General features: G+C 73.5%; 29 protein-coding genes and 1 pseudogene (1 of these 30 running past the window's edge). 7 read left to right on the top strand and 23 right to left on the bottom strand.

The genetic code is table 11. The annotated features are described in order from the left end of the window. From ACFCY1_RS32645 to ACFCY1_RS32575, 15 genes and pseudogenes are all read right to left on the bottom strand, one after another. On the bottom strand, positions 1 to 347 hold the 5' end (the start) of the coding sequence (locus ACFCY1_RS32645) for an arginase family protein (protein ID WP_074004064.1). It extends 748 nt beyond the left edge of the window; only the first 347 of its 1,095 coding nucleotides appear in the window; it begins with the start codon at positions 345 to 347; its stop codon lies off the left edge, out of view. A 1-nt stretch (position 348) separates the two neighbouring features. Then, the gene (locus tag ACFCY1_RS32640) at positions 349 to 1,719 is read right to left on the bottom strand and encodes a radical SAM protein (protein WP_074004065.1); all 1,371 of its coding nucleotides are present in this window, start codon (positions 1,717 to 1,719) and stop codon (positions 349 to 351) included. Positions 1,720 to 1,767: 48 nt separating this feature from the next. Next, positions 1,768 to 4,365, bottom strand: coding sequence for a lantibiotic dehydratase (locus ACFCY1_RS32635; protein WP_375876917.1), 2,598 nt, complete (start codon positions 4,363 to 4,365; stop codon positions 1,768 to 1,770). Between the two features lie 224 nt (positions 4,366 to 4,589). Next, positions 4,590 to 5,228, bottom strand: a complete 639-nt coding sequence (locus tag ACFCY1_RS32630; protein ID WP_375876916.1) for a class I SAM-dependent methyltransferase — start codon at positions 5,226 to 5,228, stop codon at positions 4,590 to 4,592. Positions 5,229 to 5,305: 77 nt separating this feature from the next. Continuing rightward, positions 5,306 to 6,535 (bottom strand): PLP-dependent aminotransferase family protein, encoded by a 1,230-nt coding sequence (locus tag ACFCY1_RS32625; RefSeq protein ID WP_375876927.1) that lies wholly within the window; start codon positions 6,533 to 6,535, stop codon positions 5,306 to 5,308. A gap of 65 nt (positions 6,536 to 6,600) precedes the next feature. Continuing rightward, entirely contained in the window at positions 6,601 to 7,752 is a 1,152-nt protein-coding gene (locus ACFCY1_RS32620; RefSeq protein WP_375876915.1) for an alpha-hydroxy acid oxidase, read from the bottom strand. Then, positions 7,749 to 8,846, bottom strand: coding sequence for a 4-hydroxyphenylpyruvate dioxygenase (gene hppD / locus ACFCY1_RS32615; protein WP_049649755.1), 1,098 nt, complete (start codon positions 8,844 to 8,846; stop codon positions 7,749 to 7,751). The genes ACFCY1_RS32620 and hppD overlap by 4 nt, the downstream gene beginning before the upstream one ends. Before the next feature lie 100 nt (positions 8,847 to 8,946). Continuing rightward, entirely contained in the window at positions 8,947 to 10,242 is a 1,296-nt protein-coding gene (locus ACFCY1_RS32610; RefSeq protein ID WP_375876914.1) for an MFS transporter, read from the bottom strand. Positions 10,243 to 10,447: 205 nt separating this feature from the next. Continuing rightward, positions 10,448 to 11,479 carry a pyridoxal phosphate-dependent aminotransferase gene (locus ACFCY1_RS32605; RefSeq protein WP_375876913.1) on the bottom strand — a complete coding sequence of 344 codons (1,032 nt, stop codon included), beginning with the start codon at positions 11,477 to 11,479 and terminating at the stop codon, positions 10,448 to 10,450. Continuing rightward, positions 11,479 to 12,525 (bottom strand): class I SAM-dependent methyltransferase, encoded by a 1,047-nt coding sequence (locus ACFCY1_RS32600; RefSeq protein ID WP_049649758.1) that lies wholly within the window; start codon positions 12,523 to 12,525, stop codon positions 11,479 to 11,481. The genes ACFCY1_RS32605 and ACFCY1_RS32600 overlap by 1 nt, the downstream gene beginning before the upstream one ends. A gap of 95 nt (positions 12,526 to 12,620) precedes the next feature. Continuing rightward, positions 12,621 to 19,691: pseudogene (locus ACFCY1_RS32595) on the bottom strand (amino acid adenylation domain-containing protein); the annotation flags it as partial. A gap of 124 nt (positions 19,692 to 19,815) precedes the next feature. Next, positions 19,816 to 29,574, bottom strand: coding sequence for an amino acid adenylation domain-containing protein (locus ACFCY1_RS32590; protein ID WP_375876911.1), 9,759 nt, complete (start codon positions 29,572 to 29,574; stop codon positions 19,816 to 19,818). Between the two features lie 601 nt (positions 29,575 to 30,175). After that, positions 30,176 to 30,388 (bottom strand): MbtH family protein, encoded by a 213-nt coding sequence (locus tag ACFCY1_RS32585; protein WP_049649760.1) that lies wholly within the window; start codon positions 30,386 to 30,388, stop codon positions 30,176 to 30,178. A gap of 119 nt (positions 30,389 to 30,507) precedes the next feature. Continuing rightward, positions 30,508 to 30,666 (bottom strand): hypothetical protein, encoded by a 159-nt coding sequence (locus ACFCY1_RS32580; protein WP_158077742.1) that lies wholly within the window; start codon positions 30,664 to 30,666, stop codon positions 30,508 to 30,510. 185 nt (positions 30,667 to 30,851) lie between these two features. Further along, positions 30,852 to 32,189 carry an IS256 family transposase gene (locus tag ACFCY1_RS32575; protein WP_375876910.1) on the bottom strand — a complete coding sequence of 446 codons (1,338 nt, stop codon included), beginning with the start codon at positions 32,187 to 32,189 and terminating at the stop codon, positions 30,852 to 30,854. Positions 32,190 to 32,518: 329 nt separating this feature from the next. On the opposite strand from ACFCY1_RS32575, the gene ACFCY1_RS32570 reads away from it, so the two are divergent. Then, positions 32,519 to 33,502, top strand: a complete 984-nt coding sequence (locus tag ACFCY1_RS32570) for a LuxR C-terminal-related transcriptional regulator (protein WP_375876908.1) — start codon at positions 32,519 to 32,521, stop codon at positions 33,500 to 33,502. A 149-nt stretch (positions 33,503 to 33,651) separates the two neighbouring features. After that, complete coding sequence (locus ACFCY1_RS32565) at positions 33,652 to 34,674, top strand: DNA cytosine methyltransferase (protein ID WP_199823021.1); 1,023 nt, start codon at positions 33,652 to 33,654, stop codon at positions 34,672 to 34,674. Positions 34,675 to 34,749: 75 nt separating this feature from the next. On the opposite strand, the gene drmB is transcribed toward ACFCY1_RS32565, so the two are convergent. The 5 genes from drmB to ACFCY1_RS32540 are packed head-to-tail and all read right to left on the bottom strand — an operon-like array spanning position 34,750 to position 46,855. Then, positions 34,750 to 36,606, bottom strand: coding sequence for a DrmB family protein (drmB, locus tag ACFCY1_RS32560; RefSeq protein WP_375876907.1), 1,857 nt, complete (start codon positions 36,604 to 36,606; stop codon positions 34,750 to 34,752). Continuing rightward, complete coding sequence (locus ACFCY1_RS32555) at positions 36,603 to 39,860, bottom strand: helicase-related protein (protein ID WP_375876906.1); 3,258 nt, start codon at positions 39,858 to 39,860, stop codon at positions 36,603 to 36,605. Before ACFCY1_RS32555 ends, drmB begins: the two co-directional genes overlap by 4 nt. After that, the gene (locus ACFCY1_RS32550) at positions 39,857 to 41,773 is read right to left on the bottom strand and encodes a UvrD-helicase domain-containing protein (protein ID WP_375876905.1); all 1,917 of its coding nucleotides are present in this window, start codon (positions 41,771 to 41,773) and stop codon (positions 39,857 to 39,859) included. Before ACFCY1_RS32550 ends, ACFCY1_RS32555 begins: the two co-directional genes overlap by 4 nt. Continuing rightward, positions 41,770 to 46,536 carry a DEAD/DEAH box helicase gene (locus tag ACFCY1_RS32545; protein ID WP_375876904.1) on the bottom strand — a complete coding sequence of 1,589 codons (4,767 nt, stop codon included), beginning with the start codon at positions 46,534 to 46,536 and terminating at the stop codon, positions 41,770 to 41,772. The genes ACFCY1_RS32550 and ACFCY1_RS32545 overlap by 4 nt, the downstream gene beginning before the upstream one ends. Before the next feature lie 58 nt (positions 46,537 to 46,594). After that, complete coding sequence (locus tag ACFCY1_RS32540) at positions 46,595 to 46,855, bottom strand: hypothetical protein (protein WP_375876903.1); 261 nt, start codon at positions 46,853 to 46,855, stop codon at positions 46,595 to 46,597. Positions 46,856 to 47,289: 434 nt separating this feature from the next. Here ACFCY1_RS32540 and ACFCY1_RS32535 point away from each other — a divergent pair, with 434 nt between their 5' ends. Genes ACFCY1_RS32535 through ACFCY1_RS32525 form a run of 3 tightly spaced genes read left to right on the top strand, consistent with a single transcriptional unit; the run spans position 47,290 to position 51,346 of the window. Beyond that, on the top strand, positions 47,290 to 49,440 hold the full coding sequence (locus ACFCY1_RS32535) for a helix-turn-helix transcriptional regulator (protein WP_049649225.1): 2,151 nt from the start codon (positions 47,290 to 47,292) through the stop codon (positions 49,438 to 49,440). Continuing rightward, complete coding sequence (locus ACFCY1_RS32530) at positions 49,437 to 50,441, top strand: hypothetical protein (protein WP_049649224.1); 1,005 nt, start codon at positions 49,437 to 49,439, stop codon at positions 50,439 to 50,441. Before ACFCY1_RS32535 ends, ACFCY1_RS32530 begins: the two co-directional genes overlap by 4 nt. Next, positions 50,438 to 51,346 (top strand): DUF6339 family protein, encoded by a 909-nt coding sequence (locus ACFCY1_RS32525; protein ID WP_375876902.1) that lies wholly within the window; start codon positions 50,438 to 50,440, stop codon positions 51,344 to 51,346. The genes ACFCY1_RS32530 and ACFCY1_RS32525 overlap by 4 nt, the downstream gene beginning before the upstream one ends. Here the strand turns inward: ACFCY1_RS32525 and ACFCY1_RS32520 are convergent. Together ACFCY1_RS32520 and ACFCY1_RS32515 are read right to left on the bottom strand one after the other, a co-directional pair. Beyond that, positions 51,268 to 52,662, bottom strand: coding sequence for a DNA cytosine methyltransferase (locus tag ACFCY1_RS32520; protein ID WP_375876901.1), 1,395 nt, complete (start codon positions 52,660 to 52,662; stop codon positions 51,268 to 51,270). The two genes, ACFCY1_RS32525 and ACFCY1_RS32520, sit on opposite strands and share 79 nt — an antisense overlap. Positions 52,663 to 52,673: 11 nt before the next feature. Next, on the bottom strand, positions 52,674 to 53,150 hold the full coding sequence (locus ACFCY1_RS32515; protein ID WP_049649221.1) for a very short patch repair endonuclease: 477 nt from the start codon (positions 53,148 to 53,150) through the stop codon (positions 52,674 to 52,676). Positions 53,151 to 53,440: 290 nt separating this feature from the next. Here ACFCY1_RS32515 and ACFCY1_RS32510 point away from each other — a divergent pair, with 290 nt between their 5' ends. Both ACFCY1_RS32510 and ACFCY1_RS32505 read left to right on the top strand, forming a co-directional pair. Further along, positions 53,441 to 54,868 carry an APC family permease gene (locus ACFCY1_RS32510; protein WP_375876900.1) on the top strand — a complete coding sequence of 476 codons (1,428 nt, stop codon included), beginning with the start codon at positions 53,441 to 53,443 and terminating at the stop codon, positions 54,866 to 54,868. A gap of 53 nt (positions 54,869 to 54,921) precedes the next feature. Then, positions 54,922 to 56,559, top strand: coding sequence for an amidohydrolase (locus ACFCY1_RS32505; protein ID WP_375876899.1), 1,638 nt, complete (start codon positions 54,922 to 54,924; stop codon positions 56,557 to 56,559). Positions 56,560 to 56,643: 84 nt separating this feature from the next. Here ACFCY1_RS32505 and ACFCY1_RS32500 read toward each other — a convergent pair whose 3' ends face one another. After that, positions 56,644 to 57,351: a TetR/AcrR family transcriptional regulator gene (locus ACFCY1_RS32500; RefSeq protein ID WP_117490533.1), complete on the bottom strand. Its 708-nt coding sequence runs from the start codon at positions 57,349 to 57,351 to the stop codon at positions 56,644 to 56,646. Positions 57,352 to 57,671 lie beyond the last annotated feature (320 nt).

The raw sequence follows: 57,671 nt of genomic DNA, 5'->3' as shown, positions 1-57,671 counted from the left end.
AGGTCTCCGGCGTCCGCGACGCGGGGCGCGTGGTAGCGGAAGGTCTGCCCGGTGCGGGTGTCCAGCATCCGCCACTGGCCGAGGCTGGTGAGGTAGCTGGAGAAGACCAGGCTGGCCTGGCGGACCGCCCGCGGCCCCTCGGCGGCGCCGGGCCGGGAGCTGGCGGTGGCGTCGTAGGGCACGCCGGACACCACCCAGCCCGTCTCGCCCACGTCCACCTGGTCGGCGGTGGTGGTGGGGGCGCCGAAGAGGGTGCCGACGCCGGCCCAGCCGGGCAGCGGGTCCTGCTCGAAGTCCTCCGGCTTGACGCTGGTGCGGAGGGCCTCGAAGTCGGGGAGCTCGGTCATGTCAGTTCTCCTGCGCGGCGGGCGTGACGGACAGGCCGGGGACGGCGGAGGCCGGGGCGGCGGGCAGCGGGTCGCGGATGATGGCGTGCGCCGCGGCGATCTTCTCCTGGAACAGGTCCCAGCTGTCCTCGGGGGACAGGTGCCGGGGCCGGTAGACGACCGGGGCGTCCTCCCGCCAGTCCGCGAAGTCCCAGTTGAAGATGCGCTCGCGCAGCCTGGGGAAGTCCGGGGTGAGCGGGTACGGGACGAAGTTGTAGAGGTTGAAGAGCCACAGCGCCGATTCGTTCTCCCGCATCCAGCTGACGGTCTGGCCGTGCGCGGCCTCCGTCTCCTCGTCCAGGCCGCCCATCATGTTGAGGACGATCTTCAGCCCGGCGTCGCTGAGTTGACGGATCTTCGAAGTGTAGTCGTCCAGGCCGCGGGAGAGCTTGTTGAGGCGCTTGAGCATCTGCGAGTCGGCCGACTCGAAGCCGAGCTCCACGGCGACGACGCCGAGTTCGAGCATGGCCTCGACGATCCACTCCTTCACCTGCATCACGTGGGTCTGCACGATGAAGCGGTAGCCGGGGCGGTCGCGGAAGACGTCCAGCAGGTTGCCGACGGCCTCGCGGGACTGGCCGAAGGTCTTGTCGCCGATGTAGAAGAGCCGGGTGTCGGGGAACCGGCTGGTCAGCTCGTCGACCTCCTGGGCGAGCGCGTCCTTGGCGACCAGGGTGAGCTGCTTGCTCCAGGCGTCGCCGCAGAACGAGCACTGGTACAGGCAGCCGTGGCTGGCGTTGAGCCGCAGCAGCGGGACCCGGCCCTGGTAGCCGCCGAGGTGGCGGTAGTCCGGTGCCCAGGTGATCCGGTCGGACACCAGCCCGGGCAGCAGCGGCTTCTCCAGGCTGCCGCCGGACCCGGAGGCGAGTTCGACGAGCCGGCGCACGAAGGTGGCGTCGAGCTGGCCGCGGTGCACGGCGTGCACGGCGCCGTCGGGGGCGAGCGGGGCCATGTTGCCGCCGAGGACGACGCGCCGGCCGGCGTGCTCCAGCCGCTTGGCCACCTCCAGCGCGAGCCGGAGGTTCTGGGCGAGCGGGGACATCAGGACCAGGTCGCCGGGGGCGGTCGCCTCCAGCAGCGGCTCGGCGCAGTGCTCCGGCTCGGCCGGGGTCCTGGACAGGTCGCGGAAGACGGAGTCCAGGCCCGCGGTGTTCAGCAGGGCGGTCAGGTGGGCGACCCAGAGCGGCATCTCCCACAGGCCGTCGGTCGGGATGAAGTACTCGGGCAGCATGGCCCGGAAGCGCCGGTCGTAGTCGTCGTAGTAGCGGGCGAGGTTCGGGTCGGGGTCGTGGCTGGAGGGGAAGGGCAACTGGACGATGCAGCTCTTGGTCATGGCGGTGCCTTCGGTCGGTGAGGGCGTGGGGTCCTCGACGTGGAGCACTCAGTGGGGACGGCGCGAGAAGACCGCACAGCGCAGCTCGCTGGTGTGACGTTCTCCGTCGATGTCGAGCCAGAGGTGCTCCGGGGCGGGGAGCATTTCGCTGAACTCCAGAGCGGCGGCCGTCTTCCGGGCGAGCCGGAAGACCTGCCGGACGATGAGGGGGGATTCCCAGTCGACGTAGACCGGTTTCGGCTCGCCGGGGATCTTCAGGAAGCCGCGGCGCGGCAGGCCGAGTTCGCGGCGCAGCCGGCGGGCGGCGGCGAACTCCGGGGCGTCGCCCTTGGAGCGGTGGACGCCGGGGCTCCAGCCGCGCAGGGCCTCGGCGGGGACGCGCCAGCGCTCCCGGTGCAGCACGATCCGGCCGCAGCGGATGCGGGGCACGTGGTCGCGGTCCCGGTCGCGGACGCCGACGCCGCCGAAGTGGCGGGGGAAGGCGAACGGGGAGAGCGGGTCCTGGCGGATGCTGGGGCCGCCCGCCAGCGGGGCGAGCAGCTTGAGCCGGCCGGCCAGTCCGTGGGCGCGCAGCTCCAGCCGGTCGGCGGTGGCCACCAGGTACAGCGCGCCGGGCTGGAGGACGTCGCCGCGGGCCTTCGGGGAGAGCCCGTACACCTCCAGGTCCGGGCAGGGGTAGGTGAGTTGGGCGCCGGTCTTGTCGGGGTGCGAGCGGGAGAGGTCGACCAGCACCTCGTCCTCGTCGAGCAGCCCCCGGTAGCGGTCGTGGACCGCGTCGAGGAGTTCGGGCGCCTCGGCCTGGAGCATCGAGGCGAAGCTGGAGTGGGTGAGCGCCTCGCGGACGGCGTGGCAGTCCCCGACGACGGCGAGGAAGTCGCCGCGGCCGATCGCGGCGGCGTCCGGCGCGGCGAGCATGACGTCCGGGTTGCACAGCGCGGGCGGGGTGTCGGGGTGGCGGGCGAGCAGCTCCTCCAGCCGGGCCCGGTCGACGACGCTCTCGGAGCGGCCGTCCTCGGCGCCGTCCAGCAGCAGGTCGACGACCTCCCGGTCGAGCGCCGCGATCTCCCGGTCCACCTCCGCGCACTCGGCGGCGAGCAGCGGCTTGTCGGCGAAGAAGGCGGCGTAGAAGTCCGGCAGCGGTACGGGCGTGCCGGTGCCGAAGCGCCGTGCCGTCCAGCGGTGCAGGATGTCGAGCTCGCGTCGGACGCGCAGCCGGGGGACGAGCAGCGTCAGGTCGTAGACCACGGACAGCTCGCGGCCGATCAGGGCGGCGACGTCGGGGCCGAGGACGACGTCCCTGAGCGGGCTGTACGCCTCCTCGTAGAGGATGCTCCGGTCCGCGTAGTGCCGGCCCTCGGAGCGGTTGGCGGCGGAGCCGGTGACCTCCTCGAAGGCCTGCTTGAGTTCGCCGAGCAGGGCCGCGCGCCGCTCCGTCGGGCCCTCCGCGAAGCGGCGCAGACCGTCCTGGAAGCGGCGCACCACGGCGAGGTCGGGGGAGTCGTCGGCGAGCTGTCCGGCGAGTTCGCGCAGCACGTCGGTGGCGCCGATCGGGATCTCCCGGCGGCCGATCAGCCAGTCCTGGTCGACGAGTTCGGCGAGCACCCGGTCGAAGTCGCGGTCGGCCGGGCGGTCCGGGCGGTCGGCCCAGGCGGCGCGCAGCCAGGCGACCGTGCGCTCGCCGTCGCAGTGCTCCCAGAGCCAGGACCGGTCGGCGTCGAAGGTGTCGGCCTTCACCGCGACGAAGCGCCAGCCGTCCGGCATGCCGGTGGTGCTCTCGAACGCGTACAGCCGGACGACGGGGCCCTCGGCGAAGGCGAGGGGCCGCCGGCGGGGGCGCACCGCCTCGAAGGCCTCCGGCCGGGCGCTGAAGACCTCGGCCATCGCCTCGCCCGCCCAGTGGCTGAGCAGGGCGATCCGGCGCAGCGGGCCGGTGGACCAGCCGACGCCGGGGGCGGCGCCCTCCGGTGCGGTCCGGGCGACGGCGAGGGGGCCGAAGTGCGAGTGGGTCTCGTTCTTGGTGGTGACCCGCTGGAGGTACATGGCGAGCAGGTCGGTCATCCGCTTGACGTGGCCGTCCGACCCGGCGCCGCCGGAGGCGAGCCAGGCGGTGAACTCATCGAAGCGGGCGTCGTTGGACAGCAGCAGGACCTGCTGGAGGGAGGGTTCGCGGAACAGGTCCACGACGGTCCGGCGGGCGTCGGCGAGGGCGGCGCCGTGCTCCCGCTCGAAGGCCTCCCAGTGGCCGTCCAGGGCCTGCACCGCGTCCTGGTAGCGCTTGGCCGAGTCCAGGGCGGCCGGGCCGAGTTCGGCTTCGAGCCGGGCGAGGTCGGCGGGCGGGAAGGGGCGGAGCATGCCGACGCCGGAGGCGAGGTCGCCCCGGGTGCCGGCCCGCTCGGCGCGCAGGTCGGCCTTCAACCGCCGCCCCAGCTCTACGGCTTCGTCCCGCAGGTCGAGGACGGCGTCGGCGGCCCGGGCGGTCGAGGGGGCGACGACGCGGTCCAGCAGCGAGAGCGGGTAGCCCGCGTGGCGCAGCATCGCGACCGGGGTGAGGGACCACCCCGGGCCGCCGTCCGCCCCGGTGGTCGGGGTGCGGTCGCCTCCCGTCGGAGGTCGTGCGCCGTCCGGACGCGGCTTCGGCTCGTCCATGATCGCCCCCTTGTGGCTGACTTGATCACGACAGTTCGTGACCATAACAACGTGTCGAGGGGGCGTTCAATAACGATGTGGTCAACGCACGGATTTCCGGCCGAGATTGACCGGTCGTCAGCCGAAATCCGTGGTGGTGCTCCAGGGCCCGACGATTGGGATGGCTGCAAACGGCCTGTTTCGACCCGAACGTGACGCTCGCTCAGGGACTGGGCCCCGCCGGCTCAGGCTGCGGTACGGGCGTACGCGGTCAGCCAGTCGAGGTCGCGGTGCCCGGCGCCGTAGCGCTGCCGCTCGTTGACGACGCGGACGTCGGCGCCGGTGAAGCCGGCCGCCTCCAGCAGGCCGCGGACCCGGTCGGCGGTCTGGTAGCGGAAGAAGCGGGCGGCGTCGGCGCTGAAGGACTCGACGAACTCCTCCTCGCCCTCCCCCTCCTTGAAGCTGACGAACAGCGCCCCGCCGGGCCGCAGCACCCGGTGGAACTCGGCCAGCGCGGCCGCCACGTGCTCGTCCCTGAGGTGCAGCAGCGTCGCCTGGGACCAGACGCCCGCGAAGGAGGCGTCGGGGAGGTCCAGCGCGCACACGTCCATGCGCCGGAAGTCCAGGCCGGGGTGGAGCTCCCGGGCCCGGGCGACGAAGGGCTCGCTCAGGTCGACGCCGGTCACCGCCACGCCCCTGGCCGCCAGCAGGGCCGTGTCGCGGCCGAAGGCGCACCCGGCGTCCAGGACCGGCCCGGCCGGATCGGGGAGCATCCCGGTGAAGAGGTCGAGCTCCTCGTCCGGGACCATGCCCTTGGTGGCGGACTCGTACTTGTCGGCGCTGTGCTCGTAGGCGGCGATGGTGCGTGAGAGGTAGTCAAGCATGCCTGAAACCTACCCTCGTGGGGGTCGGAGCGGGCCGGAAGGTGGCGCCCCGGACGGGACGCCCCCTTCCGGGCCGGTCAGGACCGCGCGGCGAGCAGCGCGGCCAGCCCGTCCAGCCCCCGGTCGACGGTGGCCGGGTCGACCTGGCTGACGGAGAGCCGCAGTTGGTGTTCCCCGCCCGTCCCCGGGTAGAAGTGCGACATCGGCGTCCAGATCACCCCGTACTCCGAGGCGGAGCGCTCCAGCAGCGCGTCGTCCACCACGCACGGCACCGTGAGCACCAGGAAGAAGCCGCCGCGCGGCTCGTTCCAGGTCACCCCGCAGCCGGGCGGGAAGCGCCGGGCCAGGCCCTCCAGCACCAGCGCGAGGTTGCGCCGGTAGAGCGCGGCCACCTCGGTGTTGGCGGCCCGCAGGCTGTGGCCGTGCTCCAGCAGCGCGCCGCCGATCACGGCCTGGGCGATCGGCGAGGTGTTCACCGTGGTCATGCTCTTGATCATGCCGAGCAGGTCGGCGAACAGCCCGGTGCCGCCCTGCCCGTCCGCCACCAGCTGGTCCGCCACCACGTACCCGACCCGGGCGCCCGGCAGGGCCGTCTTGGCGAAGGAGCCGAGGTGGACCACCCGCCGGTCGGTGTCCAGCGCCTTGAGCGAGGGCAGCCGCTCCTCGCCGGCGAACACGCAGTACGGGTTGTCCTCCAGCAGCAGGAAGTCCTCCTCGGAGGCCAGCGCCAGCAGCTCCCGGCGCAGCTCCAGCGGCAGGCTGGCCCCGCTCGGGTTGGCCACGTCCGGCACCAGGTAGAGCGCCCGCGGGCGCAGCCCCTCGGCCCGGGCGGCGGCCAGTTGGCGGCGCAGGTCGGCGAGGTCCACGCCGTCCGGGCCGTCGGCGACCGCCCGCACCGGCAGGTCGGCCAGCAGCGCCGCGCCGGTCAGCCCCACGTAGGTGGGGGAGACGGCCAGCACCAGGTCCTCGGGGCCGCGGCGCAGCGCCCGCAGCACCAGGAACATCGCCTCCTGGCAGCCCACCGTGACCACGATCGACTCGGCGGGCACCTCGATGCCCTCGTCGGTGGCGAGGTGGGTGGCGATCAGCTCGTGGATGATCCCCTTGGTCCGCCCGTACTGGAGCACCTGCCGACGGGCCGCCTCCTCGGTCAGCCCGCGCTCGGTGCGCAGGTGGTCGAGGTAGCGGTCCAGGTGGCGGTGGACGGCGTCCAGCTCGAAGAACTGCTCGGCCGGGCGGCCGGCCGCGAAGGAGACCGCCTCCGGGTAGCGGATGGAGATCTCGTTGAGCAGGTTCATCGAGGTCATCGCCGGGTCGGCGAGGGAGGTGTGCAGGCCCGCGAGCAGCAGGTCGTGCGGTGCGGCGATGGTGGTCACGGGGTGCTCCAGACGGGGCAGGGCAGGGTGGTGGTGCGCAGTTCGGCGGCGGCCCGGGGGTCGGCGCAGCCCGCGAGGCCGAGCGCGTGCCGCAGCTCGGTGGCGAGCAGGTCGAGGACCTCGGTGCAGCCCGCCTCGCCGCCGGCCGCCAGGCCCCAGATCAGCGGGCGCCCGAGCAGGACCCCGGTGGCGCCGAGGGCCAGCGCGGTGAGCACGTCCGAGCCGCCGCGCACCCCGCTGTCCAGCAGCACCTGGCAGTCCTCGCCGGCCAGCGCCTCGGCGACCTCCGGCAGCATCGTCACGGCGGGCACGGCCCGGTCGAGCTGGCGGCCGCCGTGGTTGGAGACCACCACGGCCGCGGCGCCGATCCCGGCGGCCCGCCGGGCGTCGGCCGGGTCGAGCACGCCCTTGACCACCAGCGGCAGGTCGGTCTCGCCGCGCAGCCACTCGAGGTCGGCCCAGGTGACGCCGGGGGAGAGCAGCTCCGCGGTGTGCGCGGCCACCGCCGAGACGGCGGCGGTGGACTCGTGCGCCCGCCCGGCGGCGCCGCCCTCCAGCAGCGCCGCGCGGACGTCCGACGGCAGGGCGAAGGCGTTCCTGGCGTCGCGCAGCCGGCGGCCCATGTACGGCACGTCGGCGGTGACCACCAGGGCCTCGCTGCCGGCCTCCTCGGCCGCCCTGACCAGGTCGAGCAGCCGGCCGCGGTCGCGCAGCCAGTACAGCTGGAACCAGAGCGTGGCGCCGGTCTTCGCGAGCTCCTCGAAGCCGACGCTGCTGAGCGTGCCGACGGTGAACGGCACGCCCGCGGCGGCCGCGGCGCGGGCCGAGGCCAGCTCGCCCTCGGGGTGGAACAGCCGGTGGTAGGCGACGGGTGCCACCGCCACCGGCAGGGCCGCCCGGCTGCGCACCAGGGTGGCGGCGGTGTCCCGGGTGCTGACGTCGGTCAGCACCCGGGGCACCAGGGCCACCCGGTCGAAGGCGGCCCGGTTGGCGGCGAGCGTCAACTCGCGCTCGGCACCGCCCTCCAGCCACTCCCAGACCTCGGGCGCGAGCACGGCCCGGGCCCGGTCGGCGTACTCCGCGACGGACAGCGCCGGGCGCCCGCCGGCCGGGCCGGTCGGTGGTTCGTTGCGGACGGACGCGCTCATCCGGCCACTTCGCTGGCGTTGCGCTGGAGCTCCACGGCCTCGTAGAGGGCGCGGATGTTGTTGCTGCCGAAGTTGCGGGCCCGGATGCGCTCGATCACCTCGAAGAAGAAGGTGTTCCGCGGGTGCTGGGAGCGGGTGAAGATCTGGAACAGCTGGCCGTCGTGGTCCTGGTCGACCAGCAGGTTCAGCTCGCGCAGCTGCTCGAAGGAGTGCCGCAGCGGCGTCAGGCGGCCGGGCAGCGCGTCGTAGTAGGTCTGCGGGGTGCGCAGGAACGGCACGCCGCGCTCGGCCATGGTGGAGACGGAGTGCACCGCGTCCTCGGCGGCGAAGGCGACGTGCTGCACCCCGGCGCCGCCGTGGCCGGCCAGGAAGGAGGCGATCTGGCCGCCCGCGTCCGCGGTGAGCGGCTCGATCAGGGTCAGGGTGACGCTGTGGTCGGCGCTCTGCACGACCGCCGAGTCCATGCCGAGCGCGCCGACCTCGACCCGCTCCTCGAAGATCGTCCGGAAGCCGAAGACCTCGCGGTAGCGGTGCTCGGTCTTGCGCAGCTCGCCGAACGGCACCAGGACGGCGAAGTGGTCGACGGTCCGCAGGCCGACCTGGCCCTCGCCGGTCAGCGGGGCCGGGTCGGGCAGGCCGGGGATGCGCCCGGCCGGGACCTCGGGGCCGCGCTCGATCAGGGTGTGCACCACCTCGCCGAAGGCGTCGACGACCGCGGTGACGCAGCCGTCCGCGGCCTTCGGCTCGCCCAGCGCGGCGGCGCCGCGGGCGGTCAGGGTGCGGTACGCGTCGGTGGCGTCCGGCACCCGCAGGCCGAGGGCGCCGACGCCGTCGCCGTGCCGGGCCAGGTAGCCGGTGGCCGGGTGGCCGGCGGCCAGCGGCTGGGTGAGCAGCAGTCGGATGGAGGCCTGGCCGACCAGCGCGGACAGGCAGCGCTCGGCGGCCTCGCCGCGCTCGGTCGGCGGGACGAGCAGCTCGAAGCCGTACTCCGTGGTCAGCCGGGTGGTCTCGGCGCCCAGGTCGGCCACGTAGAACTCGACGTGGTCCAGCTCGACGGGGATCGGGGTGACGGTGGGAGAGGAACGGTCGGTCATCAGAGGAGCTCTCTCGTGAGGAGGACGGGAGGTGCTGAGGGACGATCGGGTGGAGCGGGCGTACGGGTGCGTGCGCGGGTACGTGTGCGGCGGCGCCGGATCAGGTGGGCTGGAGGTCCTTGGCGTCCTCGGGCTCGGCCGGGCCGTCGCCCTCGCCGTCGCCCTCGCCCTCGTCGGTGTCCGCGTCCGCGTCCGGGCCCTCGGGCTCCGGCGGCTCGGTCGGGGCCTCCGGCTTGCCGATCAGGTGGGCGGACGCGAGCAGCGCGCCGACCACCATCACGCCGAGCACCACCCGGAAGTCCAGGGCGGCCACCAGGCCGGAGCCGACGCCGACGGCCAGCGCCTGCGGCGCGGTGAGCGAGAGGTTGACGGCCGCCTGGGCGCGCCCCATCAGCTGCGGCGGGGTGGAGGCCTGGGCGGCGGTGGCGAGGCCGACCATGGCGGCCGGGATGCCCGCGCCCGCGATCACCAGGCCGGCCGACACCACGTACAGCGACGGGGCGAGCAGCAGGACGGTCCCGAGGCCGAACACCGCCGAGCCCGCCATGACCGTCCGGCGCGGCCCGAGCCTGCCGATCAGCAGGCCGCCGACCACCGAGCCGGCCAGCGCGCCGACGGCCTCGGTGGTCTCCAGCACGCCGAGGAACTGCGGCGAGCGGTGCAGCCCGTGCTGGGTCAGCGCGAACAGCACCGGCTGCAGCAGGCTCAGCACGAAGCCGGAGGCGGCGGTGGCCGCGACCAGCGGCCGCAGCCCGACCGAACCGCGCAGGTGGACGAAGCCGGCCAGCACCTCGGTGCGCCACCGCAGGCCCGAGGGCTCCGGCTTGACCTCCTCCACCCGCAGGGTGAGGAAGCTCAGCGCGGCCAGCAGCAGCACGACGAGGTCGGCCACCGCCACCACGTGCCCGCCGAACCAGCCGTAGAGGCCCGAGCCGAGCAGCGGCGCCACCAGCGTGGTGCCGGCCCGGGCGCTCTGGGTCAACCCGGCCGCCGCGCCGAAGTCCTGACGCTCCGTCAGGATGCTGCGCAGCAGCGCGCTCTGCGCCGGGGCCAGGACGGCCCCGGCCAGACCGCAGACCGTGGCGGTGCAGTAGATGATCCAGACCGTGTCCCGGCCGTCGACCAGCAGCAGCGGCAGCAGCGAGAGGGCCACCGCCAGGTTGACCCCGACCAGCAGCGGCTTGCGCCGGACCCGGTCGGCGAGCAGGCCGCCGAGCGGGAGCAGCAGCAGGGGCGCGGAGAAGCAGAACAGCACCAGGCCGGCGGCGGAGTTGCTGCCGGTCAGCACCTTGGCCCAGATGCCGAGGGCGATGGAGAGGGCGCTGTCACCGAGGACGGACAGGGTCTGCCCGGCCAGGTAGCGCCGGAACTCCGGGCGGACCAACAGCGGGTGCATGGCGGTTCCTTCGCTGCGCCGACGGCGCTTCGGGGTGTGCAGGGGTGTGCGGTGGTGCCGTGGTGCTCGGTGGTGCGGTGGTGCTCGGTGGTGCGGTGCTGCTGTGCGGTGCGGTGGTGCAGGGACGCCCGGGGTGCGCCCTGACGCACGCGGGGTGCTCAGGGCGCCGGGCGGTCGGCGCGTCGGCGGGTCGGGCGCCGGGCGCTCAGGGTGTGGCCGGGTGGGCCGGGGCGAGCGGGGCGACGGCGGCGAAGCCCTCGATCACCGCGTCGTTGGCGTCCTTCTCGCCGATGGCGACCCGGATGCCCTGGCCGGGGTAGTAGCGCACGGCCACGCCCAGGCGCTCCAGCTCCGCGCGCAGCGGGAGCTGGTCGCCGGGGGCGTCGACCCACAGGAAGTTGGTGACGCTGGGCGCCACCGTCCAGCCGAGGCGCAGCAGTTCGGCCTCGGTGCGCTCCCGCTCCGCGGCGATCTCGGCGATCCGGCGCGCCATCTCGTCCTCGGCGCCGACGGCGGCGAGCAGGCCCGCCTCCTGGAGCCGGTTCACCGCGTACGGCACCTGGTGGTCCCGTACCCGCTGGGCCACGGACTCCTCCGCCAGCGCGTAGCCGATCCGCAGCGCGGCGATGCCGTGCGACTTGGACAGGGTGCGCAGCACCACGAGGTTCGGCCACTCGGCGATCCGGGCCGGCACGTCCGGGGCCTGCCAGCCCAGGGCGAAGTCGACGTACGCCTCGTCGAGCAGGATCAGCGCGGTGGCCGGCACCCGGCGGAAGAACTCCGTCAGCTCGGCCCAGGAGTAGACCGTGCCGGTCGGGTTGTGCGGGTTGCACAGCACGACGATCCGGGTGCGCCCGTCCATCCGCTCGGCCATCGCCGCCAGGTCGTGCCGGGCGTCGGGGCCGAGCGGGACCGGCCGGGCCTCGGCCCGGGCGATCTCGCAGAACAGCGGGTACGCGTCGAAGCAGGGCGCCGAGTGGACCACGTTGTCGCCGGGCTCGACCACCGCGTGGAAGAGGTCCAGCGCCACGCCCGCCGAGCCGTGGCCGACCACGACCTGGCCGGCCGGGACGCCCTGCCAGTCGGCGACGATCCCGGCGATCCGCTCCGGACGGAAGTCCGGGTAGCGGTGCAGGTCGGCACTGGCCTCGGCCAGCGCCGCCAGCACCGACGGCAGCGGCGGGTACGGGTGCTCGTTCTGTGCCAGCAGGTACCTGGCGTCCGACGGGCCGGCCATCAGTCGGCCTGGAGGACGTAGAGCCAGGAGTGCGGGGTGGCCAGCGCCTCGACGCGGTCGATCCGCAGGCCGGCCTCGGTGAACAGCTCCTCGTAGGTGGCCTTGGTGTGCAGCGGGACGCCCATCATCGCGTGCGCCAGCTCGAAGCCCACCGAGAAGACCGGCTGGGCGCCGTCGGAGGTGCCCGGGTCGCGCAGCATGGTGTCGCCGAGGACGAAGGTGCGGGCCTTCGGGAAGGACTCCCGCATCCGGGTGAAGATCGAGGAGCGGGTGGCCGGGTCGGCCAGCAGGTCGTGCAGCAGGAAGAAGCTCATCACGGTGTCGACCTCGGCCACCTCGGCGGCCTCGGCGTCGTTGTCGATCTGGGTGCCGAGCAGGCCCAGCACGTCCGCGCGGACGGCGGTGACCCGGTCCTGCATGCCGGCCTCGACGATGTCGCGGCGGGCGATGTCGGTGGCCGGGCGGCTGATGTCGATGCCCAGGCCCCGGGAGCCCTCGCGCTGCGAGACCACCCGGCGTACCCGGGCGGAGGTGCCCGAGCCCAGGTCGGCGATGTGCCGGAAGTCGATGCCGCTCAGCACGTCGGTGAGCTGGGCGGCGAACAGCGACTGGTCGCACTGGGCGGAGCCGAGGGCGACCATCGCCTCGTCGCGGAAGACGTCCGTGTCGTAGCGGTGGGTGCCGGCGCTCAGGTGGCCGGCGCGGCCGAACACGTCGTGGTAGCCGCCGACGGCCCAGGTGAAGTAGCCGCGCGCGGCGGCGATCTCCAGGCCCGCCTCGGTGGGCAGGTAGGCGTCGCCGTCGGCCTTGAGGTAGCCGTAGTCGGCGGCGGCGCGCAGCACGGCCTCGGTCCGGGCGGTGTCGCCGGCCTGGGCGGTGGCCTCGGCGGCCGAGAGCGGCTCGCCGCGCCCGATCGACTCCAGCAGGCCGATCCGGTCCAGCGCGAAGATCACGTTGGCGGCGATGAAGCCGTTGTAGGCGTCGGTCGAGGTGATCGGCGACGGGGTGATGCCACGCCAGGTGTCGGGGATGGCCGCAGTGGTCATGGTGGTGTCCGTTTCTCGGTGGGCGGACCGGGTGCGGTCCGCGTGGTGTGCGCAGGTCGGTCGCCTGCGGTCGGTAGGGGTCTGAAGTCGGTGCGTCAGGAGGTCAGGCGGGCGGCGAGCACCGGGCCGATGACGGCGAGCGCCTCGGTGCCCGTCATCGCGCCGTGGGTGCTCGGCACCTCGTGGACGTCGAGCCGGCCGCCCAGGTGCGGGCGCCAGCTCTCCGGGTCGGGGGCGTCGGCCGGCCGGTCCTTGGCGGCGGTGAAGAACACCGCGTCGCCGTCGTAGCCGGGCAGCGGGAGCGCGTGGGACAGCTCGGCGTTGGCCTGGAAGACCGAGACCACCCGGGCCACCCCGGCGCCGCTGAGGCCGGCCAGCGGGCCCTCGCCGTCGCGGACGAGCGCGGCGTAGCCGTCCTCGTCGGCGGGCCAGGCGGTGACCTCCCCGGCCGGGTGGCCGAGCGAGTCGAGGATCACCGCGAGCTGCGCCGGGTCGTCCCGCCACTGCTCGGGCCCCGGCTCGCCGGTGCCCGGGTAGGCGTCCAGCAGCGCGAGCAGCCGGACCTCCTCGCCCTGGCGGCGCAGCAGCGCGGCGATCGCGTGGGCGACGGCCCCGCCGAACGACCAGCCGAGCAGGGCGTACGGGCCCTCGGGGCGGACGGCGCGGATCTGCGCGAGGTAGGTCCGGGCCAGCTCCTCGACCGAGGCCGGGTGCGCGGCCGGGTCGGCCAGGCCGGGGGCCTGGAGGCCGTAGATCGGCTGCTCGGCGTCGAGGTGGCGCAGCAGGCCGGTGTAGACCCAGCTGATGCCGGCGGCCGGGTGGACGCAGAACAGCGGCGGGCGCGAGCCGCGGGTGCGGATCGGCAGCAGGACGGGGAAGCTCTCGGCGGCCGGGCCCCGGGTGAGCCGCTCGGCCAGCCGGGCCACGGTCGGCGCCTCGAACAGCGTGCGGACGCCGACCCGGTCGCCCTCGCCGACCAGGTCGCGCAGGCCCGCGACCAGCCGGCTGGCCAGCAGCGAGTGCCCGCCGAGCTCGAAGAAGTTGTCGTCCACGCCGACCTTCTCCAGCCCGAGCAGGTCGGCGAACAGGCCGCAGAGCAGCTCCTCCTGGGGCGTCGCGGGCGCCCGCCCGGAGCCGAGCCAGGTGGTGTCGGGGGCCGGCAGGGCCTTGCGGTCGACCTTGCCGTTGGCGGTCAGCGGCAGGGCGTCCAGGGCGACGACCGCCGAGGGCACCATGTAGTCCGGCAGGGACGCGCCGACGTGGGCCCGCAGTTCGGCCTGGTCGACCGTCCGCCCGGGGCGGGCGACGGCGTAGCCGACCAGCCGGCGGTCGCCCGGGCGGTCCTCCCGGACCAGCACGAACGCCTGGGCCAGGGACGGGTGGCGGGCCAGCACGGCCTCGATCTCGCCGGGCTCGATCCGGAAACCGCGGATCTTCACCTGGTGGTCGGTGCGGCCCAGGTACTCCAGGGTGCCGTCGGCCTGGCGGCGGACCAGGTCGCCCGAGCGGTACATCCGGCTGCCGGGGGCGCCGTACGGGTCGGCGACGAAGCGCTCGGCGCTCTGGCCGGGCCGGTTGAGGTAGCCGCGGGCCAGGCCGGCGCCCGCGATGTACAGCTCGCCCTCGACCCCGGCTGGGACGGGCTGGAGCGCGGCGTCCAGGACGTAGAGCCGGGTGTCCAGCACGGGCCGGCCCATCGGCGGGGCGATCCGGCCGGCGAGCGGTTCGCTCATGCTGGCGCAGACGGTGGACTCGGTCGGGCCGTAGGCGTTGACCATCCGCAGCCGGGCCGACCAGTGCTCGACCAGGTCGGGCGGGCAGGCCTCGCCGGCCACCACCAGGGTGCCGCCCTCCGGCAGCGCGTCCGGGGCGAGGACGGCCAGCGCGGTCGGCGGCAGGGTCAGGTGGGTGACGCCCTGCTCGGCGATCAGCTCGGTCAGCGAGGGGCCGGGCAGCAGCTGGTCGGCGTCGCCGAGGACGGCCCGGGCGCCGGTGAGCAGCGCCATGCCCAGCTCCCAGACGGCCGCGTCGAAGGACGGCGAGGCGAACAGCAGCACCCGGCTGTCCGGGGTGACGGCCAGGCCCCGGCGCTGGCTCTCCACCATGGCGGCGAGGCCGGTGTGGGTGACCACCACGCCCTTGGGGCGGCCGGTGGAGCCCGAGGTGTAGATGACGTACGCGGCCGAGTGCGGGGTGATCGCGGTGCCGGTGAGGTCGTGCGCCGGGTGGCCGGAGGCGTCCAGGTCCTCGATCAGCAGCCGCGGGACGGTGCTGTCGGCGAGCAGGCCGTCGGCCAGCGCCCGGCTGGTGAGGACCAGCGCGGGCCGGGCGTCGTCCAGCATGTAGGCGATCCGGTCGGCCGGGTAGCGCGGGTCCAGCGGCTGGAAGACCGCGCCGGCCTTGAGCACGGCGAGCTGGGCGACGATCAGCTCGATCGAGCGCTCCAGGGCGATCGCGACGAACCGCTCGGGGCCCGCGCCGTGCTCGATCAGCAGCCGGGCGAAGCGGTTGGCGCGCTCGTTCAGCTCGCCGTAGGTGACCTGCTCGGCGCCGAAGGAGAGCGCGACGGCCTCCGGGCGGGCGGCGGCCCGGGCCTCGAAGAGCGCCGGGAAGGTGCCGAGCGGGAGGTCCTCCCGGGTGTCGTTCCAGCCGGTGAGCAGCTGCTCGCGCTCCTCGGGCGCCAGCACCTCGACCCGGCCCACCGCGAGGTCCGGGTCGGCCAGCACCGCGCGCAGGGCGCGCTCGAAGCGGGCGGCCGTCGCCTCGGCGGTGGCCCGGTCGAACAGGTCGACGGCGTACTCCACCGTCAGGCCCAGCCCGGCGGGCGCGCCGGCCGCGTCGAAGCTCTCGCTGAAGGCGAAGGTCAGGTCGAACTTGGCGAGGTCGGAGTCCAGTTGCTCGACCCGGCCGGGCAGGCCGTCGAGGCCGATCTCCCCGGCGTCGCCGCCGGAGGTCAGCATCACCTGGCAGAGCGGGTGGCGGGCGGTCGAGCGCACCGGGTTGAGCAGCTCGACCAGCCGCTCGAAGGGCACGTCCTGGTGCTCGAAGGCGTCCAGGGTGGAGACCCGCACGCGCTCCACCAGCTCCCGGAAGCTCGGGTCGCCGGAGAGGTCGGTGCGCAGCACCAGGGTGTTGACGAAGAAGCCGACCAGGTCCTCCAGCGCCTCGTCGGTGCGGCCGGCCACCACGGTGCCGATCGGCAGGTCGGTGCCCGCGCCGATCCGGCCCAGGGTGGTGGCGAGCGCGGCCTGCATCACCATGAAGACGCTGGCCCGGCTCCGCTGCGCCAACTCGACCAGGGAGGCGTGGAGTCCGGCGTCCATCCGCAGCTCGACGGCGGCGCCGAGGCGGCTCGGGGCGGCGGTGCGGTGCCGGTCGAAGGGGAGCGTCAGCTCCTCCGGCAGGTCGGCCAGGGCCTGCTGCCAGTAGGCGAGTTGGTCGGTCAGCAGGGCGCTGGGCCGCTCGTCGGTGCCGAGCAGCTCGTGCTGCCAGAGGGTGTAGTCGGCGTACTGCACCGGCAGCGGCTCCCAGCCGGGGGCGGTGCCGGTGCGGCGGGCCCGGTACGCCTCGGCGAGGTCGCGCACCAGCGGGACCACGGACCAGCCGTCGGTGGCGATGTGGTGCATCAGCACCAGCAGGACGTGCTCCTGGTGCGGCAGCGAGAGCAGGGTGGCGCGGACCGGCAGGTCGCGGGCGAGGTCGAAGACCTGCGACCCGGCCTCGGCGAGGGCCGCCACGAGCTCCTCCTCGGAGGCCACCGAGGCGGTGTGCAGCGGGAGTTCGGGGTTCTCCAGGAGCAGCTGGTGCGGCTGTCCGTCGGTGGTCGGGTAGACGGTGCGGAGCACCTCGTGGCGCTCCAGCACGTCCGCCAGGGCCGCCTGGAGGGCGGCGGCGTCGACCGGGCCGGTCAGCCGGAGGGCGCACGGGGTGTTGTAGAGGGCGCTCGGGCCCTCGAACTGGTCGATGAACCAGAGGCGTTGCTGCGCGGGGGAGAGCGGGACGCGGTCGGGGCGCTCGACCGGCCGCAGGGCCGGACGGGCGGCGCCCGGGGCGGGCAGCGCCTCGGCGAGCGCGGCCACGCTGGGGGCGTCGAACAGCGTGCGGACGGGCAGTTCGGTGCCGAGCGCGGTGCGGATGCGGCCGACCAGCTTGGTGGCGAGCAGCGAGTGGCCGCCCAGGTCGAAGAAGCTGTCGTCGATCCCGATCCGCTCCAACCCGAGGACGTCGGCGAAGAGTTCGCACAGGGCGCGCTCGGTGTCGGTGCGCGGGGCGCGGCCCTCGGCGCCGCCGGTCCAGTCGGGGGCGGGCAGGGCGCGGCGGTCCACCTTGCCGTTGGCCGTCACCGGGAGGGCGTCGAGGACGACCACGGCGGCCGGGAGCATGTAGCCGGGCAGGCTGTCGGCGACGGCTGCGCGCAGCTCGGCGGGAGTGCCGTCGCCGGTGGCGTACACCACCAGGCGCTTGTCGCCGGGCCGGTCCTCGCGGACCACGGCGAAGGCCTGGCCGACGCCCGGGAGCGCGGTGAACGCGCCCTCCACCTCGCCGAGTTCGATCCGGAAGCCGCGGATCTTGACCTGGTCGTCGGCCCGGCCGAGGAACTCCAGCACGCCGTCGGCGGTCCAGCGGACCAGGTCGCCGGTGCGGTACATCCGGGCGCCGGGCTCGCCGAACGGGCAGGCGACGAAGCGCTCGGAGGTCAGGCCGGGGCGGCCGACGTAGCCGCGGGCCAGGCCGGCCCCGGCGATGTACAGCTCGCCGGCCACGCCGGCCGGGACGGGCTGGAGCGCGGTGTCCAGCACGTACAGCCCGGTGTTGTTCAGCGGGCGCCCGATCGGCACCACGGCGGGGACGGGCTCGCCCGGGGCCATGGTGAAGGTGGTCTTGATGGCGGTGGTCTCGGTGGGGGCGTACACCGCGACCACGGAGGTGTCCGGGCAGGCCCGGTGGAGCCGGCGGACGGACTCCGGCGGGACGACGTCGCCGCCGGTCCACACCTGCCGGACGTTGCGGAAGGCGGCCGGGTCCTCGTCGGCCATCAGCCGCAGCAGGCCGGACGGGGCCTGGACCAGGGTCACCTCGTGGGTGGTGATGGTCTCGGCGAGGCGGCGGATGTCCAGCTCGCCGGGCTCGGCGAGCACGATCGCCCCGCCGGTGACCAGCGGCGCCCAGATCTCGGTGGTGGAGGCGTCGAAGGCGGTGGGCGAGTGCAGCAGCACCCGCTCGTGGTGGCCGGCCCGGAAGTGCGGGTTGCCCAGCAGGTCCACCACGTTGCGGTGGGTGACGGCGACGCCCTTGGGCACCCCGGTCGAGCCCGAGGTGTACATCACGTAGACCAGCTGGCCGGGCAGGACGGGCACGGCCGGGTCGCCCGCCGCGGGGGCCCCGGCGAGCAGCGCGTCGGTGACCTCGACGGTGGCGAAGCCCTCGGTGGCGAGCACCGGGTGGCCCTGGTGGGCCGGGTCGATGAGCAGCAGGGCGGTGCGGGTGTCGGCGAGGATGTGCTGGAGCCGGTCCAGCGGGTAGCGGTCGTCCAGCGGGACGTAGGTGCCGCCCGCCTTGGCGATCGCGAGGACGGCGGTGAGCAGCCCGGCGGAGCGCTCCATCAGCACCGCGACCGGCTGCTCGGTGGTCAGGCCGCGCTCCAGCAGCAGGGCGGCGAGCCGGTTGGCGCGGTCGTTCAGCTCCGCGTAGTCGAGCCGCTCGGTGCCGGAGACCAGGGCGAGGGCCCCGGGGGTGGCGGCGGCCTGGGCCTCGAACAGCCGGGGCAGGCTCTGCTCGGCGACCGGCGCGGCCGGCCCGTTCCAGCCGGTGAGCAGCTGCTCGCGCTCGGCCGGGGCGAGGATCTCGATGCCGCCGATCGGGGCGTCCGGGGCGGCCACGGCGGCGCGCAGGACGCGCACCAGCCGCTCGGCGAGGGAGACGGCGGTGGCGTGGTCGAAGAGGTCGGCCGCGTAGTCGACGGCGGCGCGCACGCCCAGGCAGGTGCCGTCGGCCGCGAGCCGCTCGACGAAGTTGAAGTTGAGGTCGAACTGGGCCTGGGCCTCGCCGACCTCGACCGGGGTGCCCGTCGCGGTGCCGAAGGCGAGGTCGCCGGCCTGCTCCGCGTTGAGCGTGACGACGGTCTGGAAGAGCGGGTGGCGGGCGGGGGTGCGGGTGGGGTTGAGGTGCTCGACCAGGCGCTCGAAGGGGATGTCCTGGTGGTCGTAGGCGTCCAGGTTCGCGCGCCGGACGCGGTCGAGCAGCTCGCGGAAGGTCGGGTCGCCGCTGGTGTCGGTGCGCAGCAGCAGGGTGTTGACGAAGAAGCCGACCAGGTCGTCCAGGGCCTCGTCGGTGCGGCCGGCGACGGGGGTGCCGAGCGGCAGGTCGGTGCCGGCGCCGAGGCGGGTGTAGAGGGTGGCGACCGCGGCCTGCAGCGCCATGAACAGGCTGGCGTGCCGGCCGGAGGCCAACTCGGTGAGCGCGGCGTGCAGTTCGGCGTCCAGCTCGAAGTCGGCGGCGCCGCCGCGGCGGCTCGGCCGGGCCGGGCGCGGCCGGTCGTAGGGGAGCGCCAGCTCCTCCGGAAGGTCGGACAACTCCTGCCGCCAGTGGGCGAGTTGCAGGGAGACGACGCTCTCCGGGTCGTCCTCCTCGCCGAGCAGCTCGCGCTGCCAGAGGGTGTAGTCGGCGTACTGCACCGGCAGCGGCTCCCACCGCGGCTCGGTGCCGGTGGTCCGGGCCCGGTACGCCTCGGCGAGGTCGCGGAAGAGCGGGGCGACCGACCAGCCGTCGCTGGCGATGTGGTGGGTGAGCAGCAGCAGGACGTGCTCGTCCGGCGCGGGCAGCGCGTACAGCCAGGCCCGCACGGGCAGGTCGGCGGCGAGGTCGAAGACCTGCCCGGCGGCCTCGTGCAGCAGCCCGGGCAGCTCGGCCTCGTCGGCCACCGGCACCCGGTGCAGCGTCGGGCGCCCCTCGGTGAGGATGTGCTGGTGGGGCTGGCCGTCGGTGGTGGGGAAGACGGTGCGCAGCACCTCGTGCCGGTCCACCACGTCCCCGAGCGCGCCTTCGAGGGCGGCGGCGTCGAGCCGGCCGGTCAGCCGGAGGGCGAACGGAGTGTTGTAGAGGGAGCTCGGTCCCTCGAACTGTTCGATGAACCAGAGCCGCTGCTGGGCGAACGACAACGGGATCAAGGTCTGCCTCCGACTGGCGACGTACGGCTGCTGTGGCTGGTGGGGCTGCGGTGCCCGGTGGTGCGGAGCGGTCGTGCGGCGGGGGCGGGCCGTGCCGGTGGCGCGGCCCGCGTCCTGCCGCGGGTCAGGCCTGGCCGCTCGGGCGGCGCATCGGCCGCAGGGCCGGGCGGGCCTTCTTCGGCGCGGGCGCCGCCTCGCCCCCGGGCAGGACGGCGGCGAGGGCGGCGACCGTTGGCGCGTCGAACAGCGTGCGGATCGGCAGTTCCGCGCCGAGGGTGGCGCGGATCCGGCTGACCAGCCGGGTGGCGAGCAGGGAGTGGCCGCCGAGGTCGAAGAACCGGTCGTCGATGCTGACCGTCTCCACGCCCAGCACCTCGGCGAACAGGGCGCACAGCTCCCGCTCGCGCTCGGTGCGCGGGGCGCGGCCCTCGGCCGCCCCGGCGTACTCGGGCGCGGGCAGGGCCCTGCGGTCGACCTTGCCGTTGGCCGTGACCGGCAGGCTGTCCAGGACGACCACGGCGGCCGGGAGCATGTAGGCGGCGAGGCGGTCCGCGACGAAGGCGCGCAGCTCGCCGTCGGTGGCCTTGCCGGTGGCGTACACCACCAGGCGCTTGTCGCCCGGCTGGTCCTCGCGGACCACCGCGAGCGCCTGGCCGACGCCCTCGTGGGCGGTGAACGCCGCCTCCACCTCGCCGAGTTCGATCCGGAAGCCGCGGATCTTGACCTGGTCGTCGGCCCGGCCGAGGAACTCCAGGACACCGTCCGCCGTCCAGCGGGCGAGGTCCCCGGTGCGGTACATCCGGCCGCCATCCCCGTCGAAGGGACAGGCGACGAAGCGCTCGGCACTGAGCGCCGGGCGGCCGACGTAGCCGCGGGCCAGGCCGGCCCCGGCGATGTACAGCTCGCCCGCCACCCCGGCCGGGACGGGCTGGAGCGCGGCGTCCAGCACGTACAGCCGGGTGTTGGCCAGCGGGCGCCCGATCGGCACCACGTTCGGCACCGCCGCGGCGTCCGGCATCGGGTACTGGGTGGCGCACAGGGTGGTCTCGGTCGGCCCGTACAGGGCCCGCACCGCGATGCCGGGGACGGCCTCCAGCACCCGGCGCACGGCCGGGGCGGAGACCACGTCGCCGCCGGTCAGCACCTCGCGCACACCGGCGAAGATGCCCGGGTCCTCCTCCGCGATGACCCGGAACAGACCGGCGGTGACGTGGACGTGGGTGAGCGCGTGCTCGCGGACCAGCCCGCGGATGGCGGCCGCGTCCAGGTCGCCCTGCGGCGCGACGACCACCTGGCCGCCGGAGAGCAGCGGCACCCAGATCTCGTAGGTCGAGGCGTCGAAGGCGTGCGGCGCGTGGAACAGCACCCGCAGGCCCTCGTCGTGCCGCCAGCACGGGTCGGTGGCGAGCTGCACCACGTCCCGGTGGCTGATCGCGATGCCCTTGGGCTCCCCGGTGGAGCCGGAGGTGAACATCACGTACGCGAGCTGCTCCGGGTGGGGCGCGGCCCGGTGGGCGCGCCGCTCGCGCGGACCGTCGAACCAGCCCTCGGTGAGCGGCAGGACGGGGCAGGGGGCGTCGGCGGCCAGCGGGTGGTCGCGGTGCGCCGGGTCGACCAGGACGAGCGCGGCGGCCGTCTCGGCGGTGATCCGCCGCAGCCGCTCGGCCGGGTGCCGGTCGTCCAGCGGGACGTAGGTGCCGCCCGCCTTGGCCACCGCGAGGATCGCGGTCAGCAGGTCGGCGGAGCGGTCCATCAGCAGGACCACCGGCGTCTCGGCGCCGACCCCGGCACCGGCCAGGTGGGCCGCCAGGTGCTCGGCCCGGGAGTCCAGTTCGGCGTAGCTCAGCCGCTCGGTGCCGAAGACCACGGCCGGCGCGTCGGGGGTGGCGGCGGCCCGCGCCTCGAACAGCTCCGGCAGGGTCGCGTCCGGGACGGGCGCGGCGGTGTCGTTCCAGCCGGTGAGCAGCTGCTCGCGCTCGGCCGGGGCGAGGATCTCGATGCCGCCGATCGGGGCGTCCGGGGCGGCCGCGGCGGCGCGCAGGACGCGCAGCAGCCGCTCGCCGAGGGCGGTGGCGGTGGCGTGGTCGAAGAGGTCGACCGCGTACTCGACCGCCACCGTCAGGCCCGCCTGCGGGCCCTGCTCGGTGAAGCGGAAGGACAGGTCGAACTTGGCGACGTCCAGCTCGAAGGGGTGCTCCGCGCAGCCCAGGCCGCCGAACTCGGCCGGCACCGTGACCCGGCTCTCCAGCGCCACCAGGGTCTGGAAGAGCGGGTGGCGGGCGGGGGTGCGGGTGGGGTTGAGGTGCTCGACCAGGCGCTCGAAGGGGATGTCCTGGTGGTCGTAGGCGTCCAGGTCGGCGCGCCGGACGCGGTCGAGCAGCTCGCGGAAGGTCGGGTCGCCGCTGGTGTCGGTGCGCAGCAGCAGGGTGTTGACGAAGAAGCCGACCAGGTCGTCCAGGGCCTCGTCGGTGCGGCCGGCCACGGGGGTGCCGAGCGGCAGGTCGGTGCCGGCGCCGAGGCGGGTGTAGAGGGTGGCGACCGCGGCCTGCAGCGCCATGAACAGGCTGGCGTTCTGCGCCGCCGCCAACTCGCCGAGAGCGCCGTGCAGTTCGGCGTCGACGGTGACCTCCACCAGGCCGCCCCGGTGCCCCGGCACGGCCGGGCGCGGACGGTCGTAGGGGAGCGCCAGCTCCTCCGGGGCCTCGGCCAGGGCCTGCTGCCAGTAGGCGAGTTGGTCGGTCAGCAGGGCGCTGGGCCGCTCGTCGGTGCCGAGCAGCTCGCGCTGCCAGAGGGTGTAGTCGGCGTACTGCACCGGCAGCGGCGCGCGGGTGGGCGCGGCGCCGGCGGTCCGGGCCTGGTAGGCCTCGGCGAGGTCGCGGAAGAGCGGCCCGACCGACCAGCCGTCGCTGGCGATGTGGTGCATCAGCACCAGCAGGACGTGCTCGTCGTTCGGCAGCGACAGCAGGGTGGCGCGCACCGGCAGGTCGTGGGCGAGGTCGAAGACCTCCTCGCCGGCCGCGACCAGGGCCGCCCGCAGCTGCCCCTCGTCGGCCACCGGCACCTGGCGCAGCGACAACCCGCCCGCCTCGACGACCTGTTGGTGCGGCTGGCCGTCGACGGTCGGGAAGACGGTGCGCAGCACCTCGTGCCGCTCCACCACGTCCCGGACGGCCTGCTCCAGGGCGGGCAGGTCGACGGCGCCGGTGAGTCGGACCGCGACGGGGGTGTTGTAGAGCGCGCTGGGGCCCTCGAACTGCTCGATGAACCACAGGCGTTGCTGGGCGGAGGAGAGCGGCACGCGCTCCGGCCGCTCGGCCGGCCGCAGGGCCGGGCGGGCCGCCGCGGAGTCGGGCAGGGCGGCGGCCAGCAGGGCCACCGTCGGGTTGTCGAAGAGCGTGCGGATCGGCAGCTCGGCGCCGAGGCCGGCGCGGATGCGGCTGACCAGCTTGGTGGCGAGCAGCGAGTGGCCGCCGCGGTCGAAGAAGTTGTCGTCGATGCTGATCCGGGCCAGCCCGAGGACCTCGGCGAACAGCGCGCACAGGGTCTGCTCGGTGGCGTTGCGCGGCTCGCGCCCGCCGTCGGCGCCGTTGTAGTCGGGCGCGGGCAGGGCCTTGCGGTCCACCTTGCCGTTGGGGTTCACCGGCAGTTCGTCGAGGACGACGATCGCGGCGGGCAGCATGTAGCCGGGCAGCCGCTCGGTGACGAAGTCGCGCAGCGCGTCGGCCCGCACCTCGCCGGTGACGTACGCGACCAGGCGCTTGTCGCCCGGCTGGTCCTGGCGGACCGCCACGCAGACCTGGCCGACCGCCGGGTGGGCGGTGAACGCCGCCTCCACCTCGCCGAGTTCGATCCGGAAGCCGCGCAGCTTGACCTGGTCGTCCGCTCGACCGACGAACTCCAGTTCGCCCGTGGGCGTCCAGCGCACCACGTCGCCGGTGCGGTACATCCGGCCGCCGGGCTCGCCGAACGGGCAGGCGACGAAGCGCTCGGAGGTCAGGCCGGGGCGTCGGACGTAGCCGCGGGCCAGGCCGGAGCCGCCGATGTACAGCTCGCCGGGCACGCCGACCGGCACCGGGCGCAGCCCGGCGTCCAGCACGTACAGCCGGTTGTTGGGCAGCGGCCGGCCGATCGGCACCACGGCCGGCACCTCGGCGGCCGAGGTCATCGGGAAGTGCGTGGCGAAGGTGGTCGTCTCGGTCGGCCCGTAGACGTTGATCAGCCGCAGCCCGGGGCAGCTGTCCAGCACCCGCCGCATGGCGACCGGCGAGGCGATGTCGCCGCCCGTCCACACCTCGTGCAGCCCGGTGAAGGTCTCCGGGGCCTCGGCGGCCAGCACGTTGAAGAGGCCGACGCTGATCCAGGCGGAGGTGGTCCGCTCGTGGCCGATCACCGCCGCCAGCTCGGCGATGCCGAGCCGGCCGGCCGGGGCGATCACCAGCTGGCCGCCGGAGAGCAGCGGGGTCCAGATCTCGTAGGTGGAGGCGTCGAAGGCGGAGGGCGCGTGCACCGGCAGCCGCTCGTGGCCGCCGCCGGTGAACTGGCCGCCGAGCGCGAGGTCCACCACACCGCGGTGGGTGATGGCGATGCCCTTGGGCACGCCGGTCGAGCCGGAGGTGTGCATCACGTACACCAACTGGTCGGCGCGCTGCGGCAGTCCGAGGTTCTCGGGGTGCTCCTCGGCGTGCGGGTCGAGCACCGTCAGTCCGGCCAGCGCGGGGTGCTCGCGGTGGGCGGCGTCGGCCAGCACCAGGGCGGCCCCGGCGTCGTCGAGGACGGTCCGCAGCCGGTCGGCGGGCTGGGCGTCGTCCAGCGGGACATACAGGCCGCCGGCCTTGAGCACGGCCAGGATCGCCACCACCTGGGCGGCCGAGCGGTCGATCATCAGCGCGACCGGCGTCTCCCGGACCACCCCGGCCTCGACCAGCCGCAGCGCCAGGCCGTTGGCCCGGGCGTTGAGCTGGGCGTAGGTCAGCTCGGCGTCGTCCGCGGTGAGCGCGAGCGCGTCCGGGGTCGCGGCGGCCCGCGCCTCGAACAGCTCGGGCAGCGAGCCCTCCGGCAGCGGGGTGCTGGTGCCGCTCCACTCGGTGACCAGCTCGGCGCGCTCGGCCGCGGTCAACACCTCGACGGTGCCGACGAGTTCGGCCGGGTCGGCGACGATCCGGTCGAGCAGGGCGAGGAAGCGGTCCAGCAGGGCGCGGGCCTCCCCGGTGGTGAAGGCGTCCGGCTGGTGGTCCAGTCGCAGCTGGAGGCCGTCGCCGGGGGTGAGGGCCAGCACCAGCGGGTAGTGGGCGCTGTCGACGTCCTCGACCAGGGTGACGCGGGTGGCGCCGCTCGGGTCGGCGTCGTCCAGCGCGGACGGGTCCGGGTAGTTGCCGTACACCGTGACGGTGTCGAACAGGCTTCCCATGCCGGCGAGTTGCTGGATCTCGGTGAGGCTGAGGTGCTGGTGGTCCAGCAGCGCGGACTGCTCGTGCTGGAGGCGCAGCAGCAGCTGGCCCCAGCTCTCCGCCTGGTCCAGGCGCACCCGCACCGGCACGGTGTTGATGAGCAGGCCCATCATCCGCTCCACGCCCGGCAGGTCGTGCGGCCGGCCGGAGACGGTGGTGCCGAACAGCACGTCCTCGCGCCCGGTGAGCCGGGCCAGCAGCACGCCCCAGGCCGCCTGGACCAGGGTGTTGAGGGTGACGCCGTAGCGGCGGGCGGTGCGGGCGAGGGCCTCGGTGGCCTCCGGGGAGAGCCCGGTGTGCAGGCGCAGCGGCAGCTGCGGGACGGCCGCCGAGCGGCCGGGGGCGAGCAGGGTGGGCTCGTCGGCGCCGGCCAGGGCGTGGGCCCAGGCGGCGCGGGCGGTGTCGCCGTCGCGCCGGGTGATCCAGCGCAGGTACTCGCGGTACGGGGCGGCCGGGGCCATCGGCTGCTCGAAGTACAGCGCCCACAGCTCCTCGGCGAACAGCGGGGTCGACCAGCCGTCCAGCAGGATGTGGTGCGCGGAGGCGATCAGCTGGTGGCGCCCGGGGGCGAGCCGGAGCAGGGTGTAGCGCAGCAGCGGCGGGCGGTCGAGGTCGAAGCGGCGGCCGTACTCGGCGGCGGCGATCCGCCCGGCCTCCGCCTCCGGTTCGGCGTGGCCGCTCAGGTCCACGACGCTGAAGGGCAGTTCGACGCCGTCCGGGACGACCTGCACCGGCGGGCCGTCGTGCCGCTGGTGGAAGGCGGCCCGGAGGTTGGGCTGGCGCACCAGCAGCGCCTCGGCGGCGGCGCGCAGCCGGTCGGCGTCCACCGGGCCGTCGAGGTCGAAGGTGACGACCGAGGTGTAGACGTCCGCGCCGTCGGCGTCGTACGCCGAGTGGAAGGCCATGCCCTGCTGGAGCGGCGAGGTCGGCCAGACGTCGACCAGGCGGGCGGGGGCGTGGTGGGCGGCGAGCCCGTCCAGCTCGTCCTGGGTGACGGCGACCAGCGGGAAGTCGGAGGGGGTGTGCCCGCCCGCGTCCGGCCGCTCGGCGTGCTCGGAGAGCGCGCCCAGCGCGGCGAACCAGGCCTCGGCGAAGGCCTGCACCCGCTCCTCGGAGAGCAGCCCGGTGGCGTAGGACCACTGGGCGACCAGCAGCGGGCCCTGCGGGGTGTCCACGGTGGTGGCGTCCAGGCCGAGTACCCGGCCGAGGGCGAGGCCGGTCGCGGCGCCCTCGGACATCGCCTCGGTGCCGGCGAGCACGTCCTCGGCGGTGACGCCCTCGGGTGCGAAGCGGCCCAGGTAGTTGAACTCGATCTGCGGGTCGGCGTGCCCGGCCAGCGCGGCGGCGGTGTCCGGGTTGAGGTGGCGCAGCAGGCCGAAGCCGATGCCGTTGTCGGGGACGGCGCGCAGCTGCTCCTTCACCCGGCCGAGGGCCCGGCCGAGTGCGGGGCCGGCCGCGGTGACCTCGGACCAGGGCAGCGCCCCGGGGGCGAGCCGGACGGGGTAGACGGAGGTGAACCAGCCGGCGGTGCGGTGCAGGTCGACGCCGTCGACGACCTCCTCGCGGCCGTGGCCCTCCACGGTGACCAGCACGGCGCCGTCGGGCCCGGTGGTCTCCTGGCCGCGCCAGTGGCCGAGGGCCAGGGCCAGCCCGGTCAGCAGCACGTCGTTGACCTGGGCGTGGTAGGCGGCGGTGACCTTGGTGAGCAGCGCCCGGGTGGTCGCGGCGGGCAGCACGAGCCGCAGCAGGCCCTCGGTGGCGTAGGTGTCCTGGGCCGGGTCCAGCGGGCGGTCGCCGAGCAGCGGATCCGGGGTGGCCAACGCGGCCTGCCAGAGCGGGAGTTCGGCGGCCCGGCGGTCGGTGTTGGCCTCGGTGGTGAGGCGCTGGGCCCAGCGGCGGAAGGAGGTGGGCACCGGGGCGAGCTCGACGGCGCGGTCCTCGCGGAGCGCGGCGAGCGCGCCGAGCAGGTCCTCCTCGACGATGCGCCAGGTGACGCCGTCCACCACCAGGTGGTGGATCACCAGCAGCAGCTGCGAGGGCTGCTCCGGGCCGGCGTCGAAGCGCACGGCCTGGACCATCCGGCCGTCCTCGGGCGACAGGCGGCCGCGGGCGGCCTCGGTCTCGGCGCGCAGCGCGTCCGCGTCGGCCCGGCCCTCGACCCGGCGCAGCACGGCGTCGGCGGGGACGGTGCCGGGCTCGGGCACGTGCAGCGTCCAGGGGCGCTCGGCGAGCGGGGAGGTGCGGGCGCGGAACAGGTCGTGGTGGTCGAGCAGGGCCTGGACGGCGGTGGTCAGGTGCTCCCGCGTGGTGCCGGCGGGCAGGGTGAGCAGGGTGGACTGGTAGAAGCTCTCCACCGCGCCGTGCTGGGCGGCCAGCCAGTGCACGATGGGCGTCGGCGGCACCTCGCCGAGGCCGGACCCGGCGGGCTCGACGACGACCGGCCCCTCCAGCGGACGGGCGATCAGTGCCAGCTTCTCGACGGTCGGGGCGAGGAACACCTCGCGCGGGGTGAGCTGGAGGCCCGCGTGCCGGGCCCGGGAGACCAGCTGGATGGCCACGATGGAGTCGCCGCCGAGCTCGAAGAAGGAGTCCGTGACGCCCACCCGGGGCAGGCCCAGCACCTCGCCGAACAGCCGGACCAGGGTGTGCTCCAGCTCGCCGGCGGGGGCGCGGCCGTCCTCCTCGCCGGCGCCGAACACCGGCGCGGGCAGGGCGCGCTTGTCCACCTTGCCGTTGGGCGTGAGCGGCAGCCGGTCGAGCACCACGACGACGGGCACCATGTGGTCGGGCAGCCGCTCGGCGCAGTACGCCCGCAGCTCGGCCGGGTCGGCGGCGCCGACGGTGTAGCCGACCAGGCGGCGCTCGCCCGGGCGGTCCTCGCGGACCAGCACCACGGCCTGGCGCACCTCGGGGTGGGCGGAGAGGGTCTGCTCGATCTCGCCGAGCTCCACCCGGAAGCCGCGGATCTTCACCTGGTCGTCGGCCCGGCCGAGGAAGTCCAGCTGGCCGTCCGGGCGGTAGCTGCCGAGGTCGCCGGTGCGGTACATCCGGTCGCCGGGCTCGCCGTACGGGTCGGCCACGAAGCGCTCGGCGGTCAGGCCCGGGCGGTTCAGGTAGCCGCGGGCCAGGTGCGGGCCGGCCAGGTACAGCTCGCCGACGGTGCCCGGCTCGACCTGGCGCAGCTGCTCGTCCAGCACGTGGATGCGCACGTCCTGGCAGGGCCGGCCGATCGGGGGCAGCTCCTCGCCGGTGAGCGGCTCGCTCATGCTGACGATGACGGTGGCCTCGGTCGGCCCGTAGCTGTTGAGCATCAGCCGGCCGCGGCCGCAGCGGGCGGCCAGCTCGCGGGAGACCGCCTCGCCGCCGCCGATCAGGGTGCGCAGCGAGGGCATCGGCAGGTCGGGCAGGGTGGAGATCATCGCGGTGGCGACGTCGGCGTGGGTGACGCCGAACCGGTCGATCAGGGCGGCCAGCGGCTCGCCGACCAGCTGGCTCTGCTCGCGCGGCAGCACCAGGGCGGCGCCGGTGGTGAGCGCCACGGACAGGTCCGAGACCGAGACGTCGAAGCTGAGCGAGGAGGCCTGGAGCACCCGGCTGCCGGGGCCGACCCCGGTGGCGGCGACCTGGGTGCCGACCATGCTGGGCAGCCCGGTGTGGGTGACGGCCACGCCCTTGGGCACGCCGGTGGAGCCGGAGGTGTAGATGACGTACGCGGTGTTCGGCGCGCTCACCGGCCGTACCCGCTCGGCGGCGGTGAACCGGTCCCCGGAGCGCGCGGCCAGGTCGGCGAGGTGCTCGGCGGAGTCGATCAGCAGCCGGGGGGCGCCGGTCTCCGGCAGCTGGGCGGCGGCCCCGGCGGTGGTGAGCACCAGGGCGGCGCGGGAGTCGGTCAGCATGTGGCGCAGCCGCTCGGCCGGGTAGGCCGGGTCGGCGGGCAGCCAGGCGGCGCCGGTCTTGGCGACGGCGAGGATCGCGGCGATCGCCTCGGGGGACTTCGGCAGGGCCAGCGCGACGACGTCCTCGGTGCCCAGGCCGCGGGCGGCCAGCACCCGGGCCAGCCGGTTGGCTCGGGCGTCCAGCTCGGCGTACGTGAGGGTGGTGCCCTCGGCGTACAGGGCGGGGGCGTCCGGGGTGCGGGCGACCTGGGCGTCGACCAGCTCGGTGAGGGTCGGGCGGGTGTCGGGGCGGGCCAGCCGGGCGGCCAGCGCGGCGGGGGTGGGGGCGTCCGCCAGGACGGACGGTTCCAGGCGGACGCCGAACTCCTCGTGCACGCGGGCCAGCAGCCGCTCGGCGGCGGGCCGGTCGCCGCCCAGGTCGTAGAAGCCCGCCGCGGGGTCGACCGACTCCCGGCCGAGCACCTCCGCGAACAGTCGGCACAGGACCTCGGCCGCTTCCGGCCGCTGCTCGGATCTGTGCGTCTGCTGGACCCCGGACATGTGACTCTCTCCCTCGTGCGGCTGGCTCCCGCGGTGGCGGGAGCGGCGAGCTGGGTTGACCCCGGGGCGGTCGGCCCGGGGGTCGGCGGAGCGATGTTGCGGTCGTCTTGCGGTGCTGCGGTGTGCTTCGTGTGACGTCCGTGCGGCACACGGGTGCGGTGCGGCGGTGCGGAGGGTGGTGGCGCGCCGGTGCTGTTCGATGCACGCGCGTAGACGTCGGACACGGGACCGCGCCGGCGGCGTGACGGTGCGGCCGCGCGGCGGTGACGGGGTGCTGCGGTGGTGTGGTGAGGCGGTGTCGGCGGGTTCCGGCGGTGCGGTGCGCCGACGACCGGGCGAGCGGCCTGGTGAGGGGCGGCTCGGGTGCGGGGCGGTGCCGGGTGAGCGGCGGTCTGCCCCGGGTGCGTTGCCGAGGTGGTGCGTTGCCGAGGTGGTGCATTGTCAGGCGGTGCTTTGCCGGGTGGTGCCCTGCCGGATGGTGCTGTGCCGGGTGCTGCGCCGCCGAGGTGGTGCGACCGGGTGAGCGGCCGTTCGGCGCGGATCCCCGTCCGGCGGCCGCGCGGTGCTCAGCGGTCCGACGGTCGGTGGGCGGTGGCCGGGGTCAGTGCTCGGACAGGTGCGCGATGAGGCTCTTCGGCCGCAGGTCCTGCCAGTTCTGCTCGACGTAGTCGAGGCAGTCCTGCCGTCCGGCGGCACCGAACACCTGCTGCCAACCGGCGGGCACCGGGCTGAAGGCCGGCCACAGCGAGTGCTGGCCCTCGTCGTTCGTCAGGACGAGGTAGCTGGCCTCGGCATCCTCGAACGGGTTCGCCATCGTCGGTTCCTCTCTGTTCGTAGCTGTGCAGATCTGGTTCGTAGCCGTGCAGAGCAGTGCGAGAAGGGGAGGAGCAGGGTGGTCGGACGTGACCGGATGTGATCAAACGGAGCCGCGGCTCACGGACCCCAGCCGGAGTCCTCGCTGGGGGCGTCGTGGGCGGTGACGGAGACCGTGGACAGGTGCGGCTGGGCGTGGAGCTGGAGGCCGACCACGGCGGCCAGCAGGACGGCGAGCATCCCGAGCATCTTGTGGACGCGGACGGCAAGGCTTGGCATCGCGAATTCCTCTTCCTGAGGAGGGCGGTCTGCCCTCTTCGCTCTGAAATGCATCCTGCCGAAGCCCCAAACGTGCTTGGAAGCTCTCACTGTGATCGTGAACACGCAATGCGGGAACCGGAAGCCCGGTCAGATCGTGCCAAAAACAGACAGACATGATCCAAGTCGTACCTGGGTCTGTCAGATCAGTGGTGGGAACTCCGTGGGCGCGTGGGACATCGCGGAGGACATCGCGGGGCGGAAGCGGGTACTCCGGCCCGCCGCAGCGAGCCCCGGCGCAACTCCTCCCGGACGGCGGGCCAGTCCTCGACCCACGGCCGGCCCGTCCCGGTCGGCGACTCCAGGGCGAGCGTCGCCAGGTAGGCGCGCTTGAGCGCCGCCCGTTCGTCCTGCACCCGCCCCGCGGACTGCTCGATCCGGCGCAGCCGGGCGTGCAGTCGCTCCAGCGCGCCCCCGCCGGTCAGCAGCCGCCGCGCCTCCGGGCCGAAGCGGAAACCGGGGGCCAGCAGCGGCCAGGCCGACCGCCACACCCGGAACACCTCGCGGTGGCTCGGCCCCCACTCCCGCTCGGCCTGGGCCAGCCGCTCCAGCGCCGCCGCCTCGGTCGGCGCCGTACAGGTCTCGCGCAGCGCCCGTGAGAGCGCGCCCCAGTCCTCGCCGGGCGCGTGCCGCAGCGCCGCGTGCAGCAGGTGCGCCACCGAACCGTGCACCACCGTGCGCGGCCACTGCTCGGCCGCCGCCTCCGCCAGCACCGCACCGGTGCCGCCAACCAGCACCCAGACCTCCCGCACCCCGCGCTCGGCGAGCCCCGCCAGCACCTGCGGCCACTGCTCACCGTCCGCGGCCGGCCACAGGCCCAGCACCTCGCGCCGGCCCTCGGTGGAGACCCCGAGCGCCAGGTGCACCAGCGGCCCGCCCGAGCGGCCGCTGCGCACCGAGTCGACGAAGACCACCGGGTAGACCGGATCGAGCCGCCGCCCGCGCCGCTCGGCGAGCTCGTCCAGCACCTGGTCGGTGATGGCCGAGACGGTCTCCCGGCTCAGCTCCACGCCGTACACCTCGGCCAGGTGCGCCACCAGCTCGCCCGAACTGAGGCCGCGCGCGGTCAGCGAGATCACCAGCCGGTCGAGCCCGGGCAGCCGCCGGGCGCGGGGGAGGACGGCCTTGGGGGTGAAGCTGCCCTCGCGGTCCCGGGGCACCCGCACCTCGACCGGGCCGATCTCGGTGAGCAGCCGTCTGGCCCGGGCGCCGTTGCGGCCGTTGCCGCCGGGACCGGAGCCGTTGCCGGTGCCGCTGCCGTTGCTGTTGCCGGAGCCGCGCAGGTGCTCCTGGAGTTCGAGCTCCAGGGCGCCCTCGATCAGCTGCTTGGCGAAGGCCTGGAGAATCCCGCCGTCGCCCAGCAGCCGGACCGCGCCGGAGCCGACCTGCGCGGCGGCGGCCTCCGCCAACTGCCGCACCAGGCGCTGGTCCACCAGGCCGGCGAGGGCGGCGGGCGGTGCCGCCGGGTCGGAATCAGCTCGCAACTGGGGGTGCCTTCCGTCTGTAGGCCGTTCCGTGCACCGACCGCCCGCTCCGGACGTCCCGTCGGAACGCCAGGTGCGATGCGCCGGCAATCCCCCGGTCACCGCTGCCGGGTACGGTCACGACCGTGACCCCGGCTCCCCGTTTGCGTGCACGCCCGACTACCGTCAGCCGATGATTTCCGCGCCCTTTGGGCGTACACTCACGGCTGTCGGAGCCCGGGGGGCGGCTTCCGAACGGCAGTCACTTCCATCTTGCCGGTTCGGATGCCTGGCGGTAGCCGGTACGGGCATTCGTGAAACCGCAATGCCGAAGCCGGAAGGATGCCCAGATGTGCCCAAGTCAGGACAACTGCGCGGAAAGGGGAACACCCCAGCTCTGCGACCGGGGCATCGAGTTCTACCGCACGGCGCTGGCCGAGGGGGAGGCGATCGGCGAAGCCCCCGAATGCCTGCTCGCGATGGGTCTGCTGCGCCCGCTGCCCGGCTCCGGTGACCGGCTCGTCCCCGTCCCGCCCGACATCGCCGCCACCGGACTGGCGCGGCCGCTCGAACTCGCCGTACTGGCCCACCAGGAGCGGCTCGCCGCGCTGCACACCTCCTTCCACGCCGCCGAGCACACCTACCGCGACGTCATGCGGCGCGCCAAGTTGCCGATCCGGCTGCTGGCGGGCGAGGAGATCAACCCCGCGCTGGAGAAGGCCGTCGCCGCCTGCAGCGAGGAACTGCTCACCGCCCAGCCGGGCGGCGGCCGCGGCCCCGAGCAACTGGGCGACGCGCTCCCGCGCGACCTCGCCCTGGCCGGCCGCGGCGTGCGCCAACGCACCCTCTACCAGCACACCGTGCGCTCGCACGGCCCGACGCTGGCCTACATCGAGCAGGTCACCGCCCAGGGCGCCCAGGTGCGCACCCTGAACGAGGTCTTCGACCGGGTGATCATCTGCGACCGCTCCACCGCCTTCATCCCGGCCGGCGCCGACCGCCAGGCCGCCGCGATGCTCATCGAACTCCCGCCGCTGGTCGAGTACCTGCTCAAGATCTTCGAGCTGATGTGGGAGCGCGCCGAGCCCGTCACCTACCAGCAGGGCCACCACCGCCCCCGGCTGCTGACCGCCCGCACCCGGCAGAACGTGCTGCGCCTGATGGTCAACGGCTACACCGACGAGGCCATCGCCTCCCGCCTCGGCATGAGCACCCGCACCGTGTCCAGCCACATCCAGAAGGCCAGCGAACTCCTCGGCAGCCGCAGCCGCGGCCACCTCGGCTACATCATCGCCCGCCAGGGCGTCCTGGACGAACCCCTCGACGAACTCTGACCGGCCCGCGCGCCCGGCGCGTGAGCACGGTAGGGCAGTGGGCTCGGACAACGTGCCGTGCGTATCCTGACCGTCGTCTCCCGCCAGGGAGAAACGCGGCCGTCGGTACCCAGGGCTCCGGCCGCTGCCGAGTTCTCCGACGAGTACGAATGGTGATCATGGAAGCGTCCCGTCCCGACCGTCTGACCTGCCTCGCCGTGTGTGCCGGTGCGGGGGGCCTCGCGCTCGGTCTCGAACAAGCCGGGTTCGATCCGGTGTTGCTCCTCGACAACCGTCCGGTGGCCTGCGAGACGCTGCGGTCGAACCGCCCGGACTGGCACGTCCTCCGGACGGACCTCCTCGACTTCGTTCCGGAGGAGCACCAGGAGTGCTACGACGTGGACCTCCTGGCCGCCGGTCTGCCCCGGGTGAAGGCGAGCGCCGCGGTGAGGCGTGAGGACAGCGCGGAGGAGCTCCGGCTGCTCGATGCGACCGTCATGCTCCTGCACGGCGTGCAGCCCCGTGCCCTGCTCATCGAGAACCTCTCCGAGTTGGCCTCCAAGCCCGCGTACGAGTCCATCCGTTCGGAGGTCGAGACCGAACTCCGACACCTCGGGTACGAGTACGAGTGGTTCGTCGTCAACGCGAAGTGGCACGGCGTGCCTCAGGACCGCAAGCAGGGGATCCTGGTGGCGCTGAAGGAGGGCTCCATGCGTGACTTCGTGCCCCCGGCGCGGGACACCGAGCCACCGCTGACGGTGGGGGAGGCGTTGGGCGTCTCGATGGCCGCCCGCGGATGGCCGCACGCCGCGGCCTGGGCCGCACAGGCCGACGAGGTCGCCCCGACCCTGGTCGGGGGTTCCTGGAATCGCGGTGGGCCGGATCTGGGGCCGACCGGATCGAAGCGGTCCTGGGCCCGCATGCGGGTCAACGGCGGCACCGTCGCCAATGAGGTCCCCGGGCCCGAGGACCTCTGGGACCCGTCACCGGACGGCACGGACATGGTGAAGCTGACGGTCGAGCAGGCGGCGCGGCTGCAGGGCTTCCCCGAGGACTGGACCTTCGCCGGCGGCAAGACGGACCGCTACCGGCAGGTGGGCCACGCGTCACCGCCCCCGGTGGCCCGGGCCTTCGGTCTCGCGATCCGGGCCGCGCTGGGCAACCCGGCGCCGGTACCGTGCGACGGACGGTGAAGGGAGCCGTGCGGCGCTCGTGACACCGGGGCGGGACGGCACCGGCCGTGCCGTCCCGCCCTCGGCGCCCGGTGCTCAGCGGGTGAGCAGGTGCGCGAGGAACCCGATCGACGGGTCCTCCGGGGTGCCGACGAGCAGGGCCCGGTCGAGCAGGCCGTTGTTGTGCTCGCAACTGGTCTCCGGGAGCATCACGCAGGCGTGACAGGCGGCCAGATTGGTGCCACCCGCGCCGGAGACCTCGGTCTCGATGCACAGGGGGTCGGCGGAGCACCACTCGGCACGGTGGACGGCCGAGCTCACGGCCTGGGCCAGGCGGTCGATCTCGCCTTGGGCGACCAGGCCGCCGAGGCTGCCGGCCGAGTCACTGGTGGCCGTGTAGATCAGCACCCCGGCCATTTCGTCGCCCGAGTAGATCCGTTCGCGCAGCGAGGCGGCCGGGTAGCCCGAGTCCAGACTCCATTCGTTGATCATCACGTGCGCGAAGGTGTGCAGCAGGGCCATGCGCGGCGTGGTGGGGGAGACCGGGACCCGGGCCGGATCGGAGGCTCGTTCGGTGAGGACCCGCTGGTGGTGGTGCCGCATACGGGCCACCCGGTCGACGACGGCGGGCTGTTCGGCCCAGGCGTCCACCTGCTCCTCGTCGAACCGGAGGAACACCCCCTCGCCGTGGACCTCCATGGCGGGCAACCAGTCGGTGGGAGCGAGCGACAACTGCGCCTCGTGGCCCTCGGCGGAGGTCTCGGGATCGATGACCCGGGTGAAGGACTTCAGTGCGCGGACCTCGCGCAGTTTCTTCACCAGCATCGGGGTGACCAGGCCCAGCTCGGTCAGGGGCTTCTCGTCGCCGATCGGCGGCTCGCAGACGAACTGCTCGGTGTGGTGCCCGGATTCCTCCGGGTTGCCGGCACACAGACGCCGGAACTCCAGGTCGCGCAGGGCCCGGTAGCGCTGCTCCTGGTCCCGATCGGGGGTGTCCTCGGCGGAGGGGTCCTCGGCCTCCATCGCGGAGATCAGGTCCAGGACCTGCTGGGGACTCACCGGGGACGTGGACCCCTTGAAGATGTACTTCAGGTGGATCTCGATCTGGGCGAGGTCGGAACACGCGCGGAGATCGTCCCAGTGCTCGTCCAGGGCGTGCACCCGGGTGTCGCTCCACGGGGGGATGGACAGGGCCGAGCGCAGCACCGGCTGCCAGACGGAGGAGGAGCCGCGTTGGAGCGTCCGGGGCCTCCGGGAGCAGGGGATCCTGTCGGCCCCCTTCAGCCAGGGGCGATCGCCCGGACAGTCGAACCCCAGCTCCTTGAGGGCGCCGGCCCGGAAGGAGCCCTCCATGGACACCTCGGGCACGCCGCAGGAACAGGAGATCACGACGGAACGGAGCGAGGCGGTGCGTCCGGAGGACGTCAGGCTCATCCGACCGCCGCAGAAGCCGCTCTCGGCGCGCCGGCCCCGATGCAGCCACCGCCAGTACGGGAAGTCGGAGATGTGCCCGTCCTCGCAGGCGACCACGAACCGGGAGGGCACCAGCGGCTCGCCGCACTCGCCGCACTCGTTCCGTCCGGGCGGAGAGTTGAACTTCCGTACGTGGTCCAGCGCGTGGCACTCGGGGCAGTGGTGCCAGAGGGGGAAGCGGCGCACCCGGATGCCGTCGCGACTGCCGTCACCGGAAGCGGGCGGCAGACGGAAGTGCGTCACTCCCAGCACCCGGGCGAGACGGGGTTCGCGGATCACCGGGGCCTCGTCGCGCGGCCACTGGTCCGCCGCGCCGTCGATGCCCGAGACGATGAAGGACTCCTGTTCCACGGCGACCAACGAACCCACGCCGTAGGTGGTGATGGCCTGGGCCCGACGGACCGCGCCGCGCCGGGGCAGGTTGTGGGCCGGAGTCGTGGAGCCGGCGGTGCGCCGTCGACGGGACGGGGGCGGGGTCATCGGGATGCCTCCATGAACAGGGCGGACTCGGCGTCGACGTCGCGCAGGGACCACAGGGTCTCCCACGCCTCGACGTCCTCCAGGGCGTCGTCGTAGGGCTTGAGCAGCGAGGGGTTGGAACGCCCGCGCTTCGGTTCGTAGCACAGGTTGCCGTTCGCTTCGGCCTCCTCGTACCACCATCCGACGAACTCCTCGAAGGCCGCGTCGACGTGGTCGACCTCCTCCGGGGAGACGTTCGCGACCCGGTCGAGGATCAGCGGGCGGATCCGCTCCCGCAGTTCCTCGTGGAAGAGGTCGATCCGCCCCGCGTCCTCGTCCCTGCGGGCCGCCGGGATCAGGATGCGGGCCAGTGCGACGATCACCGCGTGCAGGCCACGGTCACGGGCCCGGGCCGAGAACGGCGTCACCGAGGTGGACTCGACCTCGCGGTAGAGCGCGGAGTGGAAGTGCTGGAAGTTCTCGTAGTGCGAACGGTCCCTGGAACGGCTCGAGTTGAGCATCACCGCGACCAGGCCCGGGTGGGCGCGGCCGACCCGGCTGGTGGCCTGGATGTACTCGGCGGTGGTCTGCGGCTGGCCCATGACGGCCATCAGACCGAGTCGGTCCACGTCCACGCCGACGGCGATCATGTTGGTGGCCAGCAGCACGTCCACCACGTCCGCCGTGTCACCGTCCGTCAGCCTGCGCTCGATCTGCTTCAGCCGGGCCGGGATCTCGCTGGCGTCCACCCGGCTGGTCAGCTCGGAGTAGTTGCCGACGGACCGCGGCTCGCTCCCGTCGCGTTCGGCCAGGTGCTCCAGATAGGCCACGACGTCGTCGTGGACCTGGAGTTCGGCGGCGGACAGCAGACGGAGGCTGTTGAAGTAGCCGACCAGGGTCCAGTAGGCGTCGCGCACCTCCTGGCGCGCGTCGGTCCGCAGTGCCTGGTGGAGCAGCGTGGCGTAGGTGCGGATCAGCAGGGTGGACTGGCTCGTGCCGGGGGTGAGCAGGCCCACGTAGCGGCGCGACGCCTTCTCGTTCGCCGGGGTCTCCACGGCGAACCACGAATCGCGGGCGTCCAGTCCGGCGGGCGGGAACTGCCGTACCTCGCGGGAGAACAGGGCCCTGCCCTGGTCGGCGGCCCGGCGGATGGTCGCGGTGGAGGCGATCACCTTGGGCCGCTCGGCGAGCACGTCGACGGCGGTCTCGTACAGGCCGGTCAGGGTGCCCAGCGGTCCGGAGATCAGGTGCAGCTCGTCCTGCACGATCAACTCCGGCGGAGGGGTGGAGTCCTGACGGTCCCGGTTGAAGAGGGCGGCGGTCTGTTCCCGCCAGGGCATCGAGGCGAACTTGTCGACGGTGGCGATCACCAGGGTGGGCCGGGCCGCGTACACCGCCTGGTCGATCAGGTGCACGGGCAGCCCGTCGGAGAACGCGCAGTCCGTGCCGGGGCAGCGCACGTCCATCCGCTTGGCCTCCTCGTCCACTGCGTAGCGGTGGGCGTCCAGGGCGGTCCCGCACCACGGACAGGCGTGCAACTGGACGGGATTCTCCGTCTGGAGCACCCGGCCGGAGCGGGCGGCGGCGAGCTGCCGGGAGGCCACCTCCAGGGTGTTCGGCGTGGCGGAGCGCCCCACCCACATGCCGATGGAGATCTTCTCGTGGCCCAGTTCCCCGGGGTTCTCCAGCCGCATCCGCTCCATGGCGCAGATCAGGATGGCGGCGCGCTCGAACTGCTGGAGGGTCAGCAGGCGCAGCGTGTAGCGCATCAGGACGGTGACCCCGCCGCCGGCCGGTCCGAGCCGCTTGCGGCGCAGGAAGGTGGTCAGGGCGATCAGGCCCAGGTACGCCTCGGTCTTGCCACCACCGGTGGGGAACCACAGCAGGTCGGACACGCCCCGGTCGGGGTGCTCCGGGTCGTCCACCCCGGCCAGGCACAGCAGTACGAAGGCGATCTGGAACGGACGCCAGCGTGCCGTCGTCGGGTCGGGTTCGCCGATCCGGCCGCTCTTGACCCAGGCGGCCCGGGCCCGCTGGGTCGCCATCGCCCGGTTGGCCAGGCGGAACGCCCACATCAGGTCGGGTTTGTCGCGCAGCAGCGCGATGCCCCCCCGGATCCGTTCCAGGGCCTCGCGGCAGGCGCGGACCTGCTCGGCGGCGGCCGTCTCGTACGAGGTACCGGCGAGTTCGGCGGCTTCGTCCCGCTTCCGCTCGATCCACCGTTCGTAGCCGTCGGCCAGCCCGTCCAACGCGGCGATCACTTCGGCGTCCCCGGCCTCGGCCAGGCCGAGCATGGTGAGGGCACTCGCGTCGATCGTCGGGTTGGAGTCGGTGAGCAGCACCTCGTGCGTGGGCACGAACTCGGTGCGCACCTCGCTCACTCCCGCCTGCACCACGTCGGTGAGGCCGATCGGGGGCGGGGTCCAGTCCCATACCGCCGCGCAGCCGTGGCCGGTGGCGAAGGTGGGGGCGTGCCGGTGCAGCAGCCTGCTGCTCTCCAGCTCGGGGTCCACGGCGGACAGCGTGGTCGGACGTTCCACGAACGCACTGGACCCGTCGGCGGCACGGACCGTCAGCCCGGCCTGGAACAGGGCGAAGGCGTCCTGGAGCTCCCGCTCGCCGACCCTCTGCTCGTTCACCAGGGTGACCGTGACGGTGACCGTGCCGGTCTCCTTCGACGGGCGGCGGACGTGCACGTCCAGCCGGACCGGTCGGTCGATCGGGTAGTAGTCGCCACGACGGTCCGGGAGGGCGAGGTCGATCGTGACGTCCGCCAGGTCGAGTTCCACCCGACGCCAGTGCTCCCGCTGGTCGGAGGTGGTGCGGGCCTCGCTGCGACGCGCCGAGACCTTGCGCCCTTCGGCGTCCTCCGGCTCGTACACGGCGGCACGGGCCGAGACCACGATCTCCCGGCACACGGTGGGGTCGACCGCGAAGGTCAGACCGACACTGGACGGCCGTCGACCGCCGGAGTCGTGGTGGTCGACGGACGGGCCGGACTCGTCGAGGCCGGCCGACCTGGGCAGGGGCTCCTCGTCGAGGCCGCTCTGTTCCTCGTCGTCCTCCTCGAGACGACGGCTCGCCGCGGCGTCCGCCGGGCGCGGGTAGAGCACGCCGATGGGATAGCGGGTGATCGGGGCGTCCTGGTCCAGGACCTCGGCCCGGTCCTCGGCGGAGTCCCCGATGTCGGGGCCCAGCAGCTCCCGGCGGAGCCGGGACACCAGGTCCTCACGGACCCGGTAGTGCTCGGCGTGCCGCCCTGCGTGGATGGTCATTCCTGCTCCTCCTGGGTTCCGGTGGTGTGCCGGAACCGTCCGATTCCGCTGATGCGAGGGGCGATCCACACCCCGTGGTCGCCGAGGCCCGCGTTGGCCCCGGCGGCCGGACTGCCCGCGACCGACTCCAGGCAGTCGATGCGCAGACCGGAGATCTCCTCGGGCCAGCGGATCTCCCACGTGGAGCCGACCTTGAGGACGGAGTGCAACTGACTCCGGAAGACCTCGGAGGCGTCGCCGATCTCCCGCCCTTCGTGCAGCAGGGCGTACCGAGGGCTCTGCTCGGAGCCCATGGGGAGGGCGTCACGCAGCCGCAACGACACCGCGTCCCCCGGCCGTACCCGCTCCAGCAGGTAAGCCTGGGCGCCGGGGGCGTCACCGACGGCGTCGGCCGGTTCCAGGGCGTCCACGTCTCCGGCCCGCACTTCGATGCCGTCGCGCCGCCACTGCAGACGCTGGTTCGGGACTCCCCGGTACAGCCGGCCGGTCGGCTTGTGCCTGAGCACCGTCACCGTGTCAGGCGGGGCGACCCGGTACAGGTCCTCCCGCGCCCGGGTCATCGCCACGTAGAGCGCGCGGGCCTCGGCGGGAACGTCCGGTGCCTCGGTGCGGCGACGCAGTTCGGCGACGGTCGGCGGGTTGAGCACGATCACCCGGTCGAACTCCAGGCCCTTGGAGCGGTGCACCGTGGACACCACGAGCCGGGCCGGTTCCGGATCGGCCAACTCGTCCGGGAACCGGCGCTCCGCCACCAGACGGCGCAACCGCACCACGTCGAGGGTGCCCCGCCCGGCGCCGCGTGCCGCCGGGCGCAGGGATCGCCACACCCGGTCGAGGTCGGTCTCCTCGGGCAGGGGGATCGCGGCGAGCAGGTCACGCAGTCGCTCCTCGGCCAGGGTGGCGGCCGCGGTCCGACGCAGCACCTCGGCGACCCAGTACGGCACCGGCCGGTCCCGGAGCGGGCGGCGCAGGGCGTGCGGGACGCCCTGGGTGTGCAGCAGCTCCGAGACGACCAGAGCCTGCCGGTTGTCGCGGCACAGGATCGCGCAGGTGCCGGGGAACGACCGCAGCGTGTCCAGCGTGAACGAGTCGGTGAACGAGCCCAGGTCGGGCAGATCGAGCAGCAGCTCGCGCAGCTCCTCGTGGAGGCGTTCGGCGGCCGTGTCCGCGCCTTCGGGGGCGCTGCCGACGGCCTGGACGGCGGGGCCGAGCGGGAGCGCGGTGCGCGCTTCGGGGGTGACGGCCCGGAAGTTGCGGGTCAGCCGCAGCTCCTCCAGGTCGTCGGCATAGGAGATCCGCACCCAGCGGAGGAAGAGGTCGGCGCGATCGGCGTACTCCTCCGGGTCCTCGATCTGGAAGTCGTAGATCGCCTGGGCGGAGTCGCCGACCAGGGTGAACCCGCAGGAGTCCTGGAGCCGGTCGAGCAACGACTCCACCATCTCCCGGCGGGCGCCCACCAGGTCCTGCACCTCGTCGATGATCACGTGCGTGGGCGGGCCTGCCTCCAGGGACTCCAGCGCGCCCTTCTCGATCGCGTCGGTGGCCGCCCGGATCCGCTCGTCGAACGAGAGCGCCGACCACTCCCCGTCCGGGTGCGCCTGGAGCAGCAGGGAGTAGGCCCAGGAGTCGAAGGTCTGTACCCGTACCCGTCGCGCGTGTTCCCCGTGTCGGGCGATCCGGTCGCGCAGCTCCCGGACGGCGGCGCGGGAGAAGCTGAGGACCAGCAGCTCGGACGCCTCCAGCGCCTCGTCCGGGTCGGTGTGTCCGACGAGCGCGTCCATGCGGCGCACCAGGGTGTGGGTCTTGCCCGTCCCCGCTCCCGCGGTGACCAGCAGCCGGGTGTCCCACGGCCGGTCCACGACGGCCTGCTGTTCGGCGGTGAGGACGGGGCCGTCCTCGGGGTGGGTGGTCATCGGTTGCTCCACAGGTGCTCGAACTGCGTGAAGGCGAGGGCGGTGTCGAAGTTCCGGATGTTGTCGCGGACGTTGAGGATGAGGCAGGTGTCCTTGCCGCCGTTGCGGGGGCCGCGCAGACCGCGGCCGATCATCTGCTGGTACACGTTGGGGCTGTAGACGGGCCGGGCGACGACGACCGCGCGGGTGGCGGGGGCGTCGAAGCCCTGGGTGAGCACCCCGTAGTTGGTGAGCACGCGTACTCGGCCGTCACGGAAGTCCCGGATCCTGGAACGACGGTCGCTGTCGGAGGTGGTGGCGTCCACCGAGGAAGCCGAGATCCCGCGGTCCATCAGCATGGCCGCCAGGTACTTGGCGTGCTCCACGGAGGTGGCGAAGACCAGCACCGGCCAGTTCGCGTCCATGTCCGCGACCTCGTCGACGATGCGGCGGCTGCGGTCGTGGTCGTCGGCCAGACGCTGCTCGGCGGCCTTGGACAGCAGACTGAACTGCTCGGCGCTCTCCCGCTCCTGGCGCGACAGTTCGATGGTGCCGCCGGTCAGCTCCTTGTGCTCGACGTGTGCCAGTACACCGATCTCCTGGAGGTGGCCGTAGGCGTCGTCGGAGGGGAAGACGCCCTCGTCCAGCCGACGGGTGCCGAACCTGTTGACCAGCCGGCGGGTCTCCTCCTCGTTGTGGCCGCGGAACGGGGTGGCGGTGAGACCGAGGAGGTGCCGATCCGTCCGGTGCTGGGTCAGGCCGAGCAGGCTCAGGATCTCGGTGTAGCTCGGGCTGGTGGCCACGTGCGCCTCGTCCACCACCACCAGGGCGGCGGCCCGCAGCCAGGCGTAGCGGTCGGTGTCGAGGCACACCCGCAGCTTGGCGTCGGTGGCCACCACGAGCTGCGGCCCGTCGGTGACCGGGGCGGCCTCGTTCGAGGTCCACAGCCGGTTGATCGTCAGCCGCTCCTGCGCGCCGGCCTTGCTCCAGACGAACTGCCAGCTCTGTACGGCCTGTTCGCACAGTTCCTCGGTCTGGGCGATCCACAGGATCGGACCGTTCAGCTCACCGGCCTGCTTGACCCAACGGATGACGGCTTCGGCGGTGACCCGCGTCTTGCCGGCGCCGGTGGGCAGGGAGAGCATGGCGCGCTGCGGGGCGAGTCGGTCCAGCATCTCGAAGATGTTGAGGGCGAGACGTTCCTGGTACTCGTGCAGGCGGGGGAAGTCCCGGGGGCCGTCCACGGTCAGGCTCTGTTCGAGGGCCGGGGCCCGGTATCCGGCAAAGGGCGCGGGCAGGCCGAGATCGGCGACGAAGGAGACCGCCGCCGGGCCCCCGGTGTAGGAGGACGGGGCGCTCGGGAAGCGTTCCTGGATGTCGCGCGCATGGGTCTTGAGCACGCTGTCGCCGTGCGCGTTGAACGCCATCTGCGCGATCCGGCGACCGGTGGGCTCCGGCCCGTCCGGATCCTGGCGCTCGGCGTCCATGAGTCCTGAGGGGAGCCGGTCGCGCAGGGCCTCTGCACCGATCAGCAGTTCCAGCTTGGCCGTCACGTCCTCGGCCTCGCGGATCGCCTTGAGCGAGGAACGCACCTTCTCGTCCTGCTCCTGACGGACCTGCGCCTCCAGGAGCGCCCGGCAGCCGGCCTCTCCCATCCGCAGACCCAACTCGCGGTCCACGGCCCGGAGCGTGCCCAGCCGGTCCAGCGAGTCCACGACCTTGATCACGTTGCCCTGGCGGGCGCTCGCCAGGGACTTCGCCCGGGCACCGTGCGGGGTACGGACGACCTCCTCCAGCGTGGAGCAGCGCAGCAGCGAGTAGGTGCCGACCGAGCCGCCCATCTTCTGCCGCAGCGTCGGGAACTCCTCGTCCAGCGGAACCGGCTCCACGCTCGACTCGTGCCGGGTCTCCCGGCTGACGACGTCGTCGTGGCGCAGCATGCCCCACTGCTCGACCATGAGGTCGGCGGACTCCTGGTCCGGCATCAGCAGCGCGGGCACCCGCTCGGCCTGCAAGGAGCGGTACTCCTCCGGGTTCGCGGCGACGGCGATCTCGCCGTCCGCCCGGGTGTCCCAGGCGTCGCCGATCCGGCAGCGGGTCAGCGAGTCCTCGGGGAAGGGGATCTCCAACCGGGTCAGCAGGGCGTAGGTGGAACCGACGAAGGTGTCGTCCTCGCTCTCCTGGAGTTTCTCCAGGAGCTGCTCCCACTGCTTCGTACGGACCTTCTCGACGCTGTCCGCGAGCCCGAGCTTCCGGGACTTCTCCTCGCTGATCGACGCCACCGGGAGCACATCACGGTAGCCGCCGAGCTGCGGTCCCACGGCTTCCTTGAGGGGCCTGAGGCCCTGGGACGTCTCGATCAGACCGTGCCGGGAGATCATCCACCGGATGGGGGACTGCACCGATCGACGGGAGTCGACCTGGGCCCCGATCTGCAGGGTCCAGTGCTCGACCAGCGCGTCCTCCGGCAGCGCCCGGACGAAGGCCGCGCGGGCCGGCTCCGAGAGCCGGGGCAGCAGGTGCAGGGGCCCACCGACGGGCGAACCGTCGATCCTGATCCTGGCCAGGGTCGGCCGACTCGCCCGGTCGTCGAGCGTACGGCAGTACGCCGCGTGCGCGGCGGCCCGGTACTCCTCGAACCAGGGCTCCTCCTCGGGCCTGTGCTTGCCGGTCGGGCGGTCCCGCAGGCCCAACTCGCGGAAGAATCCCGCGTCGTCGGAGTGGAAGCGCATGTCCACCGCGATCTCGGGGTCGCTCTCCGCGGTGACGACGACACCGGGCAGCATGCAGTCGCGCATGGTGTGGAAGCGGCCGTCCGCCGTCCGCACCATCAGCGTCTCCAGGGGCGCGTCCACCCGAGTGGTCACCTCATGGCCCACCACGGAGGCACCCGCCCGGTGGAAGAGCTCCCAGAACCGGTTCCACTCCTGCGGGCCGTACGAGCCGAAGCCCTGGTCGAGGACGCTCACGAAGCGCCCCCGGACGTCGGCTTCCTGGATGCCGAGGGCGGTGAGGGCGGAGTGCAGCGACGGGTCGTCGGACAGGGCGCGGTCCACGTAGACCAGCGACTCCCGCAGGCCGTCCTCCTCGGTGCGGCGGTACACCACGCTTCCCCGAGGGGCGACCAGGCCGTTCTCCTCGGTGAGCACGATCCTGGCCGTGCGGGCCTCCGCGGCGCAGCCGGCGTTCGAAGCGATCATGTCGGCGACGATCCGGACGGCCGTCGCCGAAGCCTCGGCCGTGCCGTCGGAGACCAGCGCCTCGAGCCACTCGACGATCGAGGCCCGCTGCCGGCGGGCGGCGGCCAGGATGTGCTGGACCTTGCCCGTGCGCAGGTCGGTGGCCTCGGCCGAGGGGTGCACCCAGTCGCGAGGGCGCCCGGGGTACGCGTGCCAGGACCGAAGCCAGCGGTTGACCGCGGTGCCGTCCTTCCCCAGGTCCGGGTGGATGTTCAGGCTGCCGGGGACGCGCAGGACACCGTCCTGGTCGGGCAGCGACGGCCGCACCGCGGTGGTGGCCCAGATCTGCTCGGTGAGCAGCCGGTCGGCCCAACTGATCGTCTCCACGCCCTTGGAACGGCCCGGCAGCAGCGGGAGGTACGCGCCGGGGTCCTCCGCCGGCGCGAGTTCGGGCAGCGAGTCGACCACCAGGCCGGCGGCGGTCCGGATCATCTCGACGTTGAACGGCGAGGAGTCCAGCAGGTTCTGCCGGTCCTCGTTGGTCTTCCACGCCCCGTTCAGGATGCCGCTGAGGGTCATCTCGTACTTGGTCGGGAAGAACGACCAGAACCGGCCCCGCCCCTTGGCGTCGGCGTAGCCGAGCAGGCCGGTCCGCTCGTCCGTGTTGTAGGCCGGGACCGCCCAGGCCAGGTCGACGGTCAGCCGGTCGTGCAGCTCGCCCGCGTCGCGTCGGGCGACCTCGGTCGGTTCGTGGGTGCGGGTGAAGACCCGCCACTGCGAGGTCGCCGGCGGCTTGCCGACCCGTTCCTCCTGGATCGTGTGCAGGTTGCCGACCCGCTCGGCCTGGAGGGCCCGGCGCGCGATCGGGCGGGGCCGGCGGTCCTCCAGGACCACCTGGCCCACGTGCGGGGAGAACAGGTGGAAGCCGGACGGGAATTCCTCGCGGGTGTCGTGACCGGCGGTGCCCTGGTGGCCGTGCATGTCCTTGCCCAGCCGATCGGCGGCGCCGGGCAGCAGCGGGAGACGGACCACCGTGGTGGCCCACGCCAGCAGTTCGTCCAGCACCTGGTCCTTGAGGCGCTCGGCCGCCATGTCCAGCTCGCGGGCCATGCGCAGTACGGGTGCCTCGAACTCCGCGCCGAACCGCTCGCGCACCCCGGGCACGTTGCGGATCAGCTCGAACGACCAGGCCCGGTCGAAGCCGAAGCTGCCCTCGCGGCTGAAGAATTCGGGCGCGTCGGTCACCACCAGGACCGACTTCACCCCCACACCGAACCGGCCGATCTGCCCGCCGCGCTTGCGGGACGTGCTCATGCGCAGGATGGTCTCCGCGCCGTCGGGCGTCACCGGGTCGCCCTGGTTGGCGCAGTACAGATGGGTGCCGGTGAGGACGACGTGGATCCGGCCGCCGGGCTCGTCGCGCAGCTCGTCGGCCGCGTTCTGGACGAGTTCGAAGAGCTGCCGGTCGCCGTACCCGCCCTGGGTGATGCGGCGTTCGCCGTTGGCGTGTTCGGGGATCAGGCCCGGGTCGACGGCATAGGTCTCCAGGACACGGAGGGACTGCTCGACGACGGTGCGGATCACGGGGGACTGCGGGTCGGCCACGAATGGTTCCACTTCGGGTGCGGAGGAAAGGTGGGCGCGAAGACTGTCGGACGTTCCGTCAGTGGGTGCGGTGAACGGTGACCGTGACGATGTAGCGGCGAGTGCGGCCGGTGATGCGCTGACACTGGCCGGGGTTCCGGCGCGGGCGGCGAGCCTGGGCCTCGGTGTCACGGATGGCGTTCCGGTAGATGGCGACCATGTCGGGGGTCAGGTCGTGCAGGTAGAGGTACACGCCCAGGGCCTGCGGGTCGTCGGCGAGCGCGTCGCAGGTGGAGACGATGGAACGCATGTGGTGGTTCGGGGAGTGCTTCGGGGACACCGCGGTACCTGCGCTTTCGCATTCGTGGGATTGCACGACGGGATGGTGCGAACTGGTGCAGGAGGAGAACGGGCCGCGCGAGGATCCACGGAATCCGCGAAGGAATTCCGGAGGCAGCCGTAGAGTATTCCCCCCCAGGAAAAAGATGTACCACACCCCGTGCCAGGGCTTCCTTCCGCGGCTCCTGCCGTGGAATTGGCAACGACCTTACCCGCGGCTCCGGCGTCCTGCAACTGTGGTCATAAGGGGCCATCGGGTTAATTCGGACAAGAGGGCGAGGGCTCTCGATTCCTTTTTCTCGATTGCGTCCAATGCCTTCCCGCATTGAAGTCGGCGCCTGTCAAGGGTTTGTTGACAAGATGGTGACCCTGTCAATCGTGCGTGCTATCGTGGCTCTCACCTCGTGAAACAGGCCATGCGGAAGCAGGTGGGACGTGAAGGCGGCTGAGGAGTTCGGCCCCTGGCTGGCGCGCCAGCTCAGGAATGCAGGGAAGAGCCAGACCGATCTGGCGATCGACCTGGAAGTGACCCGGGCCGCCGTCTCGGCTTGGATCGTGGGACGCTCCGTGCCCCGGGACGACACCGTCCGGCGCATCGCCGAAGTGCTCAACACCGACCTGGAGACCATCCACACCCGCAGCGCCGACGCCCAACTCGGCCTGCCCGTCGACTGGTACCACCGGCCGGCCCACCCCGACGGCGGCCGGGAGTACGGCAACGCCGCCGCCTTCGCCTTCGAGGCGGATGTCTCGGTACTCGCCCGCGAAGCCACCCAGAACAGTCTCGACGCCCGCCTCGATCCGGCCGAGCCGGTCCGCGTACGCTACACCCTGCACGAGCTCACCGGGGAGACTCTCGCCCGGTTCCGCGAGGCCATCCGATGGGATCGCCTGTCTCCGCACTACGAGGCGCTCACCGCCGACGGCGGGAAGCAGAGCAAGGTGTCGCGCACGATCGCGGCCGGGCTGCGCGACATGTACCAGAACGACCGCCTGGTGCTGCTCCGGGTCGACGACTACAACGCCACCGGCCTGACCGGTGATGACTACGCGGACGGGCTCTTCGCCGCCGTGGTCCGTCGTCAACTCGACAGCCACAAGCGGGATCTCGGCGCAGGTGGTTCCTACGGTCTGGGCAAGGCCACACTGTGGGCGACCAGCCGACTCGGCCTGGTGCTGATCAACTCGACCCTCTCCGAACCGCACGAGGGGCGCACCGAGCGACGGCTCATCGGCCGACTCGACCTGCCCTGGCGCGAGGTCGACGGTCGGGCGTGCGCCGGCCCGGCCTGGTTCGGACGTGCCGACCCGGTCAACGGGGCCGCGGAAGTGGTCCGTTCCTGGTGGGCGGACGAAGAGACCGTGGAGAATCTCCATCTCACCCGTGAGAGCGGGGCCCCCGGCACGTCGTTCCTCATCGTCGGCGCCCACGACGTGGCCAGCCTGTCGGCCGTCAACGGTGCCGTGGACGAGGAGGAGACCACCGAGGACGACGACTCCATCCACCGCATGCACGCCCGACTGGTCGACGCGCTCGGTCGCAACTTCTGGGCCGCGATGACCGGCGGCGGTGAGCACAGGCCGCACCTGGAGGCGTCCGTCCGTACCTATCGCAACGGCGAAGAACTCATTCGAGAGGAGCACGTGGACCCGGCCGCGGCCCAGCCCGCCCGGACCCGTGCGCTGCGGGCCTTCCTGGAGGGCGCCACCGTCGACCGTCTCACCGGACGCGGTCAGGTCGCCCGGGCCACCGTGACGCTCAAGGTTCCGCTCCACGGCGGCGGCCCGGCACATGGTTTCGTGCCGCACGAGGCCGTGGTCCTGGTCACCGACGCCGAGGACGCCGACGGTCGCTCCAACCGCGTGGTCTCCATGCGGGGCAACCGTATGACGGTCAAGGACAGTGCCGTTCCCAATATGCCGATCGGCACCAACCCTTTTCAGGCCGTCCTCCTCACCGGCCGCGCGGCGGGCCCGGACGCGCTCGGCGCCGAGGCTGCCGAGGAGTTCCTCCGGGCCTCCGAGCCGCCGGAGCACAACAAGTGGGGGCAGACGGAGGAGCTGCGGCTCTCCTACTCCCCCTCCGCCTACCGGCGCATCAACAACCTGACCACCGAGGTGAACGCCGCCGTGCGTGACCTCGTCGCCATTCCCAAGGCCAAGCGCCGCAACGGGGGAGAAGCCAAGATCGCCGGTCGGCTCAAGGTCGGCGGCGCGACGAAGAAGCGGCCACGTCAGGCGGCCGCCGCGGCCCTGCCCGAACTGGACAACGTGGATGCGGTGATCGACGAGACGGGGGCCTGGTCGGTCACCGTGGACCTCCGGATCCCGTCCGGAGCGGATTCGGGCCGTCCGGTCACGCCGGTCGCCAAGTTCGACGTGCGCTCCGGCCCGCGGCCGGCCGCGCCGTGGAAGGAGCTCGTCGCCGTCACCGGCTGCGAGGTGGTCGACGGATCCTTGCACCTGTCACCGGGCAGCCGCAAGGCCGTTTTCCGAGGCGTCACCGACGTCTCCCGCCACCCGGTCCGGGCCCAACTCACCGGACTCGTCGTCGAACTCCGCAGCGGAAAGGAGGAGCAGGCGTGAAGGTCTACCCCTACCGACGATTCACCGGAACCGTGTCCTGGCGCGTCGACAGCGCCCAGCTCAAGGCCGAGGGCGAGCCCTGGGAGGATCTGGAGAGCAAGTACCTCTCCACCATCGAACGCGTCGTCGCCCTCGGGCCGGACGAGGACCGCCCCGACTGGACCCAGGCCCGGCTCCGCCTGTCCGTCGAACTCCCGGCGAAGGCCGTGGACCCGTCCGGGCCCTGGCAGAACGTCAAGGTCGTCGCGGTTCTCGCCGAGCGTGCCACCAACACCCGTACGACGACGGAGTTCTCCCCGGTCTCCGAGGACGGTCGCGCGCGGACGGCCGAGCTCTACCTGTACCGGTGCGACCTCCTCGATCGTTCCTCGCTCACTGTGCACGTGGTGGCCACCGTGGACGGCGTGCCCGGCCGGGTGATCGCCACCTCCGACGTGGAGTGGTTCGTCGACGTGATCGAGGCCGTTCCGTCGCTCGCCCGTGAACTCGACGTCAAGATGCTCAAGTTCGGGTCCGGAGCGAGTCGGCTCCAGCAGTTCAAGGACTCGCCGTGGCTGGTCGACACCACCGGCCGCATCCCGCTCGTGCGCGTCAACTCCGACTTCGACGGGCTCGGCGACCTGATCGGCGCCGACGGCGGAAGCGGCCCGGAGAAGACCGTCCGGGAGCTCCTGCTCGCCCAGATGTGCTCCGAGGTCTGGACGGCGGTCTTCCACTCCGCCGTCGGCGACCTGGAGGTCGAGGAGGACGGCACCCCGGTCTTCCCGCACGGCTGGCAGGGCGAGGTGCTCCGGGAGATGCTCCCGGACGTGTACGCCGACCGTGAGCCGGAGGCCGCCCTGCGGGCGGTCCACAGGGCTCGCACCGGGGCGACCGCCGCCGGTTGGGGTGAACTCCAATCCCGGATCCACTACGCCGCCTCCCGGCGGGCAGGCGTCCCCCGGACGCTCTCCGCCACCATCCACGACCTGGAACGCCTCACGCAGGGGGACGACGCATGACCGACCGGCCCGACTACCTCCCGGGGCGGCTCGCCCTGCTGCCCGGCGCCGAGGCGACGGAGTTCGTCACCGAGGGCCTGCTCACCGGTCGTGAGAGCGTGCCGAGCATCAAGCTCAACCGGGTCACCGAACCGCTCCCGCACGCCGACCGACGCGGCGAACTGCAACCCGTCCGCGACCTGGTCGATGACGCCATGGCCTACTGCCGGGCCGGCGGGCTCAAGGTCACCCAGGCCGACGCCTGGCTGGCTCCCCGCCTCCACGCCGTGCTCCGACTCACCCGCCGCGAGGCGGCCGACCCCGGCTTCTGGAACTACCTCGCCCTCGGCGTCGCCCCGGACTACGTGGTCTGGCGGCACCTGGCGGAACCCAAGGACGGCAAGCCGGCCAAGGTGGCGTCCGACCGCTTTCGCGGGACGTACCACAAGCAGGCCTTCTCCCGGCTGTGGTGGGCGGCCGAACTCTTCCGCGACGGGGCGGACTACGCCCCCGTGGTCGCGGCCTGCGGCAACCAGGACATCCTGAACACGGCGCTACGGATGTCCGTGATCAATCACCGGCCGACCGCGCAGGCGGTCGCACGGCTGGTCGCGAAGGGAACGGTCACCGGTGGGCGCGAGGCGAACGCCCTGGCCGGGGCCGTCAACGCCTCCGCGGCGACCCTGATGTACGACGTGATCGCACCCGACCACCCCGATCGCGACCCTCGCCCGTTGCTGGACTGGATCGACGAGGCCGAGACCGCCCGCCAGGTGTCACGGAACGCGCTCCCGGCGGGCCCCGCTGAGGAACCCGCGCCGGAGCTGTCCGTGAGCGTATTGGTGGACTACTTCGCCGACCTCTTCGCGGACGCACCGGTTCGCGGGCGGGACGTGGCAGCGGCGGAGGTCGATGCGGATGCCTGACGCTTGGACGTCGGCCTGATCTTCTTCGGGCAGTCGGGACCGCATCCCTTTCCGTCCGGGTCGTCGCAGCCCGACTTGCGCAGGGTGATGCGGTCCTCGGCGGAGGCGACTTCCCAGTCCGCCAGTACCTTCTCCTCCTGAAAATGCGGAATTCCCAGTGCCGCCGCCAGCACGTGCATGCCGAACAGCGGCGGCACGGCATTGCCCACCTGCTGGGACTGGTCTCCGCCGTCCCAGGGGTAGTTGGGCGGGAAGGTCTGGAGGATGCCGGCCTCCCGGATGGTCATCCGATCCGGGTCGTGAGGGGCGCGACCGCCCGGAGTCTGGACGACGTTACGGGAGGCTTTGCCGGTGACCGTGAACGAGGGCTGCCGGTACGTGCGGATGCCGCGCTTCTCGGGATCGCCTCCGGTGCCGTAGTTGGACTTGATCTCGAAAGGCGTCTTCCGGCCCTCGGGCATCCGTTCTGTCGCCCGCAGGACGTCCCACATGGGAACCCAAGGCCTGAGCGGCGGCTCGCCTCCCGCCACCGGAAGCGCGATCTGCTTCTCTCCGGCGACTGCCTTCTCGTCCTGGGGCCCTCCCTGGATCGGGTTGTGCGGGTTGTACGCATGGTGAGTCGGACGGGGGAGTCGTGGGGAGCCGTGCGCGGCCAGCCTGGCGACGAGGATCGTGCGACGGCGGGTCTGAGGGACGCCGTACTCCTCGGTGCGAAGCGTCGCGATCTCCGCGACCTGGTACTTCACCTCCATCCCGTCCGGACCGGGCAGGCCTGCTTCCAGCACCTTCTTGTAGGCCTGCCACAGGGCCTTGACCTGCGGGACCTGTTCCAGGACGATCACGTCGAACGGCCGTCCCTCACGGTTCCGGCAGTAGAGGGCCTTGATCGCGTATCGAAGGGGTTCCAGGACCAGGGCAGTCCTGTTGTCGTCGCCCAGCTCCGCCAAGCGCCTGTCGATCTCCTCGTCGGACACCCGGTCCAGCAGCGCGTGGATGACCTCCTCGACCTTGGCCAGGGCCTCGCGCCCGGCGCCGTTGCCGGCGACCGAGTACGTCTGGCAAGGCGGGCCACCCGCGAGCACGTTCAGCTCCTTGGGCAAGTCCTGGAACCGCTCCCGCCGGACCTGGCTGACATCCGCGTGCAACGTCTCGAGGCCGGCCGCGTAACGCGTCTCACAGGCGTCCTTGTCCCACTCGATGCCGAGGGAACGCACACCGAGCAGGTGTGCGGCCACGTCGAGACCGCCCGGACCGGCGAAAAGGTCCAGAACATATGGTTTCGCGAGAAATGAAGCGGATGCGTCCGAGCTGGTCATGTGGCCAGAGTCTAGCCGGCGGCGGGCGGTGTGATGTACTCGGTCGGCCCCGGTGCCGTCTTCCGCACGCTGCCCGCCCGCCGTTCGTGCACCAGAGCTACGATCCGTTCGGCGGCCTCGGCGGCGTTCTCGTGTTCCCAGACGCGGACGGACAGCCAGCCGGCCTCGGCGAGGCGGGCGTCCGTGTCGACGTCCCGAGAGCGGTTCTTCTCGATCTTCTCGCGCCAGAAGTCGGCGTTGTTCTTCGGCCATGTCGCGTGCTCGGGGCAGCCGTGCCAGAAGCAGCCATCGACGAAGACCGCGACGCGCGCGGGGCCGAAGAGCACATCGGCCTCACGGCGTACGCCCTTGAGCGGTTTGCGGTGGACACGGTAGCGGAGCCCCGCGGCGTGCAGGGTCCTGCGGAGGGTGACCTCGATACCGGTGTCGTGACTGCGCTGCTTGCTCATCCGGGCGCGGATCTTCGGAGTGGTCTCCAGGGAGGGCATGATCCCATTCTGGCTCCGGACACCGACAACGCGTCGAGCGGAGCATGACCACCGCTGGACCCGCCCGGTGGCGCTTTCGGTGGTGCGCGCCGCCTTATGACAACGGCATTGACGTGTGACGGCGCCGCCGGTTTCATGGCTCGCACTTCCGGCCCGCGTCACCCCCCACGACCGGTACGGGAGCTTCCCCCACACGCGCACCCCACGACCAAGGCGGTGATCCGTTGGCATCGACGGTGAAGGACACGGGCGGCGGTCCGAGAGCGGACGCGGCAGGAACGCACGTCGCGATGCACAAGTCGCTCGGTCTGCTGGACGGGGCGGCGATCGCCGCCTCCAGCACGGCCGCCACCAGCAGCATCGGGATCGGCCTGGGGCTGCTGGCCGGGGTGGTCGGCCTGCACCTTCCGGCGATCATGCTGCTGGCCTTCCTGCCGGTGCTCGCCATCGCCGGCGGGTACGGGCGGCTGAACGCCGTCGAGCCGGACGCGGGCAGCAGCTACCGGTGGGTCGGGCGCACCCTCAGCCCCTGGTTGGGCTTCCTCACCGGGTGGGTGAACACCGTGGGGACCGTCGTCTTCATGGCGTACACCACGACCGTCACCGGCTCCTCGATCGTCCAGCTGCTCGACCAGGCCCACGTCCGCAGCGTGGCCGGGCTGCGGCTCGACGCCGACTCCACCGTCCAGTGCACCCTGATCGGCCTGGTGGTGCTGGTGGGCGCCGCGCTGGTCGCGGTGCGCGGACTGGACCTGGCGGCCCGGCTGCAGAAGGCGCTGCTGGTCTTCGAGTACGCCGTCCTGCTCGGCTTCTGCGGCTACGGGCTGTTCGCCGGCGACCAGCCGTTCTCGCTCCAGTGGTTCAACCCCTTCGACATCCCCTCCTTCGACGCCGTCGCCCAGGGCATGGTGCTGGCGGTGTTCTGCTACTGGGGCTTCGAGTCGGTGTTCAGCGTCGGCGAGGAGGTGCGCGACCCGCGGGACGCCTCCCGGGGCGGCCTGCTGGCCCTGGTGGTGATGCTGGCGCTGTTCCTGCTCGCCGGCACCGCCTTCCAGCGGGTCCTGCCGATCGACGAGCTGGCCGACAACGGCGCCCACGGGCTGACCTACTTCGGCACGAAGCTGGCCGAACAGCCGCTGGCCGCACTGCCGTTGATCGCGCTGATGTTCTCCGCGGTGGCCTCGCTGCAGTCCTCGGTGATCCCGACCGCGCGCGGGATGTACGCGATGGGGCGCGACCGGGTGCTCGGCCCGGTCTGGACCCGCCTGCACCCCCGGCACGCCACGCCCGCCGTCGGCACCCTGCTGATCACCGGCGTCGCCGTCGCCCTGGCGCTGGCCTCCATCGCCATCCCGACCGTCAACGACCTGATCTCGGCCGCGGTCAACGCGATCGGCATCGTCGTCGCCCTCTACTACGCGCTGACCGCCGTCGCGGCCGCCGTCCGGTTCCGCCACCTGCTGCGCACCGCCCCGCTGGAGGGGCTGCGCGCAGTGGTCGGGCCGCTGCTGGGCGCGGCGGCGCTGCTCGCCGTCGGCGGCTACCTCGCCTGGACCTTCTACGACTCCACGGACCACTTCGAACTCGCCGCCGACAACGGCTGGTTCGAGCTGTCCGTGGTGATCATGATGATCGTCAGCGGGCTGCCGGCGGCGGCCTGGGCCCGCTGGCGGCGGCGCTCGCCGTACTTCCTGCGGGAGGACGCGGCGGCCGGGTAGCCGCCCGTACGACGCACGACCAGGCACGACCACGCGAGAACGGAGCACCACCCATGACCCAGGCCGATCTGGTCTTCACCCATGGCCCCGTCCACACCGGCGACGCGGCCCGCACCCGGGCGAGCGGGCTGGCGGTCGTCGGCGAGCGGATCGCCGCCGTCGGGCACGACGAGGTCCGGGAGCTGATCGGGCCGCGGACCGAGGTCGTCGACCTCACCGGCAAGCTGCTGCTGCCCGGCTTCCAGGACGCCCACATCCACGCCGTGTTCGGCGGCGCCGAGCTGGCCTCCTGCGACCTCACCGGGACGGTCGGCGTCGCCGACTACCTGGAGCGGATCCGGGCGTACGCCGAGGCCCACCCGGACCAGGAGTGGATCACCGGCAGCGGGTGGTCGATGGAGAGCTTCGAAGGCGGCCTGCCCACCCGGCAGCTGCTCGACTCCGTCGTCCCCGACCGGCCGGTGTACCTCACCAACCGGGACCACCACGGCGCCTGGGCCAACACCCGGGCGCTGGAACTCGCCGGGCTCACCGCCGACACCCCCGACCCGGCCGACGGGCGGATCGAGCGCGAGGCCGACGGCACCCCCGGCGGCACCCTCCAGGAGGGCGCCACCGCCCTGGTCGCCCGGCTGCTGCCGCCCGCCACCGCCGCCGACCGGCTGGCCGGACTGCTCCGCGCCCAGCGGCTGCTGCACTCGCTCGGCATCACCGGCTGGCAGGACGCGCTGCTCGGCGAGTTCAACGGCCAGCCGGACCCGTCCGACGCCTACCTGGCCGCCGCCCGCTCCGGCGCGCTCACCGCCCGGGTGACCGGCGCGCTCTGGTGGGACCGGGACCGCGGCGCCGACCAGATCCCCGACCTCGTGCGGCGGCGCGCGGAACTGGCCCACGGACGGTTCCGGGCCGGCTCGGTGAAGATCATGCAGGACGGCATCGCGGAGAACTTCACCGCCGCGATGACCAGCCCGTACCTGGACGGCTGCGGCTGCGCCACCGCCAACTCCGGCCTCAGCTTCGTCGACCCGGAGGCCCTGCGCGGGTACGTCACCGCACTGGACGCGCTCGACTTCCAGGTGCACTTCCACGCGCTCGGCGACCGGGCCGTGCGCGAGGCGCTGGACGCGATCGAAGCCGCCCGCACCGCCAACGGCCGGCGCGGCGCCCGGCACCACCTCGCCCACCTCCAGGTGGTCCACCCGGACGACCTCCCGCGCTTCGCCCGGCTCGGCGCCGTCGCCAACATCCAGCCGCTCTGGGCCGCGCACGAGCCGCAGATGGACGAGCTGACCATCCCGTTCCTCGGGCCGGAGCGGGCCGCCTGGCAGTACCCGTTCGGCTCCCTCCAGCGGGCCGGCGCCACCCTCGCGGCGGGCAGCGACTGGCCGGTGAGCAGCCCGGACCCGCTGGCGGGGCTGCACGTGGCGGTCAACCGGATGGAGCCGGAGGCCACCGGCGGGCGGGTCTTCCTGCCCGAGCAGCGGCTCGACCTGGGCTCGGCCATCGCCGCGTACACGGCCGGCAGCGCGTACCTCAACGGGCACGACGACGCCGGGGTGCTGGCCGTTGGGCGGCTCGCGGACCTGGTGGTGCTCGACCGGGACATCCTCACCGGGCCGCCGGAGGAGATCGCGCAGGCGCGGGTGGAGCGCACCTACGTCGGCGGGGAGCTGGTGCACGCGGCGGACTGACCGCGGCAGGGGCCGGACCGGCCGCCGGTGGTGGGCGCACGGGGGCCCACCCCCGGCGGCGCTCGCGTTCCCCGGATCGGGGGTTCAGCCCCCGGCGGCCCGCAGCCGGGCCTCGGCGGCGTCCAGCAGCAGGTCCAGGGCGTACGGGTAGCCGCTGCGGCGCATGTCGGCGGTGAGCAGGTGGGCGGTGGCCGCGATGTGGGGGTGCTCGGCGGCGTCGAGCCGGGCGTAGGAGGCCTGCCAGACCTCGAGGTCGGCGTTCTGGGCGGCGGACGGCAGGGCGAGGGTGGCGGCGTCCAGGGCGGCGAAGCCGAGGCTCTGGTCGACGAAGGCGTGGTAGATCCGGACGGCCTCCGGGTCCGGGAAGCCCGCCGTGCGCAGGACGCCGAGGATCGCCTCGACGGCGGCGATCTCGTGGGCGCGGCCGGTGGTGCGGTGGGCGGCGAGGATGGCGGCCTGCGGGTGGGCCAGGTAGCTGGCGTGGATGCGCAGGCCGATGGCACGCAGGTCGGCGCGCCAGTCGCCGGTGGGCCGCCAGTCGTGCTGGGCCCGGCCGATCAGCTCGTCGGCGACGGCGAGCAGCAGGTCGTCGGTGCTGTGGAAGTAGCGGTAGACCGCGCTCGGATCGGCCCCGAGCGCGGCGCCCAGCCGCCGCACCGTGAGCGCCTCGGCGCCGTGCCGGCCGATCAGCCGGATCGCGGTGTCGACGATCAGCTCGGCGGACAGCACCACACCCTGCTTGGTGGGTCGCCGCCGCCGCCGTTGCGGCTCGGGGACTACGCGGTCGGTCATGCGCCCGAGGTTATGTCAAGGATGCTGACACAAACCAGGGGTCGGGAGCGGAAGCCCGGCCTCAGCAGGAGACGGTGCGGCACGCGGCCGCCCGGGCGCCGAAGCCGCGGACGGCGGGGGAGGCGCGGGAGGCGTGGGAGGCGGGTTCCGGGGCCGCGTCGGACGAGGGCCGGGAGCGGCGCGCACGGGCATTGGTGGGCAGGTCTGCGGCGCCTAGGATGCGATCATGGTGCGTCCTGAAAGCTGGTCCAGGCTCGCGGGTGGAAGTCCCGTCCGGGTAGACACCGGAGTGCCCGGTAGCAGGTCCCGGTTCGTCGTGG

Origin of the sequence: Kitasatospora sp. NPDC056273, assembly GCF_042268845.1 — a bacterium.
GTDB lineage: Bacteria > Actinomycetota > Actinomycetes > Streptomycetales > Streptomycetaceae > Kitasatospora.
The sequence above is the reverse complement of the archived record's forward strand: the minus strand, read 5'-3'. Positions and strand labels throughout refer to the sequence as shown.

Coding starts and splice junctions, on each gene's coding strand:
- ACFCY1_RS32640 (WP_074004065.1), bottom strand. CDS start 1,719: ATGACCAAGAGCTGCATCGTCCAGTTGCCCTTCCCCTCCAGCCACGAC.
- ACFCY1_RS32635 (WP_375876917.1), bottom strand. CDS start 4,365: ATGGACGAGCCGAAGCCGCGTCCGGACGGCGCACGACCTCCGACGGGA.
- ACFCY1_RS32630 (WP_375876916.1), bottom strand. CDS start 5,228: ATGCTTGACTACCTCTCACGCACCATCGCCGCCTACGAGCACAGCGCC.
- ACFCY1_RS32625 (WP_375876927.1), bottom strand. CDS start 6,535: ATGACCTCGATGAACCTGCTCAACGAGATCTCCATCCGCTACCCGGAG.
- ACFCY1_RS32620 (WP_375876915.1), bottom strand. CDS start 7,752: ATGAGCGCGTCCGTCCGCAACGAACCACCGACCGGCCCGGCCGGCGGG.
- hppD (WP_049649755.1), bottom strand. CDS start 8,846: ATGACCGACCGTTCCTCTCCCACCGTCACCCCGATCCCCGTCGAGCTG.
- ACFCY1_RS32610 (WP_375876914.1), bottom strand. CDS start 10,242: ATGCACCCGCTGTTGGTCCGCCCGGAGTTCCGGCGCTACCTGGCCGGG.
- ACFCY1_RS32605 (WP_375876913.1), bottom strand. CDS start 11,479: ATGGCCGGCCCGTCGGACGCCAGGTACCTGCTGGCACAGAACGAGCAC.
- ACFCY1_RS32600 (WP_049649758.1), bottom strand. CDS start 12,525: ATGACCACTGCGGCCATCCCCGACACCTGGCGTGGCATCACCCCGTCG.
- ACFCY1_RS32590 (WP_375876911.1), bottom strand. CDS start 29,574: ATGTCCGGGGTCCAGCAGACGCACAGATCCGAGCAGCGGCCGGAAGCG.
- ACFCY1_RS32585 (WP_049649760.1), bottom strand. CDS start 30,388: ATGGCGAACCCGTTCGAGGATGCCGAGGCCAGCTACCTCGTCCTGACG.
- ACFCY1_RS32580 (WP_158077742.1), bottom strand. CDS start 30,666: ATGCCAAGCCTTGCCGTCCGCGTCCACAAGATGCTCGGGATGCTCGCC.
- ACFCY1_RS32570 (WP_375876908.1), top strand. CDS start 32,519: ATGTGCCCAAGTCAGGACAACTGCGCGGAAAGGGGAACACCCCAGCTC.
- ACFCY1_RS32565 (WP_199823021.1), top strand. CDS start 33,652: ATGGTGATCATGGAAGCGTCCCGTCCCGACCGTCTGACCTGCCTCGCC.
- drmB (WP_375876907.1), bottom strand. CDS start 36,606: ATGACCCCGCCCCCGTCCCGTCGACGGCGCACCGCCGGCTCCACGACT.
- ACFCY1_RS32555 (WP_375876906.1), bottom strand. CDS start 39,860: ATGACCATCCACGCAGGGCGGCACGCCGAGCACTACCGGGTCCGTGAG.
- ACFCY1_RS32550 (WP_375876905.1), bottom strand. CDS start 41,773: ATGACCACCCACCCCGAGGACGGCCCCGTCCTCACCGCCGAACAGCAG.
- ACFCY1_RS32525 (WP_375876902.1), top strand. CDS start 50,438: ATGACCGACCGGCCCGACTACCTCCCGGGGCGGCTCGCCCTGCTGCCC.
- ACFCY1_RS32520 (WP_375876901.1), bottom strand. CDS start 52,662: ATGACCAGCTCGGACGCATCCGCTTCATTTCTCGCGAAACCATATGTT.
- ACFCY1_RS32515 (WP_049649221.1), bottom strand. CDS start 53,150: ATGCCCTCCCTGGAGACCACTCCGAAGATCCGCGCCCGGATGAGCAAG.
- ACFCY1_RS32510 (WP_375876900.1), top strand. CDS start 53,441: ATGCACAAGTCGCTCGGTCTGCTGGACGGGGCGGCGATCGCCGCCTCC.
- ACFCY1_RS32505 (WP_375876899.1), top strand. CDS start 54,922: ATGACCCAGGCCGATCTGGTCTTCACCCATGGCCCCGTCCACACCGGC.
- ACFCY1_RS32500 (WP_117490533.1), bottom strand. CDS start 57,351: ATGACCGACCGCGTAGTCCCCGAGCCGCAACGGCGGCGGCGGCGACCC.